Annotated in this window: 57 protein-coding genes, 3 tRNA genes, 1 other RNA gene and 1 pseudogene (2 of these 62 running past the window's edge); 45 read left to right on the top strand and 17 right to left on the bottom strand. The window is 54.3% G+C overall.

Annotation, left to right across the window (positions count from 1 at the left end):
• The 3 genes from ACTVDO_RS04100 to ACTVDO_RS04090 form a co-directional block, all read right to left on the bottom strand.
• A protein-coding gene (locus tag ACTVDO_RS04100) for a two-component system sensor histidine kinase NtrB (RefSeq protein ID WP_020959728.1) crosses the window boundary here: on the bottom strand, positions 1-865 show its 5' portion. It extends 398 nt beyond the left edge of the window; 865 of the gene's 1,263 nt are visible here — the first part of the coding sequence; its start codon is at positions 863-865; its stop codon lies off the left edge, out of view.
• A gap of 38 nt (positions 866-903) precedes the next feature.
• Positions 904-1,146 (bottom strand): hypothetical protein, encoded by a 243-nt coding sequence (locus ACTVDO_RS04095; RefSeq protein WP_442901097.1) that lies wholly within the window; start codon positions 1,144-1,146, stop codon positions 904-906.
• 330 nt (positions 1,147-1,476) lie between these two features.
• Positions 1,477-2,640, bottom strand: a complete 1,164-nt coding sequence (locus ACTVDO_RS04090; RefSeq protein ID WP_020959730.1) for an MFS transporter — start codon at positions 2,638-2,640, stop codon at positions 1,477-1,479.
• Positions 2,641-2,779: 139 nt separating this feature from the next.
• On the opposite strand from ACTVDO_RS04090, the gene ilvA reads away from it, so the two are divergent.
• Positions 2,780-3,988: a threonine ammonia-lyase gene (gene ilvA, locus ACTVDO_RS04085; RefSeq protein ID WP_020959731.1), complete on the top strand. Its 1,209-nt coding sequence runs from the start codon at positions 2,780-2,782 to the stop codon at positions 3,986-3,988.
• Between the two features lie 147 nt (positions 3,989-4,135).
• Here ilvA and ACTVDO_RS04080 read toward each other — a convergent pair whose 3' ends face one another.
• Entirely contained in the window at positions 4,136-4,387 is a 252-nt protein-coding gene (locus ACTVDO_RS04080; protein ID WP_020959732.1) for a DUF6154 family protein, read from the bottom strand.
• Between the two features lie 150 nt (positions 4,388-4,537).
• On the opposite strand from ACTVDO_RS04080, the gene ACTVDO_RS04075 reads away from it, so the two are divergent.
• Positions 4,538-5,329: a GNAT family N-acetyltransferase gene (locus ACTVDO_RS04075; protein WP_020959733.1), complete on the top strand. Its 792-nt coding sequence runs from the start codon at positions 4,538-4,540 to the stop codon at positions 5,327-5,329.
• A gap of 88 nt (positions 5,330-5,417) precedes the next feature.
• On the opposite strand, the gene ACTVDO_RS04070 is transcribed toward ACTVDO_RS04075, so the two are convergent.
• Both ACTVDO_RS04070 and ACTVDO_RS04065 read right to left on the bottom strand, forming a co-directional pair.
• Complete coding sequence (locus ACTVDO_RS04070) at positions 5,418-5,552, bottom strand: hypothetical protein (RefSeq protein WP_020959734.1); 135 nt, start codon at positions 5,550-5,552, stop codon at positions 5,418-5,420.
• Positions 5,553-5,558: 6 nt separating this feature from the next.
• Positions 5,559-5,807: a hypothetical protein gene (locus tag ACTVDO_RS04065; RefSeq protein ID WP_020959735.1), complete on the bottom strand. Its 249-nt coding sequence runs from the start codon at positions 5,805-5,807 to the stop codon at positions 5,559-5,561.
• A gap of 294 nt (positions 5,808-6,101) precedes the next feature.
• Between ACTVDO_RS04065 and ACTVDO_RS04060 the strand changes: the two are divergent.
• The 16 genes and pseudogenes from ACTVDO_RS04060 to ACTVDO_RS03985 all read left to right on the top strand — a co-directional run.
• Positions 6,102-6,224: pseudogene (locus tag ACTVDO_RS04060) on the top strand (RNA-guided endonuclease TnpB family protein); the annotation flags it as partial.
• 19 nt (positions 6,225-6,243) lie between these two features.
• Positions 6,244-6,870: a TetR/AcrR family transcriptional regulator gene (locus tag ACTVDO_RS04055; RefSeq protein WP_020959737.1), complete on the top strand. Its 627-nt coding sequence runs from the start codon at positions 6,244-6,246 to the stop codon at positions 6,868-6,870.
• Positions 6,871-6,970: 100 nt separating this feature from the next.
• The gene (locus ACTVDO_RS04050; protein WP_020959738.1) at positions 6,971-8,113 is read left to right on the top strand and encodes an acyl-CoA dehydrogenase; all 1,143 of its coding nucleotides are present in this window, start codon (positions 6,971-6,973) and stop codon (positions 8,111-8,113) included.
• Positions 8,114-8,172: 59 nt separating this feature from the next.
• Positions 8,173-9,807, top strand: a complete 1,635-nt coding sequence (locus tag ACTVDO_RS04045; RefSeq protein WP_442901096.1) for an AMP-binding protein — start codon at positions 8,173-8,175, stop codon at positions 9,805-9,807.
• Positions 9,808-9,870: 63 nt separating this feature from the next.
• Positions 9,871-11,223, top strand: coding sequence for an acetyl-CoA carboxylase biotin carboxylase subunit (locus ACTVDO_RS04040; protein ID WP_442901095.1), 1,353 nt, complete (start codon positions 9,871-9,873; stop codon positions 11,221-11,223).
• Positions 11,224-11,245: 22 nt separating this feature from the next.
• Positions 11,246-11,458, top strand: coding sequence for an acetyl-CoA carboxylase biotin carboxyl carrier protein subunit (locus tag ACTVDO_RS04035; protein WP_020959741.1), 213 nt, complete (start codon positions 11,246-11,248; stop codon positions 11,456-11,458).
• A gap of 110 nt (positions 11,459-11,568) precedes the next feature.
• Entirely contained in the window at positions 11,569-12,486 is a 918-nt protein-coding gene (locus ACTVDO_RS04030) for a hydroxymethylglutaryl-CoA lyase (protein ID WP_442901094.1), read from the top strand.
• A gap of 15 nt (positions 12,487-12,501) precedes the next feature.
• Complete coding sequence (locus ACTVDO_RS04025) at positions 12,502-13,284, top strand: enoyl-CoA hydratase (protein ID WP_020959743.1); 783 nt, start codon at positions 12,502-12,504, stop codon at positions 13,282-13,284.
• Between the two features lie 269 nt (positions 13,285-13,553).
• Entirely contained in the window at positions 13,554-15,107 is a 1,554-nt protein-coding gene (locus ACTVDO_RS04020) for an acyl-CoA carboxylase subunit beta (RefSeq protein WP_200865289.1), read from the top strand.
• A 63-nt stretch (positions 15,108-15,170) separates the two neighbouring features.
• Positions 15,171-15,359: non-coding RNA, 6S RNA (gene ssrS / locus ACTVDO_RS04015), on the top strand.
• Positions 15,360-15,572: 213 nt separating this feature from the next.
• Positions 15,573-16,013, top strand: coding sequence for a MarR family winged helix-turn-helix transcriptional regulator (locus tag ACTVDO_RS04010; RefSeq protein WP_020959745.1), 441 nt, complete (start codon positions 15,573-15,575; stop codon positions 16,011-16,013).
• Positions 16,014-16,016: 3 nt separating this feature from the next.
• Positions 16,017-16,655, top strand: a complete 639-nt coding sequence (locus ACTVDO_RS04005; RefSeq protein ID WP_020959746.1) for an efflux RND transporter periplasmic adaptor subunit — start codon at positions 16,017-16,019, stop codon at positions 16,653-16,655.
• 10 nt (positions 16,656-16,665) lie between these two features.
• Positions 16,666-18,333 carry a DHA2 family efflux MFS transporter permease subunit gene (locus ACTVDO_RS04000; protein WP_020959747.1) on the top strand — a complete coding sequence of 556 codons (1,668 nt, stop codon included), beginning with the start codon at positions 16,666-16,668 and terminating at the stop codon, positions 18,331-18,333.
• Between the two features lie 122 nt (positions 18,334-18,455).
• The gene (locus tag ACTVDO_RS03995) at positions 18,456-20,513 is read left to right on the top strand and encodes a transglycosylase domain-containing protein (RefSeq protein ID WP_020959748.1); all 2,058 of its coding nucleotides are present in this window, start codon (positions 18,456-18,458) and stop codon (positions 20,511-20,513) included.
• 77 nt (positions 20,514-20,590) lie between these two features.
• Complete coding sequence (locus tag ACTVDO_RS03990; RefSeq protein ID WP_020959749.1) at positions 20,591-20,740, top strand: DUF2639 domain-containing protein; 150 nt, start codon at positions 20,591-20,593, stop codon at positions 20,738-20,740.
• A 100-nt stretch (positions 20,741-20,840) separates the two neighbouring features.
• The gene (locus ACTVDO_RS03985) at positions 20,841-21,035 is read left to right on the top strand and encodes an NETI motif-containing protein (RefSeq protein ID WP_041267900.1); all 195 of its coding nucleotides are present in this window, start codon (positions 20,841-20,843) and stop codon (positions 21,033-21,035) included.
• A 181-nt stretch (positions 21,036-21,216) separates the two neighbouring features.
• On the opposite strand, the gene ACTVDO_RS03980 is transcribed toward ACTVDO_RS03985, so the two are convergent.
• Complete coding sequence (locus ACTVDO_RS03980) at positions 21,217-21,393, bottom strand: hypothetical protein (RefSeq protein ID WP_020959751.1); 177 nt, start codon at positions 21,391-21,393, stop codon at positions 21,217-21,219.
• Between the two features lie 66 nt (positions 21,394-21,459).
• Positions 21,460-22,233, bottom strand: a complete 774-nt coding sequence (locus tag ACTVDO_RS03975; RefSeq protein WP_020959752.1) for an SDR family NAD(P)-dependent oxidoreductase — start codon at positions 22,231-22,233, stop codon at positions 21,460-21,462.
• Between the two features lie 171 nt (positions 22,234-22,404).
• Between ACTVDO_RS03975 and ACTVDO_RS03970 the strand changes: the two genes are divergently transcribed.
• Positions 22,405-22,611: a DUF6501 family protein gene (locus ACTVDO_RS03970; protein ID WP_020959753.1), complete on the top strand. Its 207-nt coding sequence runs from the start codon at positions 22,405-22,407 to the stop codon at positions 22,609-22,611.
• 55 nt (positions 22,612-22,666) lie between these two features.
• Here ACTVDO_RS03970 and ACTVDO_RS03965 read toward each other — a convergent pair whose 3' ends face one another.
• Positions 22,667-23,959, bottom strand: a complete 1,293-nt coding sequence (locus ACTVDO_RS03965; protein ID WP_442901093.1) for an ATP-binding protein — start codon at positions 23,957-23,959, stop codon at positions 22,667-22,669.
• 77 nt (positions 23,960-24,036) lie between these two features.
• Complete coding sequence (locus tag ACTVDO_RS03960; RefSeq protein WP_020959755.1) at positions 24,037-25,233, bottom strand: MFS transporter; 1,197 nt, start codon at positions 25,231-25,233, stop codon at positions 24,037-24,039.
• Between the two features lie 297 nt (positions 25,234-25,530).
• On the opposite strand from ACTVDO_RS03960, the gene ACTVDO_RS03955 reads away from it, so the two are divergent.
• From ACTVDO_RS03955 to ACTVDO_RS03940, 4 genes are all read left to right on the top strand, one after another.
• A complete protein-coding gene (locus tag ACTVDO_RS03955) occupies positions 25,531-26,241 on the top strand; it encodes a DUF421 domain-containing protein (protein ID WP_442901092.1) in 711 nt (236 codons plus the stop codon).
• 124 nt (positions 26,242-26,365) lie between these two features.
• The gene (locus ACTVDO_RS03950; RefSeq protein WP_442901091.1) at positions 26,366-26,773 is read left to right on the top strand and encodes a GntR family transcriptional regulator; all 408 of its coding nucleotides are present in this window, start codon (positions 26,366-26,368) and stop codon (positions 26,771-26,773) included.
• A complete protein-coding gene (locus ACTVDO_RS03945; RefSeq protein ID WP_442901090.1) occupies positions 26,739-27,638 on the top strand; it encodes an ABC transporter ATP-binding protein in 900 nt (299 codons plus the stop codon). The genes ACTVDO_RS03950 and ACTVDO_RS03945 overlap by 35 nt, the downstream gene beginning before the upstream one ends.
• Complete coding sequence (locus ACTVDO_RS03940) at positions 27,613-29,331, top strand: ABC transporter permease (RefSeq protein WP_442901089.1); 1,719 nt, start codon at positions 27,613-27,615, stop codon at positions 29,329-29,331. Before ACTVDO_RS03945 ends, ACTVDO_RS03940 begins: the two co-directional genes overlap by 26 nt.
• A 38-nt stretch (positions 29,332-29,369) precedes the next feature.
• Here the strand turns inward: ACTVDO_RS03940 and ACTVDO_RS03935 are convergent, their stop codons facing one another.
• Complete coding sequence (locus ACTVDO_RS03935; RefSeq protein WP_442901088.1) at positions 29,370-29,597, bottom strand: hypothetical protein; 228 nt, start codon at positions 29,595-29,597, stop codon at positions 29,370-29,372.
• Positions 29,598-29,726: 129 nt separating this feature from the next.
• Between ACTVDO_RS03935 and ACTVDO_RS03930 the strand changes: the two genes are divergently transcribed.
• The 8 genes from ACTVDO_RS03930 to ACTVDO_RS03895 all read left to right on the top strand — a co-directional run bounded on the left by ACTVDO_RS03930 (position 29,727) and on the right by ACTVDO_RS03895 (position 40,121).
• The gene (locus ACTVDO_RS03930; protein WP_442901087.1) at positions 29,727-31,352 is read left to right on the top strand and encodes a spore germination protein; all 1,626 of its coding nucleotides are present in this window, start codon (positions 29,727-29,729) and stop codon (positions 31,350-31,352) included.
• Positions 31,349-32,557 (top strand): Ger(x)C family spore germination protein, encoded by a 1,209-nt coding sequence (locus ACTVDO_RS03925; protein WP_442901086.1) that lies wholly within the window; start codon positions 31,349-31,351, stop codon positions 32,555-32,557. Before ACTVDO_RS03930 ends, ACTVDO_RS03925 begins: the two co-directional genes overlap by 4 nt.
• A gap of 57 nt (positions 32,558-32,614) precedes the next feature.
• Positions 32,615-33,718, top strand: coding sequence for a GerAB/ArcD/ProY family transporter (locus ACTVDO_RS03920; protein WP_442901085.1), 1,104 nt, complete (start codon positions 32,615-32,617; stop codon positions 33,716-33,718).
• Between the two features lie 231 nt (positions 33,719-33,949).
• Positions 33,950-35,395, top strand: a complete 1,446-nt coding sequence (locus ACTVDO_RS03915) for a SpoIIE family protein phosphatase (RefSeq protein ID WP_442901084.1) — start codon at positions 33,950-33,952, stop codon at positions 35,393-35,395.
• Between the two features lie 26 nt (positions 35,396-35,421).
• Positions 35,422-35,832 carry an ATP-binding protein gene (locus ACTVDO_RS03910; RefSeq protein WP_442901108.1) on the top strand — a complete coding sequence of 137 codons (411 nt, stop codon included), beginning with the start codon at positions 35,422-35,424 and terminating at the stop codon, positions 35,830-35,832.
• A 67-nt stretch (positions 35,833-35,899) separates the two neighbouring features.
• Positions 35,900-36,328, top strand: coding sequence for an STAS domain-containing protein (locus ACTVDO_RS03905; RefSeq protein WP_442901083.1), 429 nt, complete (start codon positions 35,900-35,902; stop codon positions 36,326-36,328).
• 273 nt (positions 36,329-36,601) lie between these two features.
• Positions 36,602-38,338 (top strand): ABC transporter ATP-binding protein, encoded by a 1,737-nt coding sequence (locus ACTVDO_RS03900; protein ID WP_442901082.1) that lies wholly within the window; start codon positions 36,602-36,604, stop codon positions 38,336-38,338.
• Positions 38,322-40,121 carry an ABC transporter ATP-binding protein gene (locus ACTVDO_RS03895; protein WP_020959768.1) on the top strand — a complete coding sequence of 600 codons (1,800 nt, stop codon included), beginning with the start codon at positions 38,322-38,324 and terminating at the stop codon, positions 40,119-40,121. Before ACTVDO_RS03900 ends, ACTVDO_RS03895 begins: the two co-directional genes overlap by 17 nt.
• Before the next feature lie 109 nt (positions 40,122-40,230).
• Here ACTVDO_RS03895 and ACTVDO_RS03890 read toward each other — a convergent pair whose 3' ends face one another.
• From ACTVDO_RS03890 to ACTVDO_RS03880, 3 genes are all read right to left on the bottom strand, one after another.
• Positions 40,231-40,878, bottom strand: coding sequence for an MOSC domain-containing protein (locus ACTVDO_RS03890; RefSeq protein WP_020959769.1), 648 nt, complete (start codon positions 40,876-40,878; stop codon positions 40,231-40,233).
• A gap of 4 nt (positions 40,879-40,882) precedes the next feature.
• Complete coding sequence (locus ACTVDO_RS03885; protein WP_020959770.1) at positions 40,883-41,887, bottom strand: LLM class flavin-dependent oxidoreductase; 1,005 nt, start codon at positions 41,885-41,887, stop codon at positions 40,883-40,885.
• 156 nt (positions 41,888-42,043) lie between these two features.
• Positions 42,044-43,009, bottom strand: coding sequence for a hypothetical protein (locus tag ACTVDO_RS03880; protein ID WP_442901107.1), 966 nt, complete (start codon positions 43,007-43,009; stop codon positions 42,044-42,046).
• A gap of 146 nt (positions 43,010-43,155) precedes the next feature.
• Between ACTVDO_RS03880 and ACTVDO_RS03875 the strand changes: the two genes are divergently transcribed.
• The 9 genes from ACTVDO_RS03875 to ACTVDO_RS03835 all read left to right on the top strand — a co-directional run bounded on the left by ACTVDO_RS03875 (position 43,156) and on the right by ACTVDO_RS03835 (position 51,455).
• Complete coding sequence (locus tag ACTVDO_RS03875; protein ID WP_020959772.1) at positions 43,156-43,719, top strand: thioredoxin family protein; 564 nt, start codon at positions 43,156-43,158, stop codon at positions 43,717-43,719.
• A 325-nt stretch (positions 43,720-44,044) separates the two neighbouring features.
• Positions 44,045-44,434: a gamma-glutamylcyclotransferase family protein gene (locus ACTVDO_RS03870; protein WP_020959773.1), complete on the top strand. Its 390-nt coding sequence runs from the start codon at positions 44,045-44,047 to the stop codon at positions 44,432-44,434.
• Between the two features lie 225 nt (positions 44,435-44,659).
• Positions 44,660-46,018 (top strand): type I glutamate--ammonia ligase, encoded by a 1,359-nt coding sequence (gene glnA / locus ACTVDO_RS03865; RefSeq protein ID WP_442901081.1) that lies wholly within the window; start codon positions 44,660-44,662, stop codon positions 46,016-46,018.
• A 120-nt stretch (positions 46,019-46,138) separates the two neighbouring features.
• The gene (locus ACTVDO_RS03860; RefSeq protein ID WP_442901080.1) at positions 46,139-47,026 is read left to right on the top strand and encodes a sulfite exporter TauE/SafE family protein; all 888 of its coding nucleotides are present in this window, start codon (positions 46,139-46,141) and stop codon (positions 47,024-47,026) included.
• A gap of 133 nt (positions 47,027-47,159) precedes the next feature.
• On the top strand, positions 47,160-48,119 hold the full coding sequence (locus tag ACTVDO_RS03855; RefSeq protein WP_442901079.1) for an MBL fold metallo-hydrolase: 960 nt from the start codon (positions 47,160-47,162) through the stop codon (positions 48,117-48,119).
• Positions 48,120-48,447: 328 nt separating this feature from the next.
• A complete protein-coding gene (locus ACTVDO_RS03850) occupies positions 48,448-48,729 on the top strand; it encodes a transporter suffix domain-containing protein (protein WP_020959777.1) in 282 nt (93 codons plus the stop codon).
• Between the two features lie 44 nt (positions 48,730-48,773).
• Positions 48,774-49,571 (top strand): SGNH/GDSL hydrolase family protein, encoded by a 798-nt coding sequence (locus tag ACTVDO_RS03845; RefSeq protein ID WP_442901078.1) that lies wholly within the window; start codon positions 48,774-48,776, stop codon positions 49,569-49,571.
• Entirely contained in the window at positions 49,568-50,482 is a 915-nt protein-coding gene (locus ACTVDO_RS03840) for an ABC transporter ATP-binding protein (protein WP_020959779.1), read from the top strand. Before ACTVDO_RS03845 ends, ACTVDO_RS03840 begins: the two co-directional genes overlap by 4 nt.
• Positions 50,475-51,455, top strand: coding sequence for an ABC transporter permease subunit (locus ACTVDO_RS03835; RefSeq protein WP_442901077.1), 981 nt, complete (start codon positions 50,475-50,477; stop codon positions 51,453-51,455). Before ACTVDO_RS03840 ends, ACTVDO_RS03835 begins: the two co-directional genes overlap by 8 nt.
• A gap of 338 nt (positions 51,456-51,793) precedes the next feature.
• Here ACTVDO_RS03835 and ACTVDO_RS03830 read toward each other — a convergent pair whose 3' ends face one another.
• Both ACTVDO_RS03830 and ACTVDO_RS03825 read right to left on the bottom strand, forming a co-directional pair.
• Positions 51,794-52,264, bottom strand: coding sequence for a hypothetical protein (locus tag ACTVDO_RS03830; RefSeq protein WP_442901076.1), 471 nt, complete (start codon positions 52,262-52,264; stop codon positions 51,794-51,796).
• 15 nt (positions 52,265-52,279) lie between these two features.
• Entirely contained in the window at positions 52,280-53,044 is a 765-nt protein-coding gene (locus ACTVDO_RS03825) for a hypothetical protein (RefSeq protein WP_442901075.1), read from the bottom strand.
• 198 nt (positions 53,045-53,242) lie between these two features.
• On the opposite strand from ACTVDO_RS03825, the gene ACTVDO_RS03820 reads away from it, so the two are divergent.
• From ACTVDO_RS03820 to nfsA, 5 genes are all read left to right on the top strand, one after another.
• Positions 53,243-53,319: transfer RNA gene (locus ACTVDO_RS03820), tRNA-Pro, on the top strand.
• A gap of 7 nt (positions 53,320-53,326) precedes the next feature.
• Positions 53,327-53,399, top strand: a tRNA-Ala gene (locus ACTVDO_RS03815).
• Positions 53,400-53,407: 8 nt separating this feature from the next.
• Positions 53,408-53,500 (top strand) — tRNA-Ser (locus ACTVDO_RS03810).
• A 187-nt stretch (positions 53,501-53,687) separates the two neighbouring features.
• Positions 53,688-54,521, top strand: coding sequence for a pirin family protein (locus ACTVDO_RS03805; RefSeq protein ID WP_020959785.1), 834 nt, complete (start codon positions 53,688-53,690; stop codon positions 54,519-54,521).
• Positions 54,522-54,615: 94 nt separating this feature from the next.
• Positions 54,616-55,365, top strand: a complete 750-nt coding sequence (gene nfsA / locus ACTVDO_RS03800) for an oxygen-insensitive NADPH nitroreductase (protein WP_020959786.1) — start codon at positions 54,616-54,618, stop codon at positions 55,363-55,365.
• Between the two features lie 132 nt (positions 55,366-55,497).
• On the opposite strand, the gene ACTVDO_RS03795 is transcribed toward nfsA, so the two are convergent.
• Positions 55,498-56,212, bottom strand: partial view of an Ig-like domain-containing protein gene (locus tag ACTVDO_RS03795; RefSeq protein WP_442901074.1) — the 3' portion only. The gene runs 224 nt beyond the window's last position; 715 of the gene's 939 nt are visible here — the last part of the coding sequence; its start codon lies beyond the right edge, outside the window — the gene reads right to left on this strand; the stop codon is at positions 55,498-55,500.

Here is a 56,212-nt window from a genome sequence, read left to right as displayed (position 1 = left end):
TATGAAGCAGCGCTTCGCTTTGCAGCAGAACACCGACGTCATCACGCAAAAAGCGGTGCAAGTTGAACGTCTCCATTTTCACATCCGCCGGTTTGGCGATATTTAAAAAGTCGGTAATGATGCCGTTCGCCCGATCGAGTTCCGGGATGAGAAGCCGCTCAACGAGCGATGTGACACGATCTGGCAAATCGTTTTTCAGCAGCTGCAAATAGCCGCGTACTGTCGTCAGCGGATTGCGGATTTCATGGGCGATGCCGGCGGCAATGCGGCCGGCGACGGCTAGCTTTTCCGTTTCTTTCATCATGCTGAGCGATTGGAACATACTAATGACCCGCTTGACCGATCCGTCATCATTATAAATAAAGCGGGTGTTGACAATGCCGTAAAAGCGGTCGAGCACCTCATGATTGTAAAGCGGTTCGCGCCTTTCGAGCGATTGAAGCGTTGCGATCAGTTCGTCGGGAAGCTTCAGCAGCTCGCGAATATGTTTGCCGATGATAGCGTCGCGATCGACTCCGGTATCGATGGCCGCTTGTAAATTGCAAAGCGTGATGATGCCTTGGCCGTCGACGAAGACGATATGGTGCGGAACAAGGTCAAGCAACGGTGTTAAAAACGATTCAACTTTTTCAAACGGTACATCGTGATACAAGTCAATGTCCCACTGCCATTCCGCTTCCTTTCCCGGGGAGACCGGGGCCGGGTGAAGGCGCGGCCGGGCATCGCCGCGCTCCTTTTCGATGGCGATTCCGGTTTCGTAATCGGTAAACACGAACGGGAACGGAAGCTTTTCGATAAGCCGCTCATAGGCGCGCAGCTTTCGCTCCAGCTCTTCGGTTTGCTGTTGTACCAATCGGTTGTTCATCCTTTCAAACTCCTTAGCTACACATATCATTTCCTATTTTACAAAAGTGAATCATCTTGGGCGATGACAAGCATCCCTATGTCCGGTACTGAGACGATGCTGTCATCGTCGCCTGCCGCTTCGATGCGGGCAAAAATTTGCCTAAGCGTTTCAAGGGACGGAAAAACAGTTTTCGCCTGTTGTTCGTTGTCGCCCGACGGGATCGTTTGTTCCTTCAGGACGTTTCCGGCACGGAGAAAAGAAAAAGGAGCTTTGGCAATGACGGTGCGCCAACCGGGCACGGAAGCGAACCGCGTTGTTTCCCTTCAACATATCACGCGCCGGCGATCCGGCGGTCGCACCGGTGTCAGGCGGCAGTTAATGCGACGTCCCGCGCTGTATCATACCGTTTTTTCAATCACCATGATTCCATCCTTCACGATCCTAGTTCTTTTCTTCCATATTAGCAAATTCGTCCGTGTTTGCCTATTCTGAAATGAATGTAATTATATTTATAAAACTATGTGCGAAATGATCAAAAACAGCTGTCGTCATAATTATTCATAAACTGCTCTATACTTTTATAAAACTATGTGCTAAATAATCATTAAAAAAACCGCCAATACGGCGGATTAAGGAAGCAAGCGATCTGCTTCGTGGCGAGCGGCAAAGAGTGCGTACAATCCCGCGCCGACAAGACAAAGAACGATGCCGAGCAAGTAAGGGAGCTCTGCCATGTAGCTGAACAAGCTGCCGCCGACAACCGGACCGATGATGCGGCCGAGCGAGTCAAATGATGACAATAGTCCGGCCGCGCTTCCTTGCCGGCCGGACGCCTGTTTCGTAATGAGCGAGGAAACACAAGGGCGGATGATACCGTTTCCGATACCAAAGACCGATAAAAAAAGAGCAGCCGTCCAAAAGTCTTGAATAAGCAAGATAGCCGCAAATCCAAGGGCCGAGACGGCAAGCCCGCCTTGGAGGACGCGTCCTTCGCCAAACCGTTTGATCAACCGGCCAAGGAGCGCCCCTTGGACAAAAGCGCTGGCGATTCCCATTATCATAAAAACATATCCGAGCTGAACTGGGCTGAGTCCGGCGCGGCGGTCGGCAAAGTAAGCAAACGTCGCCTCAAGCCCGGCGAGGGCGAGCGTCGCCGTCCATTGCAACAAATATAAATACAGAAGCGGACGTTTCATCTCCCTAAACGGCGGCCGGCCGGCCGGTCGGATGGCGGTTGGCGGGCGCATGGACTCCGGCAGGACGAGCCATACGAACAATGCTGTCACCGCCGACAGTGCTCCCGCGATGGCAAACGGCAGGTGCAGGCTCGTTTGTGAAAACATTCCCCCGATGGCGGGCCCGCAAATAAAGCCGAGCCCGGTGGCCGCCCCGATCGCTCCCATCGCTTTTCCCCGTTCGTCCGGAGGCGTGACGTCAGCTGCATACGCCATCACCGTCGGCATCGCTGCCGCTGACAGCGCCCCGCCAAGCAAACGGGCGGCAAACAGCGTCATGAGCGTCTCGGCTGTGGAAAAAAGGAAAAATGATAACGACAGCCCGATGATGCCGATGAGCAATATCGGCTTGCGGCCATAGCGGTCGGACAGCTGTCCCCATGCCGGGGAAAACAACAGTTGCATCAATGAGTAAACGGCCATTAACAATCCAAGCTCAAGCGGAGTGGCTCCGACTTCTTCAGCAAGAAACGGCAATACTGGAATAATGATGCCAAAACCTGACATAACCAAAAACATGACCATCCATAAAAGCAACAGCGGGCGGCGTCGTCCCATAGGTCGTCCCCTCCTTCACCCTATTATCGTACGTCATCGGTCAGGAGAAAAGCAACATTTGTCGGCGGTGAAATGTTTTGTATATAATAAAGCGGGGCGAAAAAGAACCGGTCGCCCGATCAGAAAGGGTGGTTTCGTGATGTTGACGTTAACAGACATTGAACAAGCGCGGGCGAAAATGAAAGGGATTGTCCATGAAACGCCGCTTGAGCATTCGCAAACGTTCAGCCGGTTGTCCGGCAATGACGTGTATATGAAACTCGAAAACTTGCAAAAAACGGGATCGTTTAAAGTAAGAGGATCGTTCAACAAAATTATGTCCTTGACCGACGAAGAACGGTCACGCGGTGTCATCGCCGCCTCCGCCGGCAACCATGCCCAAGGAGTCGCCTACGGAAGCGGCATGCTCCACATTCCATGTACGATCGTCATGCCGAAAGGTGCGCCGTTGAGCAAAATCGAAGCGACGAAAAGCTACGGAGCGGAAGTCGTTTTACATGGCGATGTGTTTGACGAGTCGCTCGAGTATGCGCTCGAGCTGCAGCGCGAGCGGGGGATGACGTTTGTGCATCCGTTTGACGATTTGGCCGTCATGGCCGGCCAAGGAACGATCGGTTTAGAGCTAGTGGAGCAGCTTCCCGATGTGGATGTCGTCCTTTGCCCGGTGGGCGGAGGCGGCTTGCTAGCGGGGTTGGCGTTTACATTAAAACAGCTGAAACCGTCTGTCGAGGTATACGGGGTCGAGTCTTCCGCCTGCCCTGGCATGACGGCAGCCCTCCGCCATAAGCAGCCGGTCCCCATCGCAGCGTCGGATACGATCGCCGATGGTATCGCAGTAAAAAAGCCGGGCAATATTACGTATCAATATATTGAGCAATATGTCGATGGCGTCGTCTGTGTCGAAGAGGCGGAAATTTCGCGGACGATGCTTTATTTGCTCGAACGAAACAAACTGCTCGTGGAAGGTTCGGCGGCCTGCCCGCTGGCGGCGCTTTTGTACCAAAAGCTGCCGTTTCGCGACAAAAAAGTCGCTGCCATTTTAAGCGGCGGCAACGTCGATGTGACGTTGATTTCTCGCATCATTGAACGGGGGCTTGTTGAGGCCGGCCGGTTTGTCACGTTTACGACCGTCATTTCCGACAAACCGGGCCAGTTGAACAAGTTGCTTCGCATTATCGCTGAACTAGAAGCCAACGTGATGTCGATCCATCATCAGCGCATCGGTGCGAAAGTATTGCCGGGCCAGGCGGAAATTCATTTTTCGCTCGAGACGAAAAATGAAGATCATATCCAACAAATTTATCAAGTGCTATTGAAAGAAGGATATGATGTGCAATTTTACCGCTGAATAAGGCCGCTCGAATATCGTGCATCCCGCTCATTCGAAGGGGCGGCGGCTTTGTCCGAAGCCGTCCCGAGCGGGCGCTGAGGCATTGCCTGTAAGGCGACTGTCCCGGTCAGATGGCGGCGTCTGCACCGATGGACAGCCGCTTTTTCAATGCACGCGCGGCGCATCTTGCGGCCGCGTTGCGCCGAGGCCTTCACGGGCCATTTTCGCTTTCAAACTTTCAAACAAGTACAACCCAAACATGCCGAGCAACTCTTCATCGGTCATCTCACCGATCAGTTTGAGCACATCGCGGCGGTCGAGTTCATCCAAAATCGACATGGCCACTACTTCGGCGTCTTCTTCATCCCCAGTCAGCCGATCTTTGTAATAGTCGTACAGATCGTCAATAAACTTCATCCTGCGTGGCCGCCCCGCTTCTGAAGGCGGCCTTCCTCCTTTCCTCACGGTCGGCCGGAGCCGGCCGTTCCCTGATCGTTCCCACTATTGGCAGTGGATATACATTATAGTATAATGGAAAAAATATCATTCGAAAAGCGGGGGAGTGCCATGATTCGCCGGTTAACGGCCGAAGACCACGAGCAATTATTTTTATTTTTACAGCAAGACCCGTCGTTCAACTTATTTATCATCGGCGATATTGAGTCGTTTGGCTATGACGCCGATTTTCAAGACGTTTGGGGGCAATTTGACGAGGCGGGCTCGCTGAAGGCGGTGCTGCTTCGTTATTACGATTCCTATATTCCGTACGCGCCCGGCGATTTTGATGCCGATGGCTTCGCCCGTCTCATCCGCGAGACAGCCGGCTCGTCATCGCCCATTCAGCTATCCGGCAAAGAGGAAATGGCCAGGCAGTTCGAAGAGCGGCTGCCCCTTGGGACGAAGCGAACGCTTTACTTTTGCGAATGCCGGACGGATGAATATGCCCGCCAAGAAATGGGGGCGTTTGCTGTCAAGAAAGCCGAGTTGGCCGATGTCGACCGGATTTTGGAGTTGCGGCGTCGCATTCCCGAGTTTGACACGAGGCCGGCGGCGCGCGACATGCTGGTGAAAGGGATGGAAACGAATTCAGCGAGAACGTACTACATTGAACAAGATGGCCGCATGGTGGCCGCGGCATCGACATCGGCGGAAAACTCGCTGTCGGCGATGATTGTCGGCGTCTGTACGGACCGGGAGCACCGTGGGAAAGGGTATGCGAGCGCCATCGTCGCCAAGCTCGTTTGTGACCTGCTCCGCGAAGGGAAGATGCCGTGCTTGTTTTACGACAACCCGTCCGCCGGCCGCATTTACCATCGCCTTGGGTTTCGCGATATCGGGATGTGGGTGATGTACGGCTAGAGACAACTTGAAAAGAAGCAGAACGGCGCCCACTTGTGCGCCTGACGGCGAAAAGGGCTTGCTTCCGCAATGGAAGCAAGCCGTTCCTTTATTGCCCGTCGGCGCCGTTTGGCGTGCCGCGGCGAATGTGTTGGTCGCCGTGCTCCCGCATCGCTTTCGCTTTGTCATTAACGAGCTGTTTTTGGTCAACGATGGAAGAAGGTGTTTGTTTTTTGTTTGCCATATGGAATCACCCCAATGGAGAAGATTTGGCGCGCTGAATGAACATATCCGCATCTTCAATCAGTCCGCAGGCGCCGCATTGGACGCGGTAGCTCGGGCCGCGGTACGGGAGATGGAACGGTTCGAGCGCTTCATTTGTGTACTCGTGCTCAATGTCACCGGTATGCGGATCAAGCTTGACCGCCCGCGGGTGTTGTTCGATGAGGTGAAACCGCGTCCGGTTCGTTTTGCAGTTCGGGCATAACATCGGTTCCAACAGAAGCCACCTCCGGTTTTATCTTTTGGAAAAACGGTCGTCATTATGTATGGGACATCTGTTTTGTTTCAGTTGGCACAGCCGGGAAACATCGCTCGCGCAACAGGCCGGGCGGCGGGCGATGCCAGACACGATTTTTCCGTCGACACAATGATTTTTTGTTGACAAGGGTTGTAACTGTCGAGTATCTTAATAAACGAGAAGAATATTTTGTTTTTTCGGAAATGTCTTACAGAAAAGGCCGTCTGAAAGCCCACGGTTTCAATCGTGGGATGAAAAAAAGGGGGTGAATCCATGCCCACGATCACGCTAAGGCTGGAGCTGCACAACCCAACGAAAGTCAAACAAGACATGTATGAACGGATGACAAAAGTGAATACCGCGTTTGCCAATTGGTTGTTGAATCATCCCGAGCTGAAATGTGAAGGAGACTGCTATGGCCGATAAACCGCTCAAAGACCGCATTATCGACACCGCCCTTCAGTTGTTTGAGAAATATGGGTACCACGGCGTGACGGTCGACCGCATCGTGGCGGAAAGCGCCACATCGAAAGGCGGTTTTTATCACAATTTTAAATCGAAAGACGAGTTGCTTTATCACATTCATGACGTCTTTATTACGTATGCGCTTACAAAGGCGCAGGAAGCGTATGAAAGCTGTTCAACGCCGACCGAGCGCTTGTATGCCATCGTTCAGTCGTTTGTGAGAGTGTTTCATGTGTATAAACCGCATATTACCGTCTTTTATCAGGAAAGCACGTACTTAAAACCGGAATACGCTGCTCCGATCAACCAAAAGCGCGAGGAGTTCAAGCAAATTATCTTTCGCGTCATCCGCGAAGGGATCGAGGCCGGCGAGTTTCGTCCGGAACTGTCGGTGGAGATCGTCGGCATGTCGATCATCGGCATGGTGAACTGGACGTACAAATGGTACAATCCGGACGGACCGCTGTCGATCGAACAGATTGCGGCGTATTTTGCCGACTTCATTTTGCATGCGGTGCTCCGCAACCCGGAACATCCGGCGACGGCGCGGTTTTTGTTGCGGCCGGTTGCCGAATAACCCACCTGCTGTTTACCGAACAACAAGCCAGTCTTGACAGTTTGAAACCGACTAGTCGGTTTAAATATAGTCATTATTTCAAATGGGGGAGAGGGAGATTATGGATTTTTCATTGACGAAAGAACAACAAATGATTAAAGAGATGGTTCGCGACTTTGCGGAGAAGGAAATTGCCCCATACGCGGCGAAATGGGATGAAGAGGCGCATTTTCCGCTTGATGTGTTCCGCAAAATGGGCGAATTGGGATTGTTGGGCCTGCCGTTTCCAGAAGTTTATGGCGGCGCCGGGGGCGATACGGTTTCGTACGCCATTGCTGTTGAAGAAATCGGCCGCGCCTGTGGCGGAACCGGGCTAAGCTATGCGGCCGCCGTTTCGCTCGGGGCGAGCCCGATTTACTACTTCGGAACGGAAGAACAAAAACAAAAATGGCTTGTGCCGATGGCAAAAGGGGAAACGCTTGGCGCCTTCGGGCTCACGGAGCCGAACGCCGGCTCAGATGCCGGCGGCACGCGCACGACCGCGGTGCTTGACGGTGACGAATACGTCATTAACGGCGAAAAATGTTGGATCACCAACGCCCAATACGCACGGCAAGTCATCGTCACCGCCGTTACAGGCCAAGATGCGCGCGGAAAAAACATCGTCACCGCTCTCATCGTACCAACCGACTCCCCAGGATTTACGATCCGTTCGAATTACGACAAAATGGGTGTCCGCGCCTCCAACACGTGCGAGCTTGTTTTTGAGAACGTCCGCGTGCCGAAAGAAAACGTATTAGGCGACCCGCAAAAAGGGTTTAAGCAGTTTTTGTACACGCTCGATGGCGGGCGCATCTCGATCGCCGCTTTAGCCGTCGGCATCGCGCAAGGGGCGTTTGAGAAAGCGCTGCAATACGCGAAAGAGCGCGTCCAGTTTGGTCAACCGATTTCCAAGTTCCAAGCGATCCAATTTAAGCTCGCGGATATGGCGATGGAAATCGAGCTTGCCCGCAATATGGTGTACAAGGCGGCTTGGTTGAAGGATCAAGGAAGACCGTTCACAAAAGAAGCGTCGTTTGCCAAGCTGTTTGCGTCAGAAATGGGGTTTCGCGTCTGCAACCAGGCCATTCAAATTCACGGCGGCTACGGCTATATGAAAGAATACGGCGTTGAACGCCGTCTGCGCGACATCAAGCTCATGGAAATCGGTGAGGGTACGTCGGAAATCCAACGTCTCGTCATCGCCCGCCAACTCGGATGCTAAAAGCAGAAATATGCGCATAGCCATAATAGTGAATTCGGACAAAGGGGAGGAGACGGTCGATGTTAACGGTGACTGTGGGGAAATTGTTAGAGGAGCGTGCCAGGCAATACCCGGATCACGAGGCGGTGGTGTATGCCGACCGCGATCTGCGCCTGACGTATCGGCAGTTTAATGACTATTGCCGCCTTGTTGCACGCGGATTGATGCGGCTTGGCATTGAAAAAGGGGAACATGTCGCCATTTGGGCGACGAACGTCCCCGAATGGATTGCCTGCCAGTTTGCGACCGGGAAAATGGGCGCGGTACTCGTGACGGTCAACACGAACTACCGAGCTGCGGAGCTCGAATATTTGCTTCGGCAGTCTGACTCGACAACATTGTTTTTGATCGAGCAATACCGTGATTCGTCGTACATTGACATTTTGTATGACATCGTCCCGGAACTGCGTACGGCCGAGCCGGGAAAGCTTCAGTCGAAGCGGCTGCCAAAGCTGAAAAACGTCGTGTTCCTCGGTGAGAAGCGCTACCCGGGCATGTTCACGTGGAACGACATCTTGGCGATGGGGCATGAGGTGACAGAGGAAGAACTCGATGAGCGGCTGGAAAGCCTTGATCCGCACGATGTGATCAACATGCAGTACACGTCCGGGACGACCGGCTTTCCGAAGGGAGTCATGTTGACGCATAACAACATCGTCAACAACGCCCACCAAGTCGCACAATGCATGAAGCTTGGCGAAGGCGACAAGCTTTGCATCCCGGTGCCGTTTTTCCATTGCTTCGGCTGCGTCATGAGCACGCTTGCATGCGTTACGGTCGGCGCGACGATGGTGCCCGTGCAGGAGTTTCATCCGAAGCGGGTGCTTGAGACGGTTGCCGCTGAGCGGTGCACAGCGCTTCACGGCGTGCCGACGATGTTTATCGCCGAATTGAACGACCCGGATTTTGACCAATACGATTTGTCGTCGCTGCGCACCGGTATTATGGCTGGCTCCCCTTGTCCGGTCGAAGTGATGAAAGCGGTCATCAACAAAATGGGCATGACCGATATTACGATCGCCTATGGACAGACGGAATCGTCCCCGGTCATCACCCAGACGCGTACTGATGACCCGCTTGAGCTGCGCGTCGAAACGGTCGGCCGCGCCTTGCCGGGCGTCGAAGTGAAAATCGTCGAGCCGGGCACGAACAAGGAAGTGCCGCGGGGCGTGCAGGGGGAGCTGTGCACGCGCGGCTACCATGTGATGAAAGGGTATTACAACAATCCGGAGGCGACCAACGAAGCGATCGATCAAGACGGCTGGCTGCATACCGGTGACTTGGCAACGATGGATGAAAATGGTTACTGCCGTATCACCGGCCGGCTGAAAGATATGATCATCCGCGGTGGAGAAAACATTTATCCGCGCGAAATCGAGGAGTTTTTATACAGACATCCGAAAATTTTGGACGTCCAAGTCGTCGGCGTGCCCGATGAGACGTACGGGGAAGAAGTGATGGCATGGGTCATCTTAAAGGACGGCGAAACGGCGACCGCCGAGGAAATTCGCGCATTTTGCCGCGGCAACATTTCCCGGCATAAAATCCCGCGTTACATCGAGTTTATCGATTCGTACCCGATGACCGCATCCGGGAAAATTCAAAAGTTTAAGCTGCGGGAAATGGCGAAACAACGCCTTGGCTTAACAATGTAAACCGCCGTGCCGGGCGGTTCATCCGCCCGGTGGTATTTTCAGTTTTCACGAAAGGGTGAGACGATGTTTACAAAAGTGTTGATTGCCAACCGTGGCGAGATCGCCGTTCGCGTCATCCGCACATGCCAAAAACTCGGCATTCAAACGGTCGCCGTCTACTCGGAAGCGGACGCCGATTCGCTTCATGTCCGACTTGCGGATGAAGCGTACTTGATCGGTAAGCCGCGCGTGTCTGAAAGCTACTTAAATATCGAAAAAATGATTGAAGTCGCCAAAGCGGCGAAAGCGGAAGCGGTTCATCCCGGCTACGGGCTGCTCTCGGAAAACCCGGCGTTTGCCCGCCGCTGTGAAGAAGAAGGCATTGTGTTCATCGGTCCAAAGGCCGAGGTGATCGCTGCTATGGGCAGCAAGATCGAAGCGCGCCGAACGATGGAACAAGCCGGCGTCCCGATCGTCCCCGGTGTCTCCTTTGCGCTAGACAGCCCCGATGAAGCGGTCAAAGCGGCAGCTTCGATCGGGTATCCAGTCATGTTGAAGGCGTCAGCCGGCGGCGGTGGCATCGGTATGCACATCGCCCGCGACGAGGCTGAGCTGCGCCAGGCGTTTGAAGGAAGCCAAAAACGAGCCGCTTCGTTTTTCGGCGACGGAACGATGTATATCGAAAAATATATTGAACGACCGCGCCATATCGAAATTCAGTTGCTTGCCGATGGACACGGCAACTGCGTCTACTTGTGGGAGCGCGAGTGCTCGATCCAGCGCCGCCACCAAAAAGTAATTGAAGAAGCGCCGTCGCCGTTTTTAGATGAAGAAACAAGGCGGAAAATGGGCGAAGCGGCTGTGCGGGCCGCGCGCCATATCGGCTATGCGAACGCTGGCACGATCGAGTTTTTGGTCGATGAACAAAAAAACTTTTATTTTCTTGAAATGAATACCCGGCTCCAAGTCGAACATCCGGTGACCGAGGAAATCACCGGCATCGATATCGTCGAAGAACAGCTGCGCATCGCCGCCGGCGAGCCGCTCCGCTATCGGCAGGAAGACATTCGCCGCGATGGACACGCCATTGAAGTTCGTATTTATGCCGAAGATCCAAACACGTTTTACCCGTCGCCCGGCCGCATTGCTGCTTTTTCCGTTCCCGAAGCTGAAGGCATTCGCCATGAAACGGCGGTCGCAAGCGGCATTACTGTTACACCGTTTTACGATCCGATGATCGCCAAATTGATCGCCAAAGGCCCGGATCGAACGGCGGCGATTGAACGCTTGCTCGAAGCGCTTGGCAGCTATCGTGTCGAAGGGATTAAAACGAACATTCCGCTGTTAACGGCCGTGTTATCCCATCCGGCGTTCCGCGCCGGGGAAACAACGACTGATTTTCTCGCCACTTACTGGCAGCCAACGAAGATGAAATGAGGCAGAAACGGAGGAAGAAACGATGAACCAAGTAACGGCAACAATGGCTGGGAGTGTATGGAAAATTGTAATCGCTGTCGGCGACCGCGTCGAGGAAGGGCAAGATGTCGTGATTTTGGAGTCAATGAAAATGGAAATCCCAGTCGCCGCTGAAACGTCCGGCATTGTGAAACACATTCATGTGCAAGAAGGGGATTTCGTAAACGAGGGCGATGTGCTTGTCGAGATTGAGTAGTGAAAAGTTCGTGTGAACCGTTCCGCCCAACATTGCCTTTAGGCGTGGCAAAGAGGGCGAAAAAGGGGTCAGGGGAGGACGGGCAGAACGAAAAAGGGGGAGCGGAAAACATGAGCCGATGGCCGGCAAAGGTGACAATTAAAGAAGTCGGTCCGCGCGACGGTCTGCAAAACGAAACGGCGCCGGTTGCGACGGCTGACAAAATCGCTTGGATCAACTTATTGTCGGAAAGCGGATTATCGTATATCGAAGTAACGTCGTTTGTCCATCCGAAATGGATTCCGCAGTTGGCCGACGCCGCCGAAGTCGCAGCCGGCATCCGCCGGAAAGACGGTGTCACATATGCCGCGCTCGTGCCGAACGAAAGGGGGCTTGAGCGGGCGCTGGCCGCGGGGATCGATGAAGTCGGCGTCTTTATGTCAGCGAGCGAAACGCATAACCAAAAAAACATTAACAAAACGATCTCCGCCACGTTTCCAGTGTTAGAAGGAGTCGTAAAAACGGCCAAGCAAGAAGGGAAAACGGTGCGCGGCTACGTTTCCACTGTGTTTGGCTGCCCGTATGAAGGGGCGGTTCCTGTCGACCAAGTGCTCACGGTCGCCGACTGGCTGTTTGCGATGGGGATTGATGAACTGTCGCTTGGCGACACGATCGGCGTGGCAACGCCCAAACAAGTCGAGGACGTGCTTGCCGAGGTGCTTCGCCGGTTTCCGGCCGGGCGGATCGCCATGCATTTTCACGATACAAGAGGAACGGCGCTCGCCAACATTTTAGTGTCAATGGAGATGGGAATCACCATCTTTGACAGCTCTCTTGGCGGTCTTGGCGGCTGCCCGTATGCCCCTGGGGCGTCGGGAAACGTCGCCACGGACGATTTCGTGTACATGCTGCATGGCATGGGGATTGAAACCGGCATTGACATGGAGCGGCTGACAAAAGCGGCGTTGTTCATCCGCGACAAAATCGGCCGCCCACTTTCGAGCCGCTATTTACAAACGATTTCATCATCAACAGAAAAGGATATGTGAGGAGGAAAAGAACAAATGGGAACATTCGTATCATTTGAAATGCAAGAAAATGGAATTGCTATCGTGACATTAAACCGTCCGGAGGCAGCCAACGCGCTTTCAAGAGCGCTTCTTCTAGAGCTTGGCAACCTTTTGCAAGAAATCAAATTCCAAAAAGAGGTGCGTGTCGTCATTTTGACCGGAGCCGGGGACAAGGTGTTTTGCGCCGGCGCCGATTTGAAAGAGCGGGCAGGAATGAATGAAACGCAAGTGCGGCAGGCGGTCTCCTTGATCAGTAAAACGATCAACGAAGTGGAGAAAGTGCCGCAACCGGTCATCGCTGTCTTAAACGGCTCGGCGTTTGGCGGCGGGCTTGAGCTGGCACTGGCATGCGATATTCGTTTCGCTGCCGATGATATCCGGCTCGGGTTGACGGAAACGTCGCTTGGCATCATTCCGGGAGCGGGCGGCACGCAACGGCTGCCGCGTCTTGTCGGCATCGGAAAGGCGAAAGAGTTGATTTTTGCCGCGAAACGAATCACGGCCGAGGAAGCGGAACGAATTGGCCTTGTCGAGTATGTCGTACCGCGCGCTGAACTGATGGAGCGGGCGCTCGAATTGGCCCGGCAAATCGCTGAGAATGCGCCGATTGCCGTCCGCCAGGCGAAACGAGCGGTGCAAAGCGTGTTTAACGTCGACTTGGAGACCGGTTTGGCGATCGAGCAGCTCGCCTATGAGGCGACGATTCCGACAAAAGACCGGCTCGAAGGCTTGCAGGCATTTAAAGAAAGACGGAAACCGGTGTACAAAGGGGAGTAAAATGTCCCAACGCGGCCGGCCGAAACTCCGAGGAACGCGAAACGACCGCAAGCGCTTCAATGCCGCCTGAAACGGTGCGGCCTAACGCTGCGCTGATGGGGCTGTTTACGGGGCGGCCCATTGCGACATAGGCCGCCAAAGCGCCGCCCCAAAGAAGCCGGCCGCGATGCCAATGCTCTGAAACGGATTGGCGGGGCATGATGGTAGATGGGGAAATGCCGCCCGGGAAAACGGCGGAATGAACGAAGCAAGGAGGAGACAACATGGGGATGAAGGAAACGGCAAAAGAGCGCGCCGCGTTGGCCGCAGAACTCGAGAAGAGGGCGGCTGACATTAAAAAAGGCGGGGCGCCGAAATATCATGAAAAAAACGCCGCCCAAGGGAAGCTGTTTGTTCGCGACCGGTTGAATTTGTTGCTCGATCACGGACTGGAAGCGGAAGACGGATTGTTTGCCAACTGCCTCGCTGACGGTCTACCGGCTGACGGGGTGGTGACCGGCATCGGCAAAATCAACGGCCGGACTGTCTGTGTGATGGCGAACGATTCCACTGTCAAAGCCGGGTCTTGGGGAGCGCGTACAGTAGAAAAGATCATCCGCATTCAAGAGACGGCGGAAAAATTGCGCTGCCCGCTCATTTATTTGGTTGATTCCGCCGGAGCCCGCATTACCGACCAAATCGAAATGTTTCCCGGCCGGCGCGGGGCAGGGCGCATTTTTTACAATGAAGTGAAACTGTCGGGGAAAGTGCCGCAAGTGTGCTTGCTCTTTGGTCCGTCGGCGGCCGGCGGCGCTTATATTCCGGCGTTTTGTGACATCGTCATTATGGTCGAAGGCAATGCGTCGATGTATTTAGGCTCGCCGCGCATGGCGGAAATGGTGATCGGAGAAAAAGTAACGCTCGAAGAAATGGGCGGCGCCCGCATGCATTGCACCGTCTCCGGCTGCGGCGATGTGCTGGTAAAAACCGAGGAAGAGGCGATCGCCTATGCGCGCCGTTATTTATCGTATTTTCCGTCCAACTACAGCGAACAACCGCCGATTGCAGAAGCGAAGCCACCGAAATCATTTGACAAAACGATTGAAGATATTTTGCCGGTGAATCAAAATGCGCCGTTTAATATGTACGATTTAATTGAGCGGATCATTGACGAGGGGTCGTTTTGTGAAGTAAAAAGGCTGTTTGCGCCGGAAATCATTACCGGCTTGGCGCGCCTTAACGGCCGGCCGATCGGCATCATCGCCAATCAGCCGCGCGTCAAAGGCGGCGTATTGTTTCACGATTCGGCCGACAAGGCGGCGAAGTTCATCACCCTTTGCGATGCCTTCCACATTCCGCTTTTGTTCTTGGCTGACATTCCCGGCTTTATGATCGGGACGAAAGTCGAACGGGCGGGCATCATCCGCCACGGGGCAAAAATGATTGCCGCGATGTCGGAGGCGACGGTGCCCAAAATTTCAATCATCGTCCGTAAAGCATACGGCGCCGGATTGTACGCCATGGCCGGGCCGGCGTTTGAACCGGATTGCTGCCTCGCGTTTCCGAACGCCCAAATTGCGGTGATGGGACCGGAGGCGGCCGTCAACGCCGTCTATGCGAACAAAATCGCCGAATTGCCCCCGGAAGAGCGGCCGGCCTTTGTTGAGCAAAAACGGGAAGAATACCGGCGCGACATTGACATTTATCGTCTCGCCTCCGAGCTCGTCATCGACGGGATCGTCGCGCCCAACGATGTGCGCAATGAGCTCATCCGGCGGTTTGAGGCGTATACGTCCAAGTATATGATCTTTTCCGAACGAAAACATGGGGTATATCCGGTTTGAAAAAACTGGATGACCGTCCCCCTTGTCAAACAAGTAAAGATCGTGTATGATAATAATCACCAATCCGCTGCTGCGTTGTGCGTTGTAGAATGAAGTTTCAACCGATGGCAGTGAAAAGGGAGTTCTATATCGAAACCGGAATGCCATGCCTCTGATTCGTCAACGAGGACGGCAGGAACGTTTCTGCGAACACCCACCTAGTAGAGCGTGGTTGAGAAACTGCATTCAGCCGACGGCAACCGCGGCGCGGGTTCTCCAACGGAAACGGCAAAGGCGTCCATACGGGCGCCTTTTTTATTAGTGCAGCACCAGTCGCCGCCTTGTTTCAACAGGGCGGCGATGATTTTTTATGGAAAAGTGAAATCATATAGTTGATTTTCCTTATTGGCATGCTATAATCATATTTCGTGTACAAATAATTCTTATTGAAATTATTCGTGTTCCGTGATGAAAGGAGGGGGCAATATGGAAGGAATGAGCCGGGACATTATGTATGCCGTTTTTCGTACGCAAAAAGCGCTCTACCGCCTCATCCGTGAAGATGCTGCCCGCGTCGGGATTACGGAAGTGCAGCTGATGGTGCTGTATACATTGCTGAAAAAGGAATATATTCGCTTAAACGATCTAGCGGAGAAATTAAACTTGAGCAACAGCAACGTAAGCGGCACGGTCGACCGGCTTGTTGGCGCCGGCCTTGTCGTCCGGGAAACGTCGAAACAAGACCGGCGTGCTGTCATTTTGAGTTTGACAAAAAAAGGAAAAGAAACGGTGCTTGCCGCATTTGGCGAGCAGTCGGTGCTGCGCCGGCGGCTCCAGCGCATTCAGGAGCTCATTCCACCGGAAGAAATTGAGCAGTTTTTGCGGTTGCAAGATAAAGTGAAAACCATTTTACTCGGGGAGGAATAAACGGTGAACGTGAAGCGTTTGCTTGCTCTGAACATTTTCGTGCTCATTTTGCTTGTTGGTGGGGGATTTGCTGCGTATTACTATATCAATCAAACCGCGAACTATATAAAAACAGACAACGCCCGCATCGACGGCCAAATCATTCCGGTCGCTGCCCCGCTGTCTGGGAAGCTGACGTCCTGGTTAGGCACAACGGGAAAAACGTTCGCAGCTGGGGATCAAATTGGGGAAGTGTCGGACGGAAAACATACGGTCGCCATCACGGTGCCGCATCGAATGACGGTCGTGCAGCAAAATGCGGTCGAAGGTTCGTTTGTTGCTGCCGGGACGCCAATTGCGCGCGGATTTGATTTAAACGACTTATGGGTGACAGCGAACATTGAAGAAACGGATATAGAAGATGTGAAAGTCGGGCAAGATGTTGACATTTATGTGGATGCCTATCCGGATCGGAAGTTCAGCGGCAAAGTCGAGAAGCTTGGCTATGCAACAGCGAATATGTTCAGCTTGCTGCCAAGCTCGAACGCAACCGGCAACTACACAAAAGTGACCCAAGTCATTCCGGTGACGATTTCGATTGACAACTACAGCGGGGCCGGACTTGTGCCGGGCATGAACGTCACCGTTCGCATTCATAAGTAGGTGATCAGTGATGTCTACATTTGTCATTACCTATATCATCTTTGCCGTTTTCGTTCTGGCGGCCCTCAATATTGCGCTTCGCCGGCGCAAACCGGCTTCAGCTGCGGTTGAGACGCCAGGCGGTGCAAGGGCGGATGTGCGTCCAGCCGCCTCGTCCGGACAAAGTCAAGGTGGGCTTGGCGACATCGGCAGCCGCGGCAAAGTGGTGACGACCGTCATGCTTGGGGCGTTTGTCGCCATTTTGAACCAAACGCTGATCAACGTCGCCTTGCCTCATATGATGCAAGATTTCAACGTTGAGACATCAACGATTCAATGGCTCGTGACAGGATATATGCTTGTCAACGGCGTGCTCATTCCGATCAGCCCGTTTTTAATCGCCAAGTTTCCGGCGAAGACGTTGTTTGTTTCCGGCATGTCGTTTTTCACCATTGGCGCGTTTGTCTGTTCAATTGCCCCAACGTTTGCGATCATGCTCGCGGGGCGGCTGACGCAAGCGGTCGGGGCCGGCATTATTATGCAGCTCATGATGGTGATGATGTTGTCGATTTTCCCACCAGAACGCCGCGGGGTGGCGATGGGAACGGTCGGGATCGCCATGATGTTCGCGCCGGCGGTCGGACCGACGCTTTCCGGCTGGCTTGTTGAACATTATACGTGGCGTCTTTTGTTTTATGTTGTGTTGCCGATTGCCATTGTTGATCTCATCCTCGCCTCTCTTTGGCTGAAAAAAACACCGCGCCAAGGAAACCCGGTTCTCGATGTTCAAGGGGCGATCTACTCGACGATTGGATTCGGCGGCGTCTTATACGGGTTCAGCGAAGCCGGAAGTAAAGGATGGGGACAGGTGGAAGTCGCTGCCTCGCTTGTTGTTGGCTCTTTGTTTCTCGTTTTGTTCACATGGCGGTCGCTCCGTTCGGAGTATCCCGTGTTAAATTTCCGTGTGTTTCGCTATCCGGTATTCACGCTGTCAACGGTGATCGGTTCGGTCATTAATATGGCCATGTTTGCGGCGATGGTGCTGCTTCCGGTGTACTTGCAAAATTTGCGCGGCTTTACGCCGCTCGACGCCGGTTTGCTTATGCTGCCCGGGGCGATTGTAATGGCGATCATGTCACCCATTTCCGGTTGGGTGTTTGACCGCATCGGCGCGCGGGCTCTTGCCATTGTCGGATTGGTGATTACCGCTATTACGACATGGGAATTCAGCCAACTGACGATGGACACCCCATATAGTCATTTAATTTGGCTTTACATTTTCCGCATGTTCGGCATGTCCATGCTTGGGATGCCGATTATGACAGAAGGGTTAAACGCCTTGCCGCGTCATCTATACAGCCACGGTACGGCGATGGCGAACACGCTCCGGCAGGTGGCTGCGTCGCTCGGCACAGCGTTTTTAGTCACCGTCATGTCTAACCGGGCAAAATTTCATGTGGAAAATTACCGCAATGAAATGACAGAAAACAATCTGTTGTTTATGGATTTGGTCGGGCAACTGAAACAGGCGATTCCGAGCGACGAAGCGATCGCACAGCTGCTGTACGGGCTTGTCCAGCAGCGCGCGACGGTAGAAGGGATTAACGACGCCTTTTTCGTCGCGACCGGCTTGACAGTGTTGGCACTGATGCTCGCGTTCTTCTTAAAAGGAAAAAAACATAAATCGCCGTCGGCGTAAGCGAACGAAAGCGGCTTGACCGGCCGCTTTTTTTTTTGCCGCTGCCGGCGTGGCGATAGACGAAAACAAACGGCCGTTTGCGAATTGTATAACCGCAGCGGATTTTCAGGGGGGATACAATAGTGGAGCCGCAAAGCAGGCAACAAGTGAGACAAACAAGACGAAGACAGCGTTGGCTGCGGATGTTGTGTGCGCTTGCTTTCGCTTTGGCCGTTGCCGTCGCCGCGCTCCATTGGATGATTGCCCGGCAAAACATTGCCGCGCTAAACAAACCGTTGCCGGCCGCGACGATCATTTATGATGAACACGGGCGTCCAGCGAGCAAGCTCGCGGCGGCGAATATCGAAGAAGTGTCGATCGAACGGGTGCCGGACCATTTCCTTCAGGCGATCGTCGCTGTGGAAGACCGCCGCTTTTACGAGCATAACGGCGTCGATTACTACGGATTTTTGCGCGCGATGTGGCGCAACATTCGCGCGCGGGCGTGGGTGGAAGGCGGCAGCACGATTACCCAGCAGTTGGCGAAAAACGTCTTTTTGACGAACGAAAAGACGTTGGTGCGCAAATGGAACGAATGGTTGATCGCGCAAAAAATCGAGCGCACGTACAGCAAACAAGAAATTTTAGAAATGTACATCAACCGTGTCTATTTCGGCGCGGGAGCGTGGGGAGTAGCGAGCGCGGCGAAAACGTATTTCGGCAAAGACGTTTCCGACTTGACGCTCAGCGAGTCAGCCATGTTGGCCGGTCTCGTGAAAGCGCCATCCGCCTTATCACCGCTCCGCCATTACGACAAGGCGGTCGCCCGGCGCAATGTCGTCTTGTCGCTTATGAAAGAACAAGGCTATATCGATGAACAAGAATGGGCCGCCGCGAAAAATGAGCGCATCGCCATTCAACAGGAACCGAAGCGCGATCCATACGCCGGGAAGTATCCGTATTATGTCGATGAGCTGATCCGCGAGGCGATTACGCGCTATGGGCTGACGCAAAGCGATGTCCTTTCCGGCGGACTGCGCATTTACACGGAGCTTGACCCCCGCATGCAGCAAGCGCTTGAAGCCGTGTATGCCGATGACTCGCTCTTTCCGTCAAGCCCGGACGGTGTGCTTGTGCAAAGCGGCGCCGTGCTGCTTGATCCGAAAACAGGCGGAGTGAAGGCGCTTGTTGGCGGCCGCGGCCGCCATGTGTTTCGCGGCTTTAACCGCGCCACCGAGCTTCGCCGCCAGCCCGGGTCGGCCATCAAACCGCTCGCGGTGTACACACCGGCGCTTGAACAAGGATACGAACCGTTTTCGCTGCTTAAAGACGAGCCGCTCAATCTTGGCGGCTACCGCCCGCAAAACTACGATCACACATACCGCGGCACGGTGACAATGTATGAAGCGGTCATTCATTCCCTCAACGTGCCGGCCGTCTGGCTGTTACATGAGATCGGCCTCGACAAAGGAATGGATGCGCTGCGCCGGTTCGGCTTGCCATTGGAAAAAGAGGACCGCCAGCTTGGCATTGCGCTCGGCGGCATGTCCCGCGGCGTCTCGCCGCTCGAGATGGCCGAAGCGTACGCGGTATTCGCGAACGACGGCGTCCGCCCGGACGGCCATCTCATTACGAAAATCGTCGACGCTTACGGTCATGAGGTGGCGGAATGGGAGCCGGAACGGGCGGTTGTGACGTCAAAGAAAACCGCCCAACAAATGACGGTTTTGCTTGAAGGCGTCATTCGTGAAGGAACCGGGAGACGGGCCGCCATCCCCGGCCGGGAGCTTGCCGGCAAAACTGGATCGACGGAAATGACGATTCCCGGCATCGATGGGGTGAAAGACCAATGGATGGTCGGCTATACGCCGCAGCTCGTCGGTGCGCTTTGGCTTGGCTACGACCGGCCGGATGGCACCCACTATTTGACGACAACGAGCGGGGAAACAGCGGCGGTCATTTTTCGCCACATCATGGAGAAGGCGCTGGTCGGTCAACCAGCCGCCCGCTTTTCATTGCCGCTTGTGAAAAAAGAGGAACAAAAACGCAAAAAGCATGATCAACCAACATCCGAATCCGCGCCGCCAAAGGCGAAAGAAAAGAAGGAAAAACCGCACCCGCCCGGCCATGAAAAAACCAAAAACAAAAAGGAGAAAAAAGGAAAAAGTAAGGAAAAAGGACATGGCGGCAAACATGACTAGCGATGGCCAACGGTGGTCTTCCCCTCTTTTTGCGCGCATATACATAAAGACAAGCGCATGAAAAAGGGGGGAGCGCCATGGCGTATTTCGGCTCGAAAGGATGGCTCGTGGCTGAGTTGAAAAAGGCAGGCATCACCCGTCATCCGGTCGGACGGAAAAAAATTGAGACATACAAGGCAACGGAGCTGTACGGGTTATACCGCAAGTATGTACAAAAGGCACGTTAAGCTGGACGGAACGATCCGGCTTCTTTTTTTGGGGCAACCTACAAGGGAAAGGAGGGAGGCGCACCCGTTGGTTGACAAGAGAGGGACCGCGCCGGAAGCGATGAAGAAAAAACGGTTTACGGTAGCAGAAGGGGAAACGATTGCCGCCTGTTTAGCGCGAATGAAGCAAGAAGGATACCGCCCGGTCCGGCGCATCGAGCAGCCGATTTTCCGCGAAGTGGAAACGAATGGCGAAACAACGGTCGAGCCGTGCGGGCGCATCATTGAGTTTGAGGCAGTGCGCGACGAGCCATAACGGGCGGTTGTTGGCTTCGCCATAGGCTGAAGGCACGGCCGCAAGTTCACCGGCCGCGGCGACAGGGGCGAAAGAATCCGCCAAAAAACCGGCCAAGAAGTTTTTTTCGATGGTCGCCGCCTATACAAAGCACGATATGGATCCGCCAAAAAAAAAACCGGAAAGGGGGTTCCTTTCCGGTCTAGCGGTGCGGCCATTCGCGCGTTTTCCTCGCCTCCCGGTGATCGCCGGTCGGGTTGCCGCTTGATGCTTCATAGCCAACTTGGTACACATAATGTTTCGGGGCGTGAATGACGTTATCCATCCGGTATTGATCTAGGTCGTCCTGGAATTGCCGCTTGCTTTCTTGTTCACTCATCGTTGCACCCCCTTACCGATATGGCCGGCCGCGTTTATTAGGGTGCGCCATCAAGGTGTGCTTTACTCAAAAGCCGTTGATCGTCATGCCGCCGTCGACAAACAGTGTTTGGCCGGTCATGTAGCTCGATGCATCAGAAGCGAGGAACACAGCCGGACCGACGAGCTCAGGCAGCTCGCCAATCCGCTTGAGCGGGGTGACGGCCAAAATGTCGTTGACATACGTTTCGTCTTCAAGCAGTGCTTTTGTCAGCGGTGTCCGGAAATACCATGGGCCGATGGCGTTAACACGTATACCGTAGCGCCCCCACTCAAACGCCAACACTTTCGTCATTTGGATGAGCGCCGCTTTGGTGGCCGCATACACGACGCCGGTGCGCAAGGCGACGTAGCCGGCGACAGAAGCCATGTTGATGATGTTTCCACCTTGCTCTTGTTCTTTCATCACGCGTCCGGCTTCTTGTGACACGAGAAACGCCGATTTTAAGTTCGTATTGATGATCGTCTCCCACTCATGGTCCGTCACATCCAAAGCCGGAGTGCGGATATTCATGCCGGCGTTGTTGACCACGATATCAAGCGAGCCGGCTTGTTGTTTGACGTCAGCGACCGCGTCGTGCACGGCTTCTCGGTCGGTGACATCAAGCGGATATATGTACGCATTTCGACCGAACCGTTCGATATGGCCTGCCGTTTCTTCCAAATCCGATTTCGTGCGGGCGATAAGCGCTACATCGGCTCCGGCTTCGGCAAACCCGATCGCGACCGCCCGGCCGATGCCGCGTCCGGCTCCGGTCACGAGCGCCGTTTTTCCATCTAAGCGAAACGAAGGCAAAAACATTGGAGTCTCCCCTTTCAGCATCATCGGTACATCCCCATGATAGCATGACCGACCGCTGCCGCCAATCGTTGGAATGAGCCTCTGGCAAGAAGCGGGAAGTGTACGTTGCAGACAGCGCCCCATCCCGTTACAATAAAAAGGAGAACAACATATAGACAAGGGGATGACACAATGATTCATTACACATGGGCGACCCGACCGACGGTCAAAAAGGTGAAATGCATCCATACCAACGCCGAAAAGTATATTGTCAACAACGTGTTAACGCCGGGAAACGTGTACGATGTCAAAAATGAAACAGAGGAATTTTATTTTGTCGTCGACAACAGCGGGAAAGTCGGCGGGTTTTACAAAGATTACTTTGAAGAAGTCAAGTGACCGCCCAAGCGGCGAAAAAAAAAAACGGATGCGCGGCCACGCATCCGTTTTTTTCTCAGCCGGCGGCGCTCTGTTCCGAAGCCGGCGGCTGCACCCGGCCCGCGGGCAACGTGACCGTCAACGTCGTTCCTTTTTGAACGGCGCTTTCGATCGTCCACGTGCCGCCCATTTGCTCAATAATTTTGACGGCGACCATAGTGCCAAGGCCGGTTCCTTTTTCTTTTGTGCTGAAATACGGCTCGCCAAAGCGGCGCACTTGTTCTTTCGTCATGCCGATGCCGTTGTCGACAATCGTGATGACGACCGCCCCGCCTTGCCTATGCGCCGAAATGTGGAGCCGGCCGCCGTCCGGCATCGCTTCGATGCTGTTTTTCGCTAAATTGAGGAAGCACTGTTGAAAATATTGTACATTGCCGATGACGACACCATGTTTCAAGGAAGAGGAAATTTCGATCGAATGCATATGGGCGAGCGGCTGAATCATTTGGATGACTCTCTGCAGCTCAACGGCGACATCAATCGGTTCCGTCTTTTTTGGCGCCGGTTTGGCGAACGTCAAATAATCATGAATGATCGCTTCCGCTCGCTCGACTTCTTCTAAAGCGATGCGAATGTACCGCTCCTCCGTTTCGCGCGGCATCGGCCTAGTTTGCAACAGCTGGATGAATCCTTTCACGACCGTAAGCGGGTTGCGAATTTCATGCGAAATGCTGGCAGCAAGCTGACTGACGATCTCCATTTTTTCCATCTTCATCAGCTCCACCCGGGCGAGCTGCGCCTCATGGAGCGTCTCCATGACATAGGCGGCAAACATCATGACAAACGGCGGCATAAGAATGAAATAGACGATATACGGTTTCGTCACCGGAAAATCAGCGATGATGATGGCGACAAACGTTGTCAGCACCGCCAGCAAAAACGTCAGCCAAAGTGTAGTGAACAGCTTGGCAGGCCGGGGCAGCCGCTGAAACAGTGGCGAGACGGCCGACGCTGCCACGAACATAATGGCATAGACAACAACTGTGAGCGGCTGAAATCCGTACAAGATCGTGCGCGCCAGCATGGACACGGCAAAAAGCACCGCCCCAACCGCGCTGCCGCCATAGAGCGTTCCGAGCAAAAACGGAATTTGCCGGAAATCGTGGATGCACGTTGGATCCACGTAAATGGGAAATTTCATGCAGAGGACGGAGGCCAGCGCCATGCAAACGGCCAGCAGCGCCCGGCTGTACAACGGTTTGCGCTGAATCGCCGCACTATGGTCGTAAATGAAGGAAAAGGCGAACACCGTGACCAAAATGTAAAACAAATTGTTAAGGACGTGCTGGTTGATATAGAAACCTGCCATACAAAAAAATCTCCTAACTCAATGTGCATCATCGCCTCTCATTATATCGGAAAGAGAAGAAAAGAAAAATAGATTTGTTATGCCCGATCTTTTGGCAGCCAGACGGCTAGGGCGCCAAGGAGCGGCAGCGCGCTGCAAAGCCGCATGAGCGTGCCAAGCGACGATAAATCGGCGATTTTGCCAAGCACCACCGCCCCGAGCGCTCCCATGCCAAACGCCAAGCCGACAATGAGTCCGGACGCCATGCCGACATGGTTGGGCAGCAGCTCTTGGGCGTAGACGACAAACGTCGCAAAACTTAATGACAATACAAACCCGGCGATGAGCAAGATCGGCAGCGCCAACGAAAGCGGCACGTGCGGCAAGGCGAGCGCAAACGGCGCGGTGCCAAGCGTCGACCAGATGATCAAGTTTCGTTTGCCGAACCGGTCGGCGATCGGCCCACCGGCGAGCGTGCCGACCGCGCCGGCGATCATAAAAGCGAACAAGTACACTTGCGCCTCGCGCACCGAGATGTGGGCCGTTTCCATAAGATAGAACTGATAATAGTTCGAGATGCCGGCCGAGTACCACGAGCGGGCGAACACTAAAAAGACGAGCAGCACGAGCGCAAATATGACCGGCCGCCCGGAATCGGTGCGCTGCGCCGTCTTTTTTGTTTTGCCCGGCGTTGACGGGCTGCCAAGTTCATGCCCATACCATTGCGAGACGCGCCAAAGCAGAGCAATGCCTGCCGCCGCGGCGAGGGTAAACCACGCCGCACCCTTTTGGCCGAACGGTACGAAAACCAAGGCGGTGAACAATGGCGCCAACGCCCCCCCGGTATTGCCCCCGACTTGATAAATCGATTGGGCGAACGCCCGCCGCGCTCCGGCCGCCAAGTAGACGACGCGCGCCCCTTCCGGGTGGAAAACGGCCGAGCCAAGCCCGACGAGCAGCACGGATAACAAGACAAACCAAAAGTTCGGCGCCAGCGCGAGCCCGGCCATGCCAAGCAAACTCGCCGCCATGCCGAGCGGCAAAAAGCGCGGCGATGGCGTCCGGTCCGTCCATAAGCCGACGACCGGCTGCATGATCGATGACGTCATGTTTAAGGCGAACGCAATCCAACCGATTTGCGTATACGACAGCTCCATCGTCGACCGCAAAATCGGAAAGAGCGCCGGGATGACCGCCTGCATCGCATCGTTCAAAAAGTGGCCGAGGCTGATGGCGAACAAAATCGGGTAGACGGTCATGCCGACGGCGCCGGCTCGTTCCGAGTGAGCGTTCATGAAACCCCCCCGTTTCTGCATGAGTTCTCTGTTTTAATATTTTCATTATAATGGATTTTTTAACACTTTCAATTCCCTTCTTGCGGACGGTCGTTTGCATGACCGATATATGCGGCGGCCATCGTTGACAACCACTACTGATTCATCGGCCACTTCTCCTGTTTCCTCATTCATTTGGTAAGACATTGTAGTTAGTATGCTTTTTGGGAAATCAATCCATTTCCCGACGGAAAACGGATCATGCCGGCCATCGGGGACAATAACACCAAAAACGGCTTTGCCAAGGAGGGCGAGACGGTGAAATGGCTTCAACTCACTCTTGAGCTTGTCATCGGGTTTGTGTTGCTGTTTGCGGTGGTAAAAATCGCCGGCAAAAAGCTGATCAGCCAAATGAGCCCGTTTACGTTTATTGCTGCGGTAGTGCTTGGCGAGCTGCTCGGCAATGCGCTATATGACGATCATATTCATCTTTGGTACATCATATATTCCATTCTCCTTTGGGGAGCGATGTTATTGGCGGTGGAATATGCGAGCCAAAAGTGGCTGTCGTTTCGCTTATGGAGCGAAGGAAAGCCGACCGCGCTCATCCGCGATGGCATTCTCGACTACGAAGCGCTGAAAAAAAGCCGCCTGACGTTCAACCAGCTGCAAAGTTTGCTTCGCAAACATGAAACGTTTTCGCTTCGTGAAGTGGCGTTTTGTTATTTGGAAGCGGATGGGGAAATTAGTGTATTGAAAAAAGCCGATTACCAAAAAACGACGCGCGAAGATTTCAAACTGTTGCCCCACCCCGTCTATGTGCCGGTGACGGTCGTCCGCGACGGCCAGCTGCTCGCCGATGAGCTGGCCGAACTCGGAAAAAATGAGGAATGGCTGAAGGCTGAGCTGCGCAAACAAGGGATTGCTTCTTGGGAAGACGTATTGATTGCCGAGTGGCTCGAAGGCGACGGTCTGTTTGTGCAGACGTACCAATCGGCTGCGGCGGTGCCGAACGGGTTAAAGGTGTAGCAAGCAGCAACGAATCCGGCAGGTGCTGGATTCTTTTTTATTTTGGAAAAAACCGTTGTTGTTTTTCTGTTTTAAGTGTACTATTAGTGATAGTACGGTGATGACAAAGGAAGGAGGAGGGGAGATGTTTGAGCTCGATTGGCGAAGCCGTCAGCCGATTTACGAGCAGCTGATGGAAAAAATGAAGGAAATGATCATTCGTGAGCTATGGCAGCCGCACGATCAGCTGCCATCCGTTCGAATGATGGCGAAACAGCTGATGGTCAATCCGAATACGATTCAAAAAGCGTACCGGGAACTGGAGCGCGACGGCTGGATTTATTCCGTTCCGGGAAAGGGAAGTTTCGTCGCGCCACGCCCGAAGCAGCCAAACACGGAGGCGATTGCCGCCGTTCGCGACCAAGTCATCCGCCTTGTTAAGGAAGCGCGGTTTTTAGGGGTGCCGAACGAGCAGTTATGGCAATGGATTCGAGAAGGAGAGAAAGAGGGGGAGAGCGATGATTCAACTAAAGAACGTGACGAAAACGTTTGAGCGGTTTGCGGCCGTCAACGGCGCCGACATGACCGTGCCGAACGGGGCGATTTACGGGCTGCTGGGGCCGAACGGGGCCGGGAAGACGACGCTGTTGAAACTGATGGCCGGCATTCTCCGCCAGGACAGCGGAACGATTATGATCGATGGCGAAGATGTATGGGAAAACGTGCGCATCAAGCAACGGCTGTTGTTTTTGCCGGATTTTGTCTACTTTTTTCCGCACGCCACGATCCGGCAAATGGCCGCCTTTTACGAACGGATGTATCCGTCGTTCAGCCGCGCGCGGTTTGTTGAGCTGAAATCCATGTTTGCGCTTGACCCGGACAAAAAAATCCAGCAGTTTTCGAAAGGGATGCAGCGCCAGGCGGCGTTTTGGCTCGCCTTTTCCGTCCGTCCGGACGTGCTCATTATGGATGAGCCGCTTGACGGGCTCGACGCATTCGTCCGCCGATATGTGAAACAACTGTTCATTGACGAAGTGGCCGAACGCGGCATGACCGTGGTGATTTCCTCCCACAATTTGCGCGAGCTTGAAGACTTGTGCGACATCGTCGGATTGATGGCGGAAGGGGCGGTGCGAATGGAGCGCGACTTGAACGAGCTGCGCGCCGGGATGCATAAAATTCAAGTTGCGTTTCGCGGCGGGTTTCCGCGGGAGTTGGCGGAACGCCTGGACGTCGTGCATCGCGAGGAGCGCGGCAGCATCACCCTGCTTGTCGTTCGTGGCGAGAAACGATCCATCGAAGAAACGGTGCGTTCGTTTGCCCCGCTCATTCTTGACGTCCTGCCGCTGTCGTTGGAGGAAATTTTTGTGTATGAAATGGGGGGAGCTGCTCATGTCCGCGAAACGATTGTCGGCTAATCGCGCTATGTGGGGACAAAACATGCGGCAAGTCAGCTGGGTGGCAGTGGTTCATTTGTTGTTTTGGCTCGCTGCCATCGTCTTGCCGATGGGGTTGGCGTATTCGCAATACGATCCGAAAAACGGGGAAATCCCACGCTGGGAGACGGTGTACGATATTTCCAACGGCTTTGAGGCGCTCATTGCCTGGTTTGCTCCGATGTTGGCGTCCGCCGCGGTGCTCCGCTACATGCAAGACAAGCGAGCGGCTGATTTGATCCACAGCTTGCCGATCCGCCGTACGGAGCTGCTTGCCGGGCAAATGGTGTATGGTTGGCTCATGCTTGTCTTGCCGCTGTTGACGGCGGCATTGGCCGCTGTCGGCTGCTTGTACGGGCTTGATCTCCCATGGCCGATCGGCGCGGCGGACGTATGGCGATGGTTCGGAGAAACGTTGGTGATGGAAACGCTCATCTTTGCGCTTGGCATTGTGGTGGGCGTTCTTGTCGGCCAATCGGCGCTTCATGTCGCGCTGACAACTATTTTTCTCTTTTTTCCGGCCGGCATCATGGTTCTGATAGTTAGCAACTTGTCGCTGTTGTTATACGGATTTCCGGATATGTACTATTTATCGAGTGAACTCGATCAATGGGTGATGCCGATTCGCTATGCGATGTTGGCACATCAGGCGATGAGCGCGGGGGAAGCCGGGCTGTTGCTGCTGCTGTCGCTTCTGTTTTTCGGGTTGTCCATTTGGCTGTACGAGCGGCGGCCGACGGAAGCGGCCGGGCAGGCGCTTGCGTTTCCGGTGCTCCGTCCGCTGTTTGTGTACGGCGTGGCGTTTTGCTCGTGGCTTGTCGGCGGCTTTTATTTCGGGCAGATTGAACGTGCGTGGGGATGGATTGCATTTGGCTATGTTGCGTTTTCGCTTATCGGTTATGCCATGGCGCAAATGGTCATTGCCAAAACGTGGCGCGTCTTCCGCCGGTGGAAAGGGTATGTCGCCTTTGCGGCGGCTATGGTGGCTGTCGTATGGTGCGTCCGCTTGGATATCACCGGCTACGAGCGGCGCGTGCCGGCCATCGAGGACATCCAGCAAGTGTATTTTGGCCAGTCGGTGTACGCATTTGAACATCCGGAAGAGGTTGGCCGTTCGTTTGAGGAATATGATCAGTTTTTGCGCAGCGAAGAAAACGTGAAGGCGGTCAGGGCGTTCCATCAGCAGCTTGTGCACGATCAGCCGAGAGTGGCGCGCTTTGAAACCGTACAGCCGGTCGCCATTGGCTATGTGTTAAAAGACGGGACGCGCCTCCTTCGCCGCTATGAGGTGCCGGTCGAGCCGTATATGCCGCATTTTCGCCGCATTATGGAGTCGGACGAATATAAGCAGCAACGCTATTTATTGCTTCGCCCAAGCGGCTATGCGCCCATCCGTCAAGTGACAATCCGGAACATCAACACAGGGCGCGACGTTGTCGTGTTGGCTGAGCCGGAGGAAATTGAATCGTTTATCGAGGCGCTAAAACAAGATTTATGGAATGAGACGGCGGACAATATGACGGTTGGCGTGCATACCGCGCAAGGGGAAATCGAGCTGCTGCAAAGCGACGGCGATTCGTTCGCCATGGTACTCGCTGATGGCTATACACATGTGCGCCAATGGCTGAAAGAGCGACGCGTGTGGGACAACATCACCGATCATAGGGTGGAGTGATGAACGCGGGCAAAGGACGATCCTTTGCCCGTTTGTCATTAAGATGCCGTCTTTTTCCGCCGCCAAAGCCATGCCATACACAAATCAAGCGCCCAAAGAACGATCAGAAGAAACAAAATAAACAGTTCAGGCGTTTCCATCACCCGGAACGGATTGAGCACGTTATGAAACGATTGGTACAACCTTAGTCCTAACAACAAGTCCGTCCCTACGGCTGTTCCACCTAACAGCAGCATAAAGGCGAGTGAGATGAAGACAACTTTCAATGCAAGCCACCTGCCGCTTTTTCGCTTAGTGTTCGCTGGCGAAGGAGGAATGATGCGCCCTCGTATACACTTTTGGCGGATTGCCTATAATGGAGGATAAAAATGACACGGAGCAAGGAGGAGAGGGGCATGTTGTTCCAGTGGGGAATGCGCCGGCAAAAAGGGCAGATGAACGACGGCGTGCAGCAAGAAGGAGCCGATCATAGCGGTGAAGCGACCGATGTTCCGCAAGAACCGATGTCGGCGGAACTTTCGGTCAACATCGACATTATCCGCCATGCGACCGGAGAAAGCAGTGATGTTGTCATTCGCCGTTTTTCGCTCGGGCACGAAAAACAAGTAAAAGCGGCTGCTGTCTTTGTCGACGGGCTCGTCGATGAAAAAAATGTATACGAATTTTTGCTCATGCCGCTGCTGGAAGCGTCGTTTCCGCTCGCCCTTGAGGAACGGGAGCGGTTTCAATGGATCGAAAAAAAGCTTGCCGCCGTCGGCGGCGTGAAACATGTCGCCGAGTGGAAGCAGCTGTTTTTTGATCTGTTTTCCGGGGCGACCTTGATCTTGATTGATGGGGCGCCGTTTGCTGTCAGCGCGAGCACAAAAGGCGGCCAATACCGCGCGATTGAAGAACCGCAAACGCAAATCGCCGTCCGCGGCCCGCGCGAAGGGTTTACGGAATCATTGCGCACGAATACGGCGATGATCCGCCGCCGCATCAAAAATCCGAACCTTTGGCTGGAAACGATGCAAATCGGTACGGTGACGCAAACGGACGTTGCCATCATGTATGTGAAAGGAATTGTCAATGACAAGATCGTGGAAGAAGTGAAAGCGCGCCTCCGCCGCATCGACATCGACGGCGTGCTTGAGTCCGGCTATATTGAGCAGCTGATCGAGGATCAAACGTTTACGACATTCCCGACAATCTACCATACCGAACGGCCCGATATTGTCGCCGCCAATTTGCTCGAGGGACGGGTGGCGATTTTGGTCGAAGGGACGCCGTTCGTCCTTATTGCACCGGCGTTGTTTATTCAGTTTTTCCAAGCGGGCGAAGATTATTATGCCCGGTTTGATATTTCCACCGCTCTTCGTTTTTTGCGCGTCTTGATTTTCTTTATTTCGCTCATCGCCCCGGCCATTTACATCGCCGCGACGACGTTTCATCAAGAGATGATCCCGACCCAGCTTGTGATTGCCGTCGCCGCCCAGCGCGAGGCGGTGCCGTTTCCGGCGTTCGTTGAGGCGCTTATCATGGAAGTGACGTTTGAAATTTTGCGGGAGGCCGGCGTCCGTTTGCCGCGCGCCATCGGGCAGGCGGTGTCGATCGTCGGGGCATTAGTCATCGGCCAGGCGGCGGTTGAGGCCGGATTCGTCTCGTCGGCGATGGTCATCGTCGTTTCGATTACCGCCATTGCGAGCTTTGCGACGCCGTCGTTTGCCATTGCCATTTCGGCGCGGCTCATTCGCTTTGGCCTCATGTTTTTGGCGGCGATGTTCGGATTTTACGGCATTATGATGGGCATTTTGGTGATGACGATTCATCTATGCAGCTTGCGTTCGTTCGGCGTCCCGTACATGTCGCCGCTCGCTCCGTTTACGCCGTCGAACATGGGCGATACGCTGTTCCGCGTTCCGACATGGATGTTCCGCGAACGGCCGCGCCTGATGAGCCAAAAAAATATCGTCCGTCAGTCGGGTGACCAAAAACCGACACCACCAGCGCCATCGCGCCAGGAGAAGGGGGATGGATCATGAAACGGCCGCTCGCCATGTTCATACCGCTTACCGCCTGTGTCTGCTTGCTTGCGGGTTGTTGGAGTCAAAAGGAATTAACCGATTTGGCGTTTGTCATCGCCGTTGGCCTCGATAAGGCGGAAGACGGTAACTATTTAGTTTCGTTTCAAGTCGTCAACCCGGGCAACGTTGCCGGGGCGACGCAGCGCGGCGGAGGGGCAGCCGGCGTGCCGATATCGATTTATACATCGACCGGGGACAGCTTGACCGAAGCGAGCCGGAAGGCGTCGGAAAAAGTATCACGTCTCCTGTACTATGCCCATACGAACTTGGTCGTCATCGGCGAAGAGTTGGCACGCGAAGGGGTGGACGGGTTGTTCGACGCGATGGAGCGGCACCATCAGTTTCGGACGACCGCCCGCCTTGTCATCGCCCGCGGCCATTCGGCGAAGGAGGTGCTCTCGATGTTGACGCCGATCGATAAAATTTCCGCCAACCAAATTATTAAAACGCTTGAGTTTTCTGAGATGGCGTGGGGACACACGATCCATACCGATGTTTGGTTGACGATCCGCAGCATTGCCTCATCCGAGAGAAATCCGGTGGTGACCGGCGTCACCATTGAAGGTGATCCCGAGAAAGGGAAGCGGCAGGAAAATGTTCAGTCATCTGTGCCGGACACCCGCCTCAAGTTAGCCGGGCTTGCTCTGTTTAAACAAGACCGCCTCGTCCGTTGGGTGAACGGGTCGACAGCAAGAGGCGTGCTTTGGGTGCTTGACCGCATTCATCAAACCAATCTCACCATTCCGTGGGAAGGAAAAAAGGAAGTGATCGGCTATCGGACAGTGCGGGCGAAAACAAATGTGGAGGCGAAAGTAAAAAACGGCCGACCGGCTGTTTTCGTCCATATCGAGGCGGAGGGGGACATCAACGAGGCCCGCGTTCCCATTAACTTAGCCGATGCCGGCGTTTTATTCCGGTTAGAAAAGGAACTTGAACGCAACGTCAAGCAGGAAGTCACAAAAGCCATTGAAGCGGCCCAACGCGAAAAAACGGATATTTTCGGGTTTGGCGACGCTGTTCACCGCGCGGCCCCACGCTTCTGGAAGGACATCGAGAAAGAGTGGCACGACCGCTATTTTCCCGAACTGGATGTCACCGTAACGGCCGATATCTATATCCGCCGCACCGGGTTGCGGAATAAGCCATATGTGGAAAAAGAATAAATCATCGCCGGTGCAGCCGGCATGGGGGAGTTGACTAGACAAAGGCGGTGAATTCGGTTGGAACGCGTCAAAGTCAATGCACGACAAATGTTTGTCCTCATTGTGCTGTTTGAACATGGCAGCGCCATCGTCATTCCGCTTGGCGTGAGCGCCAAGCAAGACGTATGGATCGCCATTTTGCTTAGTTTGGCGCTCGGGCTGCTGCTTTTTTTCGTGTACCGCCGCTTGTTCGAGTACTATCCGAACGAGCCGCTGACCGCGTATATGCAGCACATCGTCGGGGCGCCGCTCGGCAAGCTGTTGGCTGTTGTCTATATTACCTATTTTCTTTATATTGCCGCCCGCGTGCTGCGTGATTTCGGCGAGCTGCTGCTGACGTTCGCCTATCCTGAGACGCCATTGTTTGTGTTAAACGCCATTATGGCGCTGGCGATCATGTATGGCGCCTATAAAGGGTTTGAAGTGTTGGTGCGCACCGGCGAACTGTTTTTGACAGTGCTTTACTTTTTGGCGTTCGCCGGATTTGCCCTTGTTTTTGTTTCCGGGCTGGTGGACGTAACCCAGCTGCAGCCCGTGCTTGAGGAAGGATGGAGGCGGGTATGGAAAACGGTGTTCACCGAAACGCTGTACGTGCCGTTTGGCGAGATGATCGTGTTTACGATGCTGTTTCCGTATCTCAACAACCCGGTGAAAGTCGGACGGGTCGGGATAACCGGCATGGTGCTCACGGGGTTGAACTTAGCTATTATTTCGGCCATTAATATGGCGGTTCTGGGCCCGGATGCAGCGTCACGTTCATCGTTTCCGCTGCTCGATACGATCCGCCGTGTGCAAGTGGCTCATTTTTTGGAACGGCTCGACGTCTTTTTTATGATCGCGCTCATTATCGGCGGCTTTTTTAAAGTATCGGTCTTTTTTTACGCCGGGGTTGTCGGGGCAGCCAACCTGTTTGGCGTTTCAAGCCACCAGCGGCTCGTCTATCCGCTCGGCTTGCTCGTGTTGCTGTTGTCGGTCGCTATTGCCAGCAGCTACGCCGAGCATATTCATGAAGGGTTGAAAATTGTCACCTTTTATTTGCACATTCCGCTGCAAATTATCATTCCGGTGTTGCTTCTCGTCATTGCGGTGATTCGCCGGCGGTTCAGCCAACCGACAAAATAAGAAAAACGGACTAGATGGTTTTGGCCGAAACAAGAAGGAAAATGGACGAAAAAGCGCGAATGAAACAATAGCATTGTTTCTTTTTTTGGAAACAAATAGGTTTGGTGACGACAAAAATACATCCCGAAGGCGGGGTGGAAGAAGCCCGGCGCCGGGTCGCATTGTTTGTTTCAGGAAGCCGGTGTCGGCTGAGGACTATAGATTCTACTATTAAAGAAAAAGGGTTGAACGATGGTGAAAGCGAATGTACAGGCGATCGACCAGCTAGACGCGGAGCAGTTGGGCAGCGGCATGATGATTACGGACCGCCGTTTTTTCATTCTCGCGGTCAGCGAGCGAATGACACAGCGGCTCGGATTTGCCAAGGACGAATTGATCGGGCGGCCGGCTCGTTCTCTTTTTCCGGCGGAACGGTCTGCCGGCTTGTTTGACCATATTGCCCAGGCAGTGAAAAAGGACGGATATTGGCAAGGAGAGGCGCACTATGTCGTAAAAGGGGGGCAAGTGTACGCGAGTCGGGTGAACGTTTATGCCTTGGCAGGCAGCGAGGGAGAGTGGCTTGTTTGGCATTTTGCTGAACGGGATTCTGCGCCATCTACCTTCCCTTTGGCATCGGCTGAGGTGCTGCGCACCATTTATGCCTCCGTGCCGTTTGCGGTTGTTCCCGTAGCGGCGGACGGGACGGTGCAAGACTGGGGGGACGGCGCTGAAACGCTGTTCGGGCGCCGGAAAGAGGAGGCGGTCGGCCGTCCGATATGGACGCTTTTCCGTCACAGCGGTCAAACGCCGCTCCCGTTCCCCCCTGAGAAGCGGCAGTGCGGTGAAGGAATTGTGCAACGTGAAGACGGCACGCCGGTCAATATCGCTTATGCGGTCATTCCGGTGCCGAGTTCAAGCGGGTATGTTGTCATTGCCGAAGATATCACCAAACGGAAACAAAAGGAGGCTGAGCGCCGGCGACAGGTCGAGTTGGCGAAAAAAATTCAGCACCATTTGTTGACGCCCCTTATCCAAAATAAGGCGGTGACAATGGAAGCCATTTATATTCCGTCCGATGATTTATCGGGTGATATTTATGCTTGCTACCAAATCGATTTATACCGCTACGGGGTGATCGTCATCGATGTGATGGGTCACGGTATTTCCTCGGCTTTAGTGAGCATGTTGCTTCGCTCGCTCCTGCGCGGGTTGATCGTGCGCGTCATTGATCCCGTTTCCGTGGCGAGTGAGCTGGAGAAGCATGTGCAAAATTTATTCCCGGACGAGGCGAATGACATTCGTTATTTGTTTTCGATGATTTACTTAGTGATTGATACAAAAAAACGGAAAATTGAATACACGAATGCCGGCCATCCGGCCGGGCTGCTTGTCCTTGACGACGGCAGCGTGCATGAGTTGGATAAAGGCGGTTTGGCGATTGGCAGCCCGTTTTCTTTGCCGTTTGAAAAGGGCGTGATTGATTACGGCAGACGGGCCCGGTTGCTTTTATATACGGACGGCATTTTAGAGGAAATGGATCCATCGATTTTGCAAAGCATCGAGAAAATTCGCACATGCACCCAGATGTACCGCCATTTGTCGGATAAAGGTTTCCTAGAACGGTTAATAAGCCAAGGCCCTTCGCTCGCCAGCCCGGCCGATGATATTTGTTTGTTGTCAATTACAGTCCACGGGTAGGTGGGGACAGCTTGGCGGCCAAGTGGATGGTGTGCTGCAAGGCGAGCGAGGAGGCGATTGCCGTTTGCGATTTGATCGCAGAGCAAGCCGCCCGTTTCTTTGCCGTCCGCGATGTCGAACTGTTTGTGTTGGCAGTGCACGAAGCGATTGTGAATGCTGTCAAAGCCGTTCGGCAGGCAGGACTGGAAGAAGGGACGGTTTCATTGGTTTTTTTCGTTGCGGATGATGAAGTGACAGTGGCGGTCGAGGATGACGGCGGCGGCATTCCAAAGGAAACGATGAAGCAGCTTGGCGGAAAAACGCTCGCCGATGTGCTCCTGGCTGAATCGGGACGCGGACTATTGCTTATTCACGAAATTATGGATGCGATGGCTCTAGTGGAGCGTGCGGGCGGTCGGCGGATGCTGGTAATGAAAATGCAAAGAGAGGCAACATAGATCGTTTTAGCCCGGCGGCCCGATGAACGCGGGGGAGCGGGGCATGGCTGGTCAACGATAGGAGGATATGATGAAACAGCATCGGTTGTCGTTTGAACTGGAAATGGTTACGGAGCCTGCATACGAGTGCATTAAGTTGACCGGGCGGCTTGCTTATGATACGCAGCTTGCCGCGGAACAGAAGCTGGCGATGGCGGCAGCCGCCGTCAAGCGCCACCTTGTCATGATCGATGTAAGCGGCCTCCAGTTTTTGGACAGCACAGGATTGGCGCTTCTTGTCCGCTTTTTCAAGCAAGTGGTCAGTGCCAACCGTGCGATGGCTATGATCGTCCGGGATAATGCTGTGCTAGAAAAGATTTTATTAATTGCCAAGCTTGACCGGCTATTGCCGATTGTTGCCAATGAGCAGCAGCTTCTGTCGCTCCCCCCGCTAAGCTCCCCGGGTTTTGTCAGCCAAGAGGAGCTTTATTCAGCATGGCAGCAATGTCAACTGTAGACAAGTCTCGTTGGAGCGGAGTGGTGACAAAAGAGATGGCCCGGCAGTGTTACAACCGCTGTTGGGCTAACTGTTGACGGGCAGCGCACGTTGGCGCTGCGAGACCCCGAGCGGCCATGACCGTCCGTTCGGGGTTTTTTGTTCATATGGCAAACAAGTTCTAAAGGCGCTACCGTTGTCAAAGAAATGTTTCGAGTTTAGAATAAAACTAGAAATGAAGGAAAGAGAAGGCTCGGCACCGCGGTCGGAACAGGGAGAGGAGAGTGGCGCAACGTGCGGCGAGTGCTTGTTTATTTGCGGCCGTACCGGAGATGGATGGCCTTAGCCTGGCTATTCATGTTGACAGAGCTGGCGATTGAACTTTGGCAGCCGCTACTGATGGGGAAAATCATTGATGATGGGGTGATGAAACGGGACATCACCGCCATTTTCACTTGGGGTGCCGTCATGTTTGGCGCTTCGCTGTTGGCGTTTGTTGCCGGCATCGCCAACTCATTTGCCGCTGCTTACGTCGGGCAAGAATACGGCTTTGCACTGCGGACGGCGCTGTTTGCGAACATTCAGTCGCTGTCATTGGCGCGCATTGAACAGCTGTCGGCGGCTTCACTCATTACCCGGATGACAAACGATGTCACACAGGTGCAAAACATGCTGTTTATGAGTTTGCGCATTGCCTTGCGCGCCCCGCTTCTCGTCGTCTTTGGCGTCGGGATGGCGTTCGTCGTCCATCCCCGTCTAGCGTTTATTTTGGCAGTGGCTGTTCTGCTTTCGGCCGCTTTTTTATTGTGGGTGATGAAAAAGGCGGTGTCGTCGTTTTCCGCCGTTCAGCGGGCGTTAGACCGCGTCAACGGTGTAATGCGCGAAAATTTGGCCGGTATGCGCCTCATTAAGGCGTGGATGCGGGGAACGTACGAGCAGCAGCGGTTTGCCGCGGCAAACGATGCACTGATGCAGCAGACAATGGGGGTGCTCCGTCTCGTCGAGACGATTGCGCCGGTAGTATTGTTTGTCATGAACGCGGCGATCGTCGCGGTTCTGTTTTTTGGCCGCCTCGATGTCGAGTCCGGGACGGCGAGCGCCGGGCAGGTCGTTGCCGTTGTCAACTATGCGACGAGGGCGACGGCGGCGTTATCGATGTTTACCTTCATTGCGATGGCATTGTCGCGGGCGCGGGCCTCAGCCGCCCGCCTTGCCGAACTGCTTGACGCGCCGAGAGAGCGAAACGGGACGGGCGAGACGGACGGACTGACTGTCCGGCGCGGTGAAATTCGGTTTGAACACGTTTCGTTCCGTTATCCGGACAGCGGGCATGACGCCCTTTCCGACGTATCGTTTGTCATCCGTCCGCAAGAGACGGCGGCGATTTTAGGGGCGACCGGATCCGGGAAATCGACGCTTCTTCAGCTCATTCCCCGCTTGTATGTGCCAAGCGCCGGACGGGTGTTGATTGACGGCATTGATGTGCGCGAATTCTCGGCAGCAAAGCTGCGGATGGCTGTCCGTTTCGTTCCTCAGGAAGTGCTGCTATTCTCCGGCACGATCGCCGATAATCTCCGCTTTGGCAAAGCGGAAGCGGCGATGGAGGAGCTTGTTGCGGCGGCGGCCGATGCGCAAATCCACGACACGATCGCTCGATTTCCGGACGGGTATGACGCTGTAGTTGGTCAAAAAGGCGTCAATTTATCGGGCGGGCAAAAGCAACGGCTGTCGATCGCCCGCGCGTTAGTCGGCAACCCGTGTATTTTGCTTTTGGATGACAGTACGAGCGCGCTCGATGCGGCGACGGAGGCGAAGTTGCTCGCCGCATTGCGGCGGCATGCGTGCACGACCGTGATGGTGACGCAAAAAGTGAGCACGGCGATGGCGGCCGATACGATCTTGCTTTTGGAGGACGGTCGGTTAATCGCCCAAGGAAGCCATGAACAGTTACTGGCGACAAGCGAACTGTACCGGCGAATTGTCGCCACGCAAGAAGGAAAGAGGGGATCAAGCAATGTCACTACGGCATAGCCATCACGGAGCACATCTTAGGGGGAAGCAGCGGGCGAAAAACAGCGTCGGCACATTGCGGCGGCTTTGGGCGTTTATCGCCCCACAGAGGCGGAAGCTGCTCGCGGCGGTGGCGATGGTGGTCGCAAGCTCGGCGTTGACGCTTGCCGGCCCGTACGTGATTGGCCGCGCAGTCGATTTGTATATCGTTGAGCAGAAAACGGACGGCTTTGCCGGGATGTTGCTTTTGTTGCTGGCGATTTATGCCGCCCTTGGCACAGCGACGTTTTTGCAAAACTATTGGATGGTCGACGTCGCCCAACGGACGGTGCATGCGATTAGAACGCGGCTGTTTCGCCATTTTCATGAGCTGCCGATTTCCTTTTTTGACCGCCGTCAGCAAGGTGAATTAATGAGCCGCATTACAAACGATATCGATAATATGAGCCAGACGTTTAACAGCACGGTTATCCAGGTGATTGCAAGCACGCTGACGCTCATCGGCGCGATGGCGGTGATGGTTTCGCTTAGTGTCGCTTTGACGGTCGTAACGTTCGCCGTCGTTCCGCTCATGTATGCCGGGATGCGCTGGATCACAAACCGGACGCAAAAGCGCTTCCGTGAGCAGCAGCGCGCGCTTGGCGAGATGAACGGCTTTATTGAAGAAGTTATTTCCGGCCAAAAAGTCGTGAAGCTGTTTTCCCAGGAAGAGCGCGTGGAAGCGGAACTGGCACGCAAAAACGCCGAGCTGAAACAAGCCGGGTTTTGGGCGCAAACGTATTCCGGTTTCATTCCGAAGTTGATGAACTTTTTAAACAACTTGAGTTTTGCGCTCATTGCCGGCATCGGCGGATGGCTTGCAGCGAAGGGAACCGTGTCAGTCGGAACGATCGTCGTATTTGTTGAATATGCCCGCCAGTTTACCCGCCCGCTCAACGACTTGGCGAACCAATGGAACACCCTGTTGTCCGCGTTGGCTGGTGCGGAGCGGGTGTTGGAAATTCTCGATGTGCCGAACGAAGCGGAAGATGAACAAGGGGCGGAGGCGCTTGACCGGCTTGACGGGCGCATTGAATTTCGCGATGTCGTGTTTTCATATGACAAGCGGCGTCCTGCCCTTGTTGGCGTGACGTTTTCCGTCTCACCGGGGGAGACGGTCGCGCTCGTCGGTCCGACCGGAGCCGGCAAAACGACCGTATTGCAGCTCCTGACCCGCTTTTACGATCCGGATGAAGGCGTCATTTTGATCGACGGCCGCGACAGCCGGACGATCAAGCGGGCAAGCTTGCGCCGGCATATGGCGTTTGTGCTTCAGGATACGTTTTTATTTGCCGGGACGATTCGTGACAACATTCGCTATGGGCGGCTTGAGGCGACGGATGAAGAAGTGGAGGAAGCGGCCCGCAAGGCAAACGCCCATTCCTTTATTATGAAGCTGCCGAACGGTTATGACACCGTCTTGACGTCCGGGGGCGGCGGGATTAGCCAAGGGCAGCGGCAGCTGTTGGCCATCGCCCGGGCGATGATCGCCGATCCGGCGGTATTGATTTTGGATGAAGCGACGAGCAACATTGATACGGTGACCGAGGTGCGCATCCAAGAGGCGCTGGCCCGGCTTATGAACGGGCGGACATGTTTTGTCATCGCCCATCGGCTGAACACGATTCAAAACGCGGACCGCATTCTTGTGCTGAATGAAGGGAACGTGATCGAACAAGGAACGCACGAGGAGCTGCTGGCGGCCAAAGGGTTTTACTTCGAGCTGTATCGCCGTTACTGGGGGCGTGCGATGCAACAGGCATAGAAGGAAGCCAAAACGAAAGAAACGGCGTCCGTCCATCGAGCCGAAGCCGGGGGGACAGGACGCCGTTTTCCGCCATATGAAAGGCCGGCGGGGCGTCTGCTTCGGTGCGTTACGGCCGCGTCCGGGCCGTGAGCCGCTCGAACAATTCTTTGCGCCAGCTTGCGGATAAGGCGGGATGGCGGGCGATTTGCGCCATGGCTGCTACATTGCCGCGGTCATGATAGGAAATGCGGTTTATATAGGCGATCGACAGCGCCCCGGCCCCGCGCTCCATGAGAATAAGCGGCGCGCCCGGCTCGACGACGCCTTCTTGCAAGACGCGGAAATAAAACCCGCTTTTTCCTGTCTGACAGACGGCCTTCGGCAAATCGGGAAGCTGGTGGCGGGCGGCCAATTTGAAGCACGGCTGGCGCGGCTGCGACACTTGCACGAGCGCCGTGCCGGCAGCGTAGATGTCGCCAAGGCACGCATCGTCTTCTGTCAAGCCGGCGAGCGTCCAGTTTTCCCCGAAGGCGCCTGCGGCGAACGGGCGGCCGTATTGCTGCTCCCAATAGGGAAAATGGTCGGACGGATAGGCGCAAATCGCTTTATCCTCGCCGCCATGGTGGACGAGGTCGGCTTGTCCGTCACCGGTCAAGTTGAGCTTGCCGACGGCGATCGGCCCTTCCACCGGCGTTTTGTCAATGCCGGTCGCAATCGGACGGCCGTCCATGTTGAGGATTTTCGGCTTTCCGACGTTGATGGAAATGATCTTCACGCTTTCACCTCCATACCGCCTCGGCGATGAGCCGGAAGGAGGCGAGCTTGTCGTTGAAATCATATGTAATCGTCACCAGCATGATTTCTTCTGTTTCATACGCTTCACTCAGCCGGTATAGCTGATCTTTGATGCGCGCCGGGCTGCCGACGATCATCCGCCGCCGGTTGTCTTCCACCCGTTTGCGCTCATACGGGCTGTACGGATACGCAGCCGCTTTTTCCGGGCTTGGCGTGCCGTTGACCGCCATTCCTTGCTCGATCATCAAGAGCGTTAAATCAAGGCTGCCGGCGATCCATTCCGCTTTTTCATCCGTTTCGGCGCAAATCGCAAACACGGCGACCATTCCGCGCGGCTCGGCCAAATACGGCGATGGAACAAACCGGTCGCGGTACAGCCGCATATAATGTTCGCCGCCTTCCCCGTTGATAAACAGGGCGAACACGTACGGCAACCCTTTGTCGGCTGCCAGCTTCGCCGTTTCCGAACTGGAGCCGAGCAGCCATAATTCCGGCGGGGACTGCACGATCGGCGTCGCTTTCACGCCATACAGCGGATGAACCGGCGGCAAGGCGTCATACAAATAGCCAAGCAAATCGTCAAGTTGCTCCGGGTAGCGGTCAACCGGACGCCGTCTGTCGCCTTGCAACGCGATTGTCGCCCGCGGCATCCCGCCTGGCGCCCGCCCAACGCCAAGATCGACGCGACCGGGATGAAGGCCGGCAAGCACATGGAAGTTTTCCGCCACTTTATACGGGCTGTAATGCGGCAGCATCACGCCGCCTGAGCCGATGCGGATCGTCGCTGTTTTCGCCCCGATATGGCCGAGCAACACTTCTGGGGACGAACCGGCAAGGCTGTTCGTATCGTGGTGTTCGGACACCCAAAACCGCTTGTAGCCGAGCTGTTCAACATGCTGAGCGAGCTTGACGGTGTTCTCGAGCGCTTCTTCCGCCGTCATGCCTTCCGCGATCGGCGACTGGTCGAGGACGCTCAGTTGCAGCGCCATTGCGATTCCTCCTTTTTCCGCCGTAGCGGTGGAAAAAATGGTTAGTTTCTATTATGCGCTGTTTTATTGCGATTTGTCCATTCATTTGCCCACCTGCTCAGCAAAAACCGATCCGCTGCCGGCGGATCGGCTAATCTCATCAAGATGCTTGGCAGTTCACAGGCTGACCGACTGTTTTTGCTCGGCCGTCTGGCGGTCGGCTTTTGGGTTGCGCTTAGGAAAAAAGGAATGAAACAGCTGCCTGACGCTGTCGACGATGAATGAACACCGTTCATACAACGCTTCCTTTAAGCTGTCGAGCTGGCGGGTGACTTTGTATTGCGCTGCCTCTTGCGCTTCAAGCCGTTCGATGACCGTCTCGTGGAACACGTGCTGAAGCTCGAGCTGTTCCATCAACTTTTGGTACAATTGTTCCTGCCCTTCGAGGCGGACGGCCATTCCTTCCGCCAGCTGTTCGCGCTCGGCCGTCCGCTGCTCGAGCCGGCGCATCGCTTCGCTTTGTACGGTGAGCGATTCAATGACGGCTTGCTGTGCCGCCTCTTCCTTGGCCAGTCGCTCCTCCCACAGTGATTGCCGCTTTTCCTCCCGCTCCTGCTGGGCGGTGATCGACCGTTCGAGACGCCCGAGCATTTCGGTCAGCGCGGCCTGCTCCGCCTGTGCTTCCATAAGCAACCGCTCCATGCGGGCGAGCGCTTCCGCCCACTGCCCGCCTTGCGCTTCTTGCTGTTTTTGCCTGGTTTCGGCCGTTTGCTGAAGAAAGTCCAACATGGCAGTGATCTCTTCGTAATAGTTGGCCTGTGCTGTCTGTCCGGCTATCACCGTTTGTCCGAGCTCGGCCAGCGCGTCGGCAAGCTGTCCGCTTTGCTGCGCCCAGCCGGCAGCGATCGACTGTTCGAAGCGGGCGAACACGTTCGCCATCTGTTCACGTTGTTCCGTTTGTTTTTTTCGCTCTTCTTCGATGGCGGCTTCAAGCTGGGTGAGCTTTTCTGCCAGCTGCCCGAACCATTGCTCTTGCTGCTCGAGCATTTGTTGTGCGGCCGTGCGGCGGTAATAAAACACCGGGTGGGATGCGGGCGGGGTGGCAGCCGGTTCGTACACGCGCGGGGTCATGTGTTTATTCATATAAATCAATGGTGCAAACGCCTCCTTTCCGTTCGTCTATGTGGCATCATATGCCGGGCTGTGTGGTTCGGTTTGGGCGCCGCATTTGTGGCGGACATCCGTCTTTTGATATAATGGAAGAAAACGTTAGAGAAAGGGTGTTGTTGATGCCAGCTGTCGAATCGAACATGTTTCCGCTTGGCAAACAGGCGCCATCGTTTGCCCTCCCGAACGCCGTCGATGGCCGGCTTGTTCGCCTTGACGATGTGAAATCCGATGTGGCGACGGTCGTGATGTTTATTTGCAACCATTGTCCGTTTGTGAAACATGTCCAGCACGAGCTCGTCCGCTTGGCGAACGATTACATGCCCAAAGGGGTGTCGTTTGTCGCGATTAACGCCAATGACGCTGACCAATATCCGGACGATTCGCCGGAAAACATGAAAAAGGTGGCGGAAGAACTCGGCTATCCGTTTCCGTATTTGTACGATGAGACGCAAGAGGTGGCGAAAGCGTACGACGCTGCTTGCACCCCGGACTTTTACATTTTCGACCGGGATCTGAAATGCGTCTACCGCGGCCAGTTGGACGACTCGCGTCCGAATAACGGCATCCCGGTCACCGGGGAGTCGATCCGCGCCGCGCTTGACGCTTTGCTTGAGGGCCGGCCGGTGTCGGAAAAGCAAAAACCGAGCATCGGCTGCAGCATTAAATGGAAACCGGCGTCTTAACGGCCGCGGTAGCGTCTTTCGGTAAGTGAATATTTCCATATTACTGTGGAAGCCAACATCCTAGCCAATTTGCTTGACTTTCCGCGGCCAAACGGATATGATGAAAAAAGCGTCATTCGTTCGTTACGGAATCGTCACCGCCGTGCCGTTGGCTTGCGAGTGCAGCCGGCACGGCGTTTTTATTGCCGCGATCTACCGAACAAATTCACACTGGCGCCGCTTCGGAGCGGCAAGGATGGATGAGAGGAAGGGCTTCCATTGTTTTTGTTTCCTTCTCTTGAGTTTTCATAATTTGTGTTATGTAAACAAAAAGGAGAACGAGGAGATGGCGGAAAGACGATATCGCGTGTTTGTGTACGGAACGCTGTTGACCGGCGAAGAAAATCATCATGTGGCGGCTCCGTATGTTTGTGCTGTATGCCCGGGGAGCGTGAACGGCCGCTTATACAACGTTGGCCTGTACCCCGCGCTAGTGCTCGGGGGAGAAGGCGAGGTTGAGGGTGAATGGCTGACGGTCGTCGAACAAGGGCTGAAAGCGATGGACGAACTCGAAGATTATAAGGAAGGCCGCGCAGAGAATGAATATGAGCGCGTATGGGTTCGTGACGCCCGCCGGCCGATTGAAGGGTATGTGTATGTCTATACGGCGGAGAAGGCAACCGGCCTACGGCCCATTGCCTCCGGTTCGTGGCGGCGCCGTAAGGAGAAAACGTAACATCCATAGCGAACGGTTGGGAACAGCCTGGGAGACGGCCGTCTTTCAGGCTGTTTATTTTTTGCATAAATATTCATGTTTTCTTCCGTATTTTTGAAACCGTTTACAGGATAAACGTTATAAAAATACAGAAAAATTGATAAAAAAGTGTTGCCAAATGGCCGTTCTTTTTCTATAATAAAAGCATGTTAGGAAAATAAACGTACGAATGTGAGGTAATGTGACATGTCAAAAACGTTCGTTTCCTCCACCCAAACGGGGCTGCTCGAACAAATTAAAGAAACGATCAAACAAAAGAACGTCGAGCTTCTTCATTTGCAGTTTGTCGACATCGAAGGGATTTTAAAGCATGTGACGGTGACAGTGGAACAGCTTGATGACGTCGTCGAAGGAAAAATCATGTTTGACGGTTCATCAATCAAAGGGTTCTCGCCGATCAACCGCTCTGACTTATACCTCCGCCCGGATTTAAACACGTTTGCCGTGTTGCCATGGACGGTCGAGGAAGGATATGCGGAAGCGCGCTTTCTCTGCTCAGTAGCCAACCCGGACGGCACGCTGTTTGAAGGCGACCCGCGCAACGTGTTGAAAAAAACGATGGAACGGGCGGCGGAAAAAGGGTATACGATTTCGGTTGGGCCGGAGTTGGAATTTTTCCTGTTCAAAGCGGATGAAAACGGCAATCCGACGCTTGAACTTCACGATAACGGCGGCTATTTCGAACCGTCTCCGAAAGACTTGGGCGAACGCGTCCGTCTCGAAATTTACCGCGCCCTAAAAGCGATGGGCTTTACGATCGAAGCGTCGCACCACGAAGTGGCAGAAGGACAGCATGAGATTAACTTTAAATACGCTGATGCGCTCGGCGCAGCGGACAATGCGACAACGTACAAATGGGTTGTCAAAACGATTGCCGGCAAATTTGGTCTTCACGCAACGTTTATGCCAAAACCGGTTTTTGGCATTAACGGTTCGGGGATGCATGTGAACATGTCGCTCTTTAAAGATGGGGAAAATGCGTTCTTTGATCCGAACGATGCGAACCAACTGTCCGAAACGGCATACCAATTCATCGCCGGCTTGCTGAAAAACGTAAAAGATTTCACTGCGGTTACCAACCCGCTGGTCAACTCATACAAACGGCTTGTTCCGGGTTATGAGGCGCCTTGTTACATCGCGTGGTCCGCTTCGAACCGTTCGGCGCTCATTCGCATTCCGGCGAAACGCGGCATGGCGACGCGTGTGGAATTGCGCTGCCCGGATCCGTCGGCAAACCCGTACTTGGCATACGCCATTATTGCGGCGGCGGGTCTTGACGGTGTCGAGAAAGGTCTAACAGCTCCGTCCGCAATTGACGAAGATATTTTCCATATGTCTGAAGAACGCCGTGTCGAGCTTGGAATTGACAACTTGCCGGAAGACTTAGGGGTTGCCATCGCCGCGTTTGAAAACGGGGAAATCGGCCGCGCGACATTGGGTGAGCACGTATTCAATGAATATGTCGCTATGAAAAAGGACGAATGGAACAGCTACCGCACCGCGGTTCATGCGTGGGAAATCGAGCAATATCAAGGGAAGTTTTGAGGAAAAGCGCCCTGTCCGGGCGCTTTTTTATGTTCTTTCAAATTCACAGTTGACAACTATGAATACTTGGTTTTAAATGATGTATAAGTATATTAAATTCCTGTAAGCGGAGGGGAAACGATGAAAAAATTGATCGTATTTGTGTTTGTTGGCTTTCTCGCCCAGTTGATTGACGGGTCGCTCGGGATGGCGTATGGCGTCACCTCAACGACGCTGTTGTTGACATTTGGCATCGCCCCGGCGGTCGCCTCGGCATCGGTCCATTTGGCAGAAGTGGTGACGACAGCGGCATCCGGCGTCTCCCATTGGAAGTTCGGCAACGTTGATCGCGGAATGGTCGGGAAGCTTATAATCCCTGGGTCAGTCGGTGCGTTTGTCGGGGCGTGCTTTTTAAGCAACTTGCCGGGGGATTTGATTAAGCCATATGTATCGTTGTTTTTGTTGGCGCTTGGCCTTTATATCATGTATCGATTTTTATTTTTGAACGGCCGTTCGCCGTCGGCGCCGGGAAAACGGTGGTCCAATAAGCGGCTCATTCCGCTCGGATTGGCGGCCGGTTTCCTTGACGCGACCGGAGGCGGGGGCTGGGGGCCGATTGCGACACCGGTGCTGCTCTCGAACCGAAACATGGAAGCGCGCAAAGTCATCGGCACGGTCGACACGTCCGAATTTGCCATTGCCTCGTCAGCAACGCTCGGCTTTGTGATTTCCTTAGGTTGGGAGCAAGTGAACTGGTATTGGGTGCTGACGCTCATGGCCGGCGGCATTGTCGCGGCCCCGATCGCCGCTTGGCTTGTGCGCAAACTGCCGTCTTATTTGCTTGGGGTGTTGGTCGGGGGGCTTATTATTTTGACGAACACCCGCACGCTCCTGCACGCCTGGGAGGCGCCGGCGCCGGTGTATCCGGCCGTGTATGGCTTTATCGTGCTCGGATGGGCCGCGGCTGTAGCGATGGCCATCAAAAACGGACGGAAAGGAAAGGTGGCTAACGGGGAGTTGGCGTCGTAGATCAAGACGGGCCAACTCCCCGCTTTTGATAAACGTTCCTGTTGTTATTTCACCGTCTTTCTTAAGTCAGAAAAGAAGGATTTCTTAGCGGCAGTGTCGAATCCATTTTCGATGCGAAAAGGGGGAAAGAAAAATGAACGATCCGATTGATTTAGGCCGCCGCGTTTCGCTCATCGATTTGTACGACTTGCGCATGCCGCAGCGCACCGGTACATACGTGCTTCACGAAGAAAATTTGGCGATCGTGGAAACAGGGCCGGGCCCGTCCGTGCCGCATTTGCTCGCCGGATTGAAAGCGCTTCAGATCGACCCGGCTGACATTCGCTACATTATCGTCACCCATATCCATTTGGACCATGCCGGCGGTGCCGGGCTCTTGCTTGAGCATTGCCCGAATGCGATGGTTGTCGTCCATCCGAAAGGGAAGCGGCATTTGGTCGACCCGTCACGGCTCATTGCCGGGGCGAAGGCGGTGTATGGCGCACGGTTTGAAGAGCTGTTTGATCCGATCGTTCCGATTCCAGAAGAGCGGCTTGTCGTGAAAGAGGACGGGGAAGCGCTCGTGCTGAGCGAAGAGCGGACGCTCACCTTTTACGATACACCGGGGCATGCGAACCATCATGTTTCCATTTATGATTCATACAGCCGCGGCGTGTTTACCGGTGATACAATTGGTGTGTTTTATCCGCAGCTTCTCGACAGCGGGCTTGAATTTTGCCTGCCGTCGACGTCGCCCAACCAGTTTAACCCCGAGGCGATGGAACGATCGGCCGAACGTCTTGAAGCACTGAACCCGGAACGCATCTATTTCGGCCATTTCGGTGCACTTGACAACCCTAAGGCTGCTTTTCGTCAGCTTCGCGTTTGGCTGCCGAAATTTGTGGAGGCCGGGAAGGAAGCAATGGACCGCCATCCGGATGCGCCGGCAGCCGAGCAGGCAAAAAAAGCTGCGCAGCTGCTGTATCACGACGTAAAGGCTTTTCTGAACGAACACAATGTCCCGTCCTCGTCGCCGGCCTATGCAGCGATCGAGCTTGATTTGCAAGTGTGTGCGATGGGGTTGATCGATTATTGGCGTAAACAACGGCAATGATTCACTTCGCCTAGCCGGTTTGGCTAGGTTTCTTTTTTTGCCGGAACACACACCGTTTTAGGACATCGCTGTCAAAACGCCACACCATGTGAAAACAGGAGTGAACGTTGAGCGGATGCAGCTTGAAGCGGTGATCAAATCACGGAGAGCAAAAGGTGTCCGGTCAACGGCTTTGCACGAGAAAAAAGGTGCCCCCTTCTTTAAGCGTGCGCCGAATGTGTCATGCGGGCTATTTCGTGAAATGACGGCACATATGGTAGAGTAGAAATAAGCGATTCTGATGTCTGGGGGAAAGTTTGTGAATCTCAGGCAAAAAGGGGAGTGGAACGTGAAACAGAGACGGTCCGTCACGTACCACATCGGCATCGGTCTCATCATCGCGTCGTTCGTCGTTTGGGTGGTGGTGCCCATCGCGCCGTTTCTGCCGCTTTCAACTGCTAGTAAGACGGCAATTGTTGCGGTTGTCATTGCTGCGGCAGAAATAATGTTTTGGTTCGGAGTGCTGCTGGCTGGGAAAGAAGCGGTGATGAAGCTCAAAAAGTATTGGAATCCAAAATATTGGCGAATAAACCGGCAGCGGCCGGATCAAACAAATGATAGCGGACAATGAGCAAACAGATTGCGAGGAATAAAATGGGGAAATGAGGTGTTGATATGGGACGAAACACGGTGGCGCTTCTGATAGCCGTTGCCGTCTTATCCGGCGTGTTTTGGCTCGGCGGCCTCGCCTTGGCGGTGCAAGATCAGCTTTTTCCTGCCGCCAAGCCGCCGGCCGAGCAAAAGCGGCCCGCAGTCGATGAGACGGAGCGGGGCGATGGGGAGATCGACATCGTGGCCTTAGGCGATTCGTTGACAAGAGGGACGGGGGATGAAAGCGGCAAAGGGTATGTCGGCTATATGGTCGATGAGCTTCGCCGGCAGACGGACGAGCCGATTCGCGTCACCAATTTGGCGATTCGCGGCTTGCGTTCGGACGGACTGCTTCGCCAGCTCGGTCAAAAAGAAGTCAAGCGGCAGATCGCCATGGCTGATCTGATCGTGATGACGATCGGTGGCAATGATTTGTTTCGCGGCGGAGAAGCGCTTGACTTGGATCAAAAAGAGCTAGAGGCGGCGAAACGGCAATATGTGGCCAACCTGGGCCGCATTTTTGCCACGCTGCGCCGTTTGAACAGCGAAGCGGTCATTTTGGCGATCGGCTTGTACAATCCGTTTAGCGATTTGGGTGACGCCAAACGAACGTCGGCCGTTGTTCGCGATTGGAATTTTGCGTCAGCGGAAGTGGCCGCCCGCTATCCGAATGTCGTCGCTGTTCCGACGTTTGACTTGTTTGCCTTGCATGTCAATGATTATTTATACAGCGACCATTTCCATCCAAACAAAGAAGGGTACAGGCGGATCGGTGAGCGCGTCGCTTCGCTCATTACGTTGACAGAGGAGGAGCATAGATGACGAAACAAGTGACGTTAGCCGTCAAAGAACTGCGGAAAACGATCCGCGGCAAGGAAATTATTAAAGGGATTTCGTTTGAACTGCAAGAGGGGGAAGTGTTCGGCTTTTTGGGGCCGAACGGGGCGGGCAAAACGACGACGATTCGCATGTTGGTCGGACTCATCCGGCCGACGTCGGGGACGGTGGCGATTTGCGGATATGATCTTCATCGCCAGTTTACCGAGGCGATCCGCCATATCGGCTGCATCGTCGAAAACCCGGAAATGTATCCGTATTTAACGGGCTGGGAAAACCTTGAACATTTCGCCCGTATGATGCCCGGAGTCGGTGCGGAGCGGATTGCAGAAGTGGCGAAGCTCGTCGGTCTTGAACAGCGCATTCATGATCGGGTGAGCACATATTCGCTCGGCATGCGGCAGCGGCTTGGCATCGCCCAGGCGTTGCTCGGAAAACCGAAGGTGCTCATTTTGGACGAGCCGACAAACGGCCTTGACCCGGCCGGCATTCGTGAAATGCGCGCCTTCATCCGCTTTTTGGCGGAGACGGAAGGATTGAGCGTCCTTGTATCGTCGCATTTGTTAAGCGAAATTCAGCTGATGTGTGACCGCGTCGCCATTATGGCAAAAGGGCGGCTTTTGGCTGTCGATACAGTCGAGCGACTGTTGAAAGAACAGGCGCGTGTCGTCTGGAAAGCCGCTCCGATCGAGCGGGCGCGGGCGCTGTTGACGGAGGAAACGGATGTGTTGCGGGCGGATGAGGAAACGGTCGTAACGCCGTATGAGCCGGCCAAGCTCGCTGCCTGGAACGCCAAACTCGTCCAGGCCGGCGTGGCGGTCGCCGAAATTGACCCACGGCTGCCAACGCTCGAAGATTTGTTTATCGAGCTGACAGGGGGCGAAACGATTGACTAAGTTAGTGTACAATGAAATGTTAAAGATCATCCGCAAAAAGCGGCTATGGGTAATCGTCGCCATTGTTGCGGTGCTTGTCGCCTTATTTACATACGCTCAATATCGGGAGACGGAAGAGCTAAAGAAACGGCTTGGCACAACTGACTGGCGAACGCAGCTGCAGCAGCAAATCGTCGACTTGCAGAACCGTTTGCAGTCGCCGAGCATGTCGGAAGAGTGGCGCCAATATTTGCAAATCCGCCTTCAGCAACAGCAATATTACTTAGAGCACGACATCAACCCGTCCGCTCCAGGGGCGCCGACGTTTATGCGCATTTTTATTGAAAATGCCATTGACTTGTTTTTGCCGCTCTTGGTGATGGTGGTGGCGGCCGATCTCGTGTCATCGGAGTCAAGCGCCGGAACGATCAAGCTGCTTCTTGTCCGGCCGGTGAAACGATGGAAAGTGCTGTTAAGCAAATATATCGCGCTATTGTTGTCCGTATCGTTGATTATGTTAACGGCTGCGGTGTTGTCGTACGTCATTTCCGGCCTTGTGTTCGGGTACGGCGGCTTTCGCCTGCCGCTATTGACCGGATTTATCCCACAAGGAGAAGATTTGAATACGGAAAACGTTCATATAATTCCACAATGGAAATACGTGCTTATTGAGCTTGGGTTGGCAGCGTTTGTCAGCGTTGTTGTTGGCACGTTGACGTTTATGCTTTCCGTACTTTTGCGAAGCACCGCAGCGGTGATGGGCATTATGCTGGCGGCGCTAATTTCCGGTGCCATTTTATCGAACATGGTGTCATCGTGGCATTCGGCGAAATATTTGTTTATGGTCAATTTGCGGCTGACGGACTACATCAAAGGGGCGGCCCCGCCGATCGAAGGGATGACGCTTGGCTTTTCCATGGCGGTGCTCGCCGTTTGGGGCGTTGCGGCCCTCCTGATTGCCTTTATTGTCTTTACGCGGCGGGATGTGTATTGAGAAGCAAATAAAAGCCCGAGGGGAATCCCACGGGATGTTTCAATAGGCTTCATGCGCCGAAACTGCTCACTGCTCTCGCTGCCGTATGCGACAATTTGTTTAGCTGACGCCGCCGCAATGCCGGTCTCTGGTTGGAGACCCGCATTTTTTCCGTTTTTTCTATGGAAACGCAGGTGCCCGGATGGATCGTGTTCATGCCTGGATGGAGGGCAAAGCGTTGCCCATGAGGCTTTTCCATGAAAAGGCCCGCGCTTTGATTGGCGATTTTGATCTCGGGTGAGGGCAAAACTTGCTCATGCATGTTTTTTGTTTATGGCATCCCCTTGTTTTGCGTCCCCCTAGCGGCCGCTTGCCTTCCCATCCCGGATGCCGGCAAGACCGAGTGCGTGATGATCCCATAGCAGCCGTTCGATCAATGGCCATTGCTCCTCATCGCAACGGATGAGGAGCACGATTTCCGCGCTCATGTTCGTTTGGCGGCGCGCCGCCTTTCGGTTGAGCCGCCATTTCAACAACAGCCCCAACCCGATGCCGCCTACCGCCCCGATAATGCCCCAAATGATCGGCCCCCATGTTAACACATAACCATAAATCGAACCGAGCAGCATGAAACAAGTTCCGAAAATCGCTGCTAAATCAAGGAAGCTCAAGCCGTCAGCGCGGTGGATTGTATCGAGCAGCCGCGGCGGCTCCGTGCGACGGTCAAGCGGAACAGCAAACAGATGGTGTGGGGCGATCCCTTTTTGGCGAAGAGCGGAAATCGCCAGCTCGACGAACAAATGGTTTTCAAAAGTGGCAACGACAATCATGAAAAAGCCTCCTAGTCAAACCGGCCACGGAAATTGTTTCGGCTGGCAACGGCGGCGTAAATAGTTAGACAATTCTTTTTCAAACAATTTGTTGTACTCGACGGCGGAAACGTACGCATCGTAAAAGATGAATGAATAAATAGACGGCAAATAAAGCGCCCATTGCATATTAAGGATACGCACCGCCTCATCAAACTGGCCGGTTAGCGTATAAATAATCGCCTCCGGCAAGTGGGCGAAATAGGAAACGATGATCGTAAAGGCGAACACGAATAAACCAGTAATCACTTTATGGACGTATAAATGACCAAGCCCCGGAGCGAGCACTGACCAGGCGAGCGCCAGCCACGGTTCACGTTTGTCTAAATAGTTGATGTCCCACACTCCTATCCGAATAGGGGGAATCGGTGCATCTTCGCGGTCGGCGAGCAAATACAGCTTATTCATATCGATCGAACCGCGGTAGCTGTCCCAAATGCCGTATATGTAGATCGCAACATAAAACATGAGCCACCGTTCGTCGAGCACCGCTTTGGCCTTTTCAAAATCGCCAAGAAGCGAGTATAATATACCTGTGTTTACGTGTGCTTTTGTATTGATAAACAGCTCCCAAAGGATTAAAATAAAAGCCGTGGCGTAGCGGTGTTTCATTAAATTGCCGAATCCGGGAAACGAAAACGAGAAAAAGGCGACGACCAGCGGATGGCGCAAATGAATATGGGTTGTGGTAAACTGTGACAAATGAGCCCGTTTGCGCCGCACTGGCGGAATAAGCTTCAAGGAACCGCCTCCTTTTCGATTTTGCCGCACGATCGCCTTGTTTGTAGTATAGGAAAAAAAGGGGGACGGCTATGCAGCCGGCGGCGGAAAAAAGCAATAAATGTCCACCTTGTATGCAAAAAAATCGTAAAAAACTATTGACTTTCTTAAGAGGTTTATATATAATGTAAATTGTCGCAAGGGAAAACAGTGAAATGACGGGAAGTAGCTCAGCTTGGTAGAGCACACGGTTCGGGTCCGTGAGGTCGCAGGTTCAAATCCTGTCTTCCCGACCATTTTGATGGGGCCTTAGCTCAGCTGGGAGAGCGCCTGCCCCGCACGCAGGAGGTCATCGGTTCGAATCCGATAGGCTCCATTTATCGCGGAGGAATACCCAAGTCTGGCTGAAGGGGTCGGTTTCGAAAACCGATAGGGGTGTCACAGCCCGCGGGGGTTCGAATCCCTCTTCCTCCGCCATCTTACATACGAACGAAAACCTGCCGATTGTCGGCAGGTTTTTTGTTTATGCGCCATATGGCAGGCAGATCATTTGCCTGTTTTTGGATGAATCGGGTACGATGAGAGAGAAAAAGGCGCGGTTGGTCGGCCGCCGCGTCTCTCTCTTGGCGGCAGCCGAGAGGCAAAACAAGAGGAGGAGGAGCATATGGCTGTTCAACGCCACATTCGCCATATCAAAACGGTGCAAATCACCGCCAACAGCCCGATTCACCGAAGCGGGCCTGTGCTTGAGCCTGGGAACTGGCAAGAGTACGATCCGTTTTTGTTGCTGATGGAAGATATTTTTAAGCGCGGAACATTTGATGTCCATCCGCACCGCGGCATCGAGACGGTGACATATGTCATCAGCGGCGAGCTCGAACATTTTGACAGCAAAGCCGGCCACGGTACGCTCGGCCCCGGGGATGTGCAATGGATGACAGCCGGCCGCGGTGTCGTCCATAAAGAAGATCCGGCTCCCGGTTCGACGGTGCACAGCTTACAGCTTTGGGTCAACTTGCCAAGCGCGCACAAACTAACGGAGCCCCGCTATCAAAACTTGCGCGCTGAAGACATGCCGGTGCGAAAAGAGGAAGGGGCGGTGATCCGCGTCTTTTCCGGCACATCAAAAGGCGTCAAAGCGCCGACGAAAAACATCGTCCCGGTGACGATGGTCGACATGACGGTCGAACCGGGGGCGACGGTGGCGCAAGATTTGCCGGGCCATTACAACGGCTTTTTGTACATTTTAGAAGGGAGCGGCACGTTCGGGGCCGACCATACGGAAGGAAAAGCCGGGCAAGCGCTGTTTTTCAGCCGCCACAACCGCGGTGAGGAAACAGAGCTGCAGGTGACCGCCCGTGAAAAGCTGCGTCTTCTTCTTTACGCCGGCGAGCCGGTGAATGAACCGGTCGTCGCCTACGGGCCGTTTGTCATGAACACGCCGGAACAAATCCGCGAAGCGATTCGCGATTACCAGGAAGGGCGGTTTGGGCAATAATGCAAGAAAGAGCCGATCATTTTTCGGCTCTTTCTTTTTTTGCTATGATAAGCATCGGGGACAATACCACTCATTGCATCAGGGGGCATGGATGATGAATCCAATCATTGAAACGATTTTGCGCCATCGCTCGATCCGCCGTTTTGAAGAGCGGCCGTTGACGGATGAACAAATCCGCACGATCGTCGAATGCGCCCAAGCGGCGTCGACTTCCAGTTATGTGCAGGCGTACTCGATCATCGGCGTGAAAGATCCGGAGAAAAAGCAAAAGCTTGCTGAACTGGCGGGAAATCAATCGTATGTGGCACAAAACGGCCATTTTTTCATCTTTTGCGCCGATTTTCACCGCCACGAACTCATTGGCGAGCTAGAAGGAAAAGACGTGCTTTCATCGCTAGAGAGCACGGAAAAATTTATGGTCGCGCTCATTGATACGGCGCTTGCGGCGCAAAACGCCGCCATCGCCGCCGAGTCGATGGGGCTTGGCATTTGTTATATCGGCGGGTTGCGCAACAACTTGCCGGATGTCTGTGCGCTGTTAAACGTGCCGAAGCGGGTCATTCCGCTTTTTGGGCTGGCGGTCGGCTATCCCGCACAAAGGCCGGATCCAAAGCCGCGTTTGCCGTTTGAGCACGTTTATCACGAGGACGAGTACGACCAAGATCGCGCGCGGCTCATCGAGCAATTGCAACGCTACAACGAAACGGTTTCCACCTATTATGAACAACGGACGAACGGCCGCCGCCGCGACACGTGGACCGGACAAATGGCCGAGATGCTCAGCCGCCGCGTCCGCATGTATATGAAAGAGTTTGTTGAAGGGAAAGGGTTTAATCTGCGCTAGCCTCACGTCAGGCGGAAGCGGAATGTTTGGTTGCCTGGCTCTCAATCGAGCAGCAGGAGAACGTTGGGGGGTTCAAGAAAACAAAAGCGCCCCCTCATCTTAGGCAGGAAGCGCAAGATGAGGGGCAAATGGTTACCGGATCCGTACTTTCACCGGCGGGCTCACGTTGCCTGCACGGTCGGCGGCGGTGACCGTAAGCGTTGTTTTCGCTTTTTGCCGGCCGATGGCGACAGAAAACGTCCCGTCTTTGCGGGCTGTGCTTTTGTAGGTCTTTGTCCCGATTTTGACGGTGATGATGGCGCCCGCTTCCGTTTTACCGGTGAGTGTGCTTTGCCGGCTCGTGATGGAATTCAGTTTTGGTGCCGGGGGCGCCGTTTTATCCCTAACTGTCATGTTGATCGGCCGGCTTATATTGCCAGCGCGGTCGACGGCGGTTACGGTCAGCACCGTCCCTGCCTTTTGCCGCGGGATGGCGACAGCAAAGGCTCCGTCAGATTTCGCCGCCGTTTTGTATGTTTTTGCTCCTGCTTTGACATAGACGACGGCTCCGGCTTCTGCCATCCCCGTCACGGTTGTGGAGCGGTCGCTGACGGCGTTGATTTTCGGCGGGGACACCGTTTTGGTGACGGCAGCGCTGATGGCGGCAGAGGAAACGTTGCCGGCCAAGTCTTTCGTGATAATGCCGAACGTATAGCGTCCATTTGGATTCGCGCCGACATTCCATCGGTTTGCGTAGCTTCCCGCTTTTTGCTTTACATCTTTTTGTACGTATTGGATGATCTTCCCGCTTGCGTTTTTGACGTAAACGGACACTGTTGCTTCCTCGTCAATCGCATAACGGACAGTC

This window comes from Geobacillus sp. BK01 (assembly GCF_052220245.1).
Lineage (GTDB): Bacteria > Bacillota > Bacilli > Bacillales > Anoxybacillaceae > Geobacillus.
Note: the sequence above shows the minus strand (reverse complement) of the source record. Positions and strands in the feature narration are given on the sequence as shown.

Bases quoted from the DNA above. Each gene is read 5' to 3' on its own strand.
- ACTVDO_RS04090 (WP_020959730.1), bottom strand. From the start codon at position 2,640: ATGGGACGACGCCGCCCGCTGTTGCTTTTATGGATGGTCATGTTTTTG.
- ilvA (WP_020959731.1), top strand. From the start codon at position 2,780: ATGTTGACGTTAACAGACATTGAACAAGCGCGGGCGAAAATGAAAGGG.
- ACTVDO_RS04080 (WP_020959732.1), bottom strand. From the start codon at position 4,387: ATGAAGTTTATTGACGATCTGTACGACTATTACAAAGATCGGCTGACT.
- ACTVDO_RS04075 (WP_020959733.1), top strand. From the start codon at position 4,538: ATGATTCGCCGGTTAACGGCCGAAGACCACGAGCAATTATTTTTATTT.
- ACTVDO_RS04070 (WP_020959734.1), bottom strand. From the start codon at position 5,552: ATGGCAAACAAAAAACAAACACCTTCTTCCATCGTTGACCAAAAACAG.
- ACTVDO_RS04055 (WP_020959737.1), top strand. From the start codon at position 6,244: ATGGCCGATAAACCGCTCAAAGACCGCATTATCGACACCGCCCTTCAG.
- ACTVDO_RS04050 (WP_020959738.1), top strand. From the start codon at position 6,971: ATGGATTTTTCATTGACGAAAGAACAACAAATGATTAAAGAGATGGTT.
- ACTVDO_RS04045 (WP_442901096.1), top strand. From the start codon at position 8,173: ATGTTAACGGTGACTGTGGGGAAATTGTTAGAGGAGCGTGCCAGGCAA.
- ACTVDO_RS04040 (WP_442901095.1), top strand. From the start codon at position 9,871: ATGTTTACAAAAGTGTTGATTGCCAACCGTGGCGAGATCGCCGTTCGC.
- ACTVDO_RS04035 (WP_020959741.1), top strand. From the start codon at position 11,246: ATGAACCAAGTAACGGCAACAATGGCTGGGAGTGTATGGAAAATTGTA.
- ACTVDO_RS04030 (WP_442901094.1), top strand. From the start codon at position 11,569: ATGAGCCGATGGCCGGCAAAGGTGACAATTAAAGAAGTCGGTCCGCGC.
- ACTVDO_RS04025 (WP_020959743.1), top strand. From the start codon at position 12,502: ATGGGAACATTCGTATCATTTGAAATGCAAGAAAATGGAATTGCTATC.
- ACTVDO_RS04020 (WP_200865289.1), top strand. From the start codon at position 13,554: ATGAAGGAAACGGCAAAAGAGCGCGCCGCGTTGGCCGCAGAACTCGAG.
- ACTVDO_RS04010 (WP_020959745.1), top strand. From the start codon at position 15,573: ATGGAAGGAATGAGCCGGGACATTATGTATGCCGTTTTTCGTACGCAA.
- ACTVDO_RS04000 (WP_020959747.1), top strand. From the start codon at position 16,666: ATGTCTACATTTGTCATTACCTATATCATCTTTGCCGTTTTCGTTCTG.
- ACTVDO_RS03990 (WP_020959749.1), top strand. From the start codon at position 20,591: ATGGCGTATTTCGGCTCGAAAGGATGGCTCGTGGCTGAGTTGAAAAAG.
- ACTVDO_RS03985 (WP_041267900.1), top strand. From the start codon at position 20,841: ATGAAGAAAAAACGGTTTACGGTAGCAGAAGGGGAAACGATTGCCGCC.
- ACTVDO_RS03980 (WP_020959751.1), bottom strand. From the start codon at position 21,393: ATGAGTGAACAAGAAAGCAAGCGGCAATTCCAGGACGACCTAGATCAA.
- ACTVDO_RS03975 (WP_020959752.1), bottom strand. From the start codon at position 22,233: ATGTTTTTGCCTTCGTTTCGCTTAGATGGAAAAACGGCGCTCGTGACC.
- ACTVDO_RS03970 (WP_020959753.1), top strand. From the start codon at position 22,405: ATGATTCATTACACATGGGCGACCCGACCGACGGTCAAAAAGGTGAAA.
- ACTVDO_RS03965 (WP_442901093.1), bottom strand. From the start codon at position 23,959: ATGGCAGGTTTCTATATCAACCAGCACGTCCTTAACAATTTGTTTTAC.
- ACTVDO_RS03960 (WP_020959755.1), bottom strand. From the start codon at position 25,233: ATGAACGCTCACTCGGAACGAGCCGGCGCCGTCGGCATGACCGTCTAC.
- ACTVDO_RS03950 (WP_442901091.1), top strand. From the start codon at position 26,366: ATGTTTGAGCTCGATTGGCGAAGCCGTCAGCCGATTTACGAGCAGCTG.
- ACTVDO_RS03945 (WP_442901090.1), top strand. From the start codon at position 26,739: ATGATTCAACTAAAGAACGTGACGAAAACGTTTGAGCGGTTTGCGGCC.
- ACTVDO_RS03940 (WP_442901089.1), top strand. From the start codon at position 27,613: ATGTCCGCGAAACGATTGTCGGCTAATCGCGCTATGTGGGGACAAAAC.
- ACTVDO_RS03930 (WP_442901087.1), top strand. From the start codon at position 29,727: ATGTTGTTCCAGTGGGGAATGCGCCGGCAAAAAGGGCAGATGAACGAC.
- ACTVDO_RS03925 (WP_442901086.1), top strand. From the start codon at position 31,349: ATGAAACGGCCGCTCGCCATGTTCATACCGCTTACCGCCTGTGTCTGC.
- ACTVDO_RS03915 (WP_442901084.1), top strand. From the start codon at position 33,950: ATGGTGAAAGCGAATGTACAGGCGATCGACCAGCTAGACGCGGAGCAG.
- ACTVDO_RS03910 (WP_442901108.1), top strand. From the start codon at position 35,422: ATGGTGTGCTGCAAGGCGAGCGAGGAGGCGATTGCCGTTTGCGATTTG.
- ACTVDO_RS03905 (WP_442901083.1), top strand. From the start codon at position 35,900: ATGATGAAACAGCATCGGTTGTCGTTTGAACTGGAAATGGTTACGGAG.
- ACTVDO_RS03895 (WP_020959768.1), top strand. From the start codon at position 38,322: ATGTCACTACGGCATAGCCATCACGGAGCACATCTTAGGGGGAAGCAG.
- ACTVDO_RS03885 (WP_020959770.1), bottom strand. From the start codon at position 41,887: ATGGCGCTGCAACTGAGCGTCCTCGACCAGTCGCCGATCGCGGAAGGC.
- ACTVDO_RS03880 (WP_442901107.1), bottom strand. From the start codon at position 43,009: ATGAATAAACACATGACCCCGCGCGTGTACGAACCGGCTGCCACCCCG.
- ACTVDO_RS03875 (WP_020959772.1), top strand. From the start codon at position 43,156: ATGCCAGCTGTCGAATCGAACATGTTTCCGCTTGGCAAACAGGCGCCA.
- ACTVDO_RS03870 (WP_020959773.1), top strand. From the start codon at position 44,045: ATGGCGGAAAGACGATATCGCGTGTTTGTGTACGGAACGCTGTTGACC.
- glnA (WP_442901081.1), top strand. From the start codon at position 44,660: ATGTCAAAAACGTTCGTTTCCTCCACCCAAACGGGGCTGCTCGAACAA.
- ACTVDO_RS03860 (WP_442901080.1), top strand. From the start codon at position 46,139: ATGAAAAAATTGATCGTATTTGTGTTTGTTGGCTTTCTCGCCCAGTTG.
- ACTVDO_RS03855 (WP_442901079.1), top strand. From the start codon at position 47,160: ATGAACGATCCGATTGATTTAGGCCGCCGCGTTTCGCTCATCGATTTG.
- ACTVDO_RS03845 (WP_442901078.1), top strand. From the start codon at position 48,774: ATGGGACGAAACACGGTGGCGCTTCTGATAGCCGTTGCCGTCTTATCC.
- ACTVDO_RS03840 (WP_020959779.1), top strand. From the start codon at position 49,568: ATGACGAAACAAGTGACGTTAGCCGTCAAAGAACTGCGGAAAACGATC.
- ACTVDO_RS03830 (WP_442901076.1), bottom strand. From the start codon at position 52,264: ATGATTGTCGTTGCCACTTTTGAAAACCATTTGTTCGTCGAGCTGGCG.
- ACTVDO_RS03805 (WP_020959785.1), top strand. From the start codon at position 53,688: ATGGCTGTTCAACGCCACATTCGCCATATCAAAACGGTGCAAATCACC.
- nfsA (WP_020959786.1), top strand. From the start codon at position 54,616: ATGAATCCAATCATTGAAACGATTTTGCGCCATCGCTCGATCCGCCGT.